Annotated in this window: 51 protein-coding genes (2 of these 51 running past the window's edge); 25 read left to right on the plus strand and 26 right to left on the minus strand. The window is 56.2% G+C overall.

Annotated features, from left to right (window positions below):
- The 3 genes in view from ACJJU9_RS16985 to ACJJU9_RS16995 are tightly spaced (at most 26 nt apart) and all read left to right on the plus strand, a layout consistent with a single transcriptional unit that may run on beyond the window.
- Window positions 1-351, plus strand: the end of a protein-coding gene (locus ACJJU9_RS16985; RefSeq protein WP_048387343.1) for a LysR family transcriptional regulator. Its footprint begins 615 nt before the window's first position; the window shows 351 of its 966 coding nt (coding positions 616-966); its start codon lies beyond the left edge, outside the window; its stop codon occupies window positions 349-351.
- A 26-nt stretch (window positions 352-377) separates the two neighbouring features.
- A complete protein-coding gene (locus ACJJU9_RS16990) occupies window positions 378-776 on the plus strand; it encodes a MerR family DNA-binding transcriptional regulator (protein ID WP_048373101.1) in 399 nt (132 codons plus the stop codon).
- A gap of 26 nt (window positions 777-802) precedes the next feature.
- The gene (locus ACJJU9_RS16995; RefSeq protein ID WP_407729057.1) at window positions 803-1699 is read left to right on the plus strand and encodes a hydroxymethylglutaryl-CoA lyase; all 897 of its coding nucleotides are present in this window, start codon (window positions 803-805) and stop codon (window positions 1697-1699) included.
- 923 nt (window positions 1700-2622) lie between these two features.
- Here the strand turns inward: ACJJU9_RS16995 and ACJJU9_RS17000 are convergent.
- Window positions 2623-4305: an AMP-binding protein gene (locus tag ACJJU9_RS17000; protein ID WP_407729058.1), complete on the minus strand. Its 1683-nt coding sequence runs from the start codon at window positions 4303-4305 to the stop codon at window positions 2623-2625.
- Window positions 4306-4511: 206 nt separating this feature from the next.
- Between ACJJU9_RS17000 and ACJJU9_RS17005 the strand changes: the two genes are divergently transcribed.
- Genes ACJJU9_RS17005 through ACJJU9_RS17020 form a run of 4 tightly spaced genes read left to right on the plus strand, consistent with a single transcriptional unit; the run spans window position 4512 to window position 10072 of the window.
- Window positions 4512-5675: an isovaleryl-CoA dehydrogenase gene (locus ACJJU9_RS17005; RefSeq protein ID WP_048373095.1), complete on the plus strand. Its 1164-nt coding sequence runs from the start codon at window positions 4512-4514 to the stop codon at window positions 5673-5675.
- Window positions 5676-5686: 11 nt separating this feature from the next.
- On the plus strand, window positions 5687-7294 hold the full coding sequence (locus ACJJU9_RS17010) for a carboxyl transferase domain-containing protein (RefSeq protein ID WP_153374245.1): 1608 nt from the start codon (window positions 5687-5689) through the stop codon (window positions 7292-7294).
- 22 nt (window positions 7295-7316) lie between these two features.
- Window positions 7317-8135 carry a gamma-carboxygeranoyl-CoA hydratase gene (locus ACJJU9_RS17015; RefSeq protein WP_407729059.1) on the plus strand — a complete coding sequence of 273 codons (819 nt, stop codon included), beginning with the start codon at window positions 7317-7319 and terminating at the stop codon, window positions 8133-8135.
- A complete protein-coding gene (locus ACJJU9_RS17020; RefSeq protein ID WP_407729060.1) occupies window positions 8132-10072 on the plus strand; it encodes an acetyl/propionyl/methylcrotonyl-CoA carboxylase subunit alpha in 1941 nt (646 codons plus the stop codon). Before ACJJU9_RS17015 ends, ACJJU9_RS17020 begins: the two co-directional genes overlap by 4 nt.
- Before the next feature lie 57 nt (window positions 10073-10129).
- Here the strand turns inward: ACJJU9_RS17020 and ACJJU9_RS17025 are convergent, their stop codons facing one another.
- Window positions 10130-10786, minus strand: a complete 657-nt coding sequence (locus ACJJU9_RS17025; protein WP_407729061.1) for a LexA family protein — start codon at window positions 10784-10786, stop codon at window positions 10130-10132.
- 130 nt (window positions 10787-10916) lie between these two features.
- Between ACJJU9_RS17025 and ACJJU9_RS17030 the strand changes: the two genes are divergently transcribed.
- From ACJJU9_RS17030 to ACJJU9_RS17040, 3 genes are all read left to right on the plus strand, one after another.
- The gene (locus ACJJU9_RS17030; RefSeq protein WP_048373084.1) at window positions 10917-11264 is read left to right on the plus strand and encodes a DUF6124 family protein; all 348 of its coding nucleotides are present in this window, start codon (window positions 10917-10919) and stop codon (window positions 11262-11264) included.
- A 565-nt stretch (window positions 11265-11829) separates the two neighbouring features.
- Complete coding sequence (locus ACJJU9_RS17035; protein WP_273220397.1) at window positions 11830-12981, plus strand: M14-type cytosolic carboxypeptidase; 1152 nt, start codon at window positions 11830-11832, stop codon at window positions 12979-12981.
- A gap of 42 nt (window positions 12982-13023) precedes the next feature.
- Window positions 13024-14334, plus strand: a complete 1311-nt coding sequence (locus ACJJU9_RS17040; protein ID WP_407729062.1) for a protein kinase — start codon at window positions 13024-13026, stop codon at window positions 14332-14334.
- A gap of 85 nt (window positions 14335-14419) precedes the next feature.
- Here ACJJU9_RS17040 and ACJJU9_RS17045 read toward each other — a convergent pair whose 3' ends face one another.
- Together ACJJU9_RS17045 and ACJJU9_RS17050 are read right to left on the minus strand one after the other, a co-directional pair.
- Window positions 14420-15124, minus strand: coding sequence for a YebC/PmpR family DNA-binding transcriptional regulator (locus ACJJU9_RS17045; protein WP_048387324.1), 705 nt, complete (start codon window positions 15122-15124; stop codon window positions 14420-14422).
- A 96-nt stretch (window positions 15125-15220) separates the two neighbouring features.
- Complete coding sequence (locus tag ACJJU9_RS17050; protein ID WP_407729063.1) at window positions 15221-16078, minus strand: LysR substrate-binding domain-containing protein; 858 nt, start codon at window positions 16076-16078, stop codon at window positions 15221-15223.
- A gap of 115 nt (window positions 16079-16193) precedes the next feature.
- Between ACJJU9_RS17050 and ACJJU9_RS17055 the strand changes: the two genes are divergently transcribed.
- Both ACJJU9_RS17055 and phnX read left to right on the plus strand, forming a co-directional pair.
- Entirely contained in the window at window positions 16194-17303 is a 1110-nt protein-coding gene (locus ACJJU9_RS17055) for a 2-aminoethylphosphonate--pyruvate transaminase (protein ID WP_407729064.1), read from the plus strand.
- 69 nt (window positions 17304-17372) lie between these two features.
- The gene (phnX, locus tag ACJJU9_RS17060) at window positions 17373-18200 is read left to right on the plus strand and encodes a phosphonoacetaldehyde hydrolase (protein ID WP_407729065.1); all 828 of its coding nucleotides are present in this window, start codon (window positions 17373-17375) and stop codon (window positions 18198-18200) included.
- A gap of 62 nt (window positions 18201-18262) precedes the next feature.
- Here the strand turns inward: phnX and ACJJU9_RS17065 are convergent, their stop codons facing one another.
- The gene (locus tag ACJJU9_RS17065) at window positions 18263-18823 is read right to left on the minus strand and encodes an NADPH-dependent FMN reductase (protein WP_048387314.1); all 561 of its coding nucleotides are present in this window, start codon (window positions 18821-18823) and stop codon (window positions 18263-18265) included.
- A 196-nt stretch (window positions 18824-19019) separates the two neighbouring features.
- Here ACJJU9_RS17065 and ACJJU9_RS17070 point away from each other — a divergent pair, with 196 nt between their 5' ends.
- Both ACJJU9_RS17070 and ACJJU9_RS17075 read left to right on the plus strand, forming a co-directional pair.
- Window positions 19020-19262 (plus strand): hypothetical protein, encoded by a 243-nt coding sequence (locus tag ACJJU9_RS17070; protein ID WP_048387313.1) that lies wholly within the window; start codon window positions 19020-19022, stop codon window positions 19260-19262.
- Between the two features lie 95 nt (window positions 19263-19357).
- Window positions 19358-20269 carry a LysR family transcriptional regulator gene (locus ACJJU9_RS17075; protein WP_407729066.1) on the plus strand — a complete coding sequence of 304 codons (912 nt, stop codon included), beginning with the start codon at window positions 19358-19360 and terminating at the stop codon, window positions 20267-20269.
- Between the two features lie 48 nt (window positions 20270-20317).
- Here the strand turns inward: ACJJU9_RS17075 and ACJJU9_RS17080 are convergent, their stop codons facing one another.
- The 4 genes from ACJJU9_RS17080 to ACJJU9_RS17095 form a co-directional block, all read right to left on the minus strand.
- The gene (locus ACJJU9_RS17080) at window positions 20318-20890 is read right to left on the minus strand and encodes a GNAT family N-acetyltransferase (protein WP_048373064.1); all 573 of its coding nucleotides are present in this window, start codon (window positions 20888-20890) and stop codon (window positions 20318-20320) included.
- An 80-nt stretch (window positions 20891-20970) separates the two neighbouring features.
- Entirely contained in the window at window positions 20971-21747 is a 777-nt protein-coding gene (gene dnaQ, locus ACJJU9_RS17085) for a DNA polymerase III subunit epsilon (protein ID WP_407729067.1), read from the minus strand.
- A gap of 522 nt (window positions 21748-22269) precedes the next feature.
- Window positions 22270-23052 carry an SDR family NAD(P)-dependent oxidoreductase gene (locus ACJJU9_RS17090; RefSeq protein ID WP_407729068.1) on the minus strand — a complete coding sequence of 261 codons (783 nt, stop codon included), beginning with the start codon at window positions 23050-23052 and terminating at the stop codon, window positions 22270-22272.
- A 116-nt stretch (window positions 23053-23168) separates the two neighbouring features.
- Complete coding sequence (locus ACJJU9_RS17095) at window positions 23169-24092, minus strand: LysR family transcriptional regulator (protein WP_407729069.1); 924 nt, start codon at window positions 24090-24092, stop codon at window positions 23169-23171.
- A gap of 148 nt (window positions 24093-24240) precedes the next feature.
- On the opposite strand from ACJJU9_RS17095, the gene ACJJU9_RS17100 reads away from it, so the two are divergent.
- Window positions 24241-25146 (plus strand): NAD-dependent epimerase/dehydratase family protein, encoded by a 906-nt coding sequence (locus tag ACJJU9_RS17100; protein ID WP_407729070.1) that lies wholly within the window; start codon window positions 24241-24243, stop codon window positions 25144-25146.
- A gap of 216 nt (window positions 25147-25362) precedes the next feature.
- On the opposite strand, the gene ACJJU9_RS17105 is transcribed toward ACJJU9_RS17100, so the two are convergent.
- The 8 genes from ACJJU9_RS17105 to ACJJU9_RS17140 form a co-directional block, all read right to left on the minus strand.
- Complete coding sequence (locus ACJJU9_RS17105; protein WP_407729071.1) at window positions 25363-26343, minus strand: transketolase family protein; 981 nt, start codon at window positions 26341-26343, stop codon at window positions 25363-25365.
- Between the two features lie 3 nt (window positions 26344-26346).
- Window positions 26347-27231, minus strand: coding sequence for a transketolase (locus ACJJU9_RS17110; RefSeq protein ID WP_407729072.1), 885 nt, complete (start codon window positions 27229-27231; stop codon window positions 26347-26349).
- Between the two features lie 79 nt (window positions 27232-27310).
- Window positions 27311-28414 (minus strand): LLM class flavin-dependent oxidoreductase, encoded by a 1104-nt coding sequence (locus ACJJU9_RS17115; protein ID WP_407729073.1) that lies wholly within the window; start codon window positions 28412-28414, stop codon window positions 27311-27313.
- A gap of 202 nt (window positions 28415-28616) precedes the next feature.
- Window positions 28617-29414 (minus strand): SDR family NAD(P)-dependent oxidoreductase, encoded by a 798-nt coding sequence (locus ACJJU9_RS17120; protein ID WP_407729074.1) that lies wholly within the window; start codon window positions 29412-29414, stop codon window positions 28617-28619.
- Between the two features lie 29 nt (window positions 29415-29443).
- On the minus strand, window positions 29444-30943 hold the full coding sequence (locus ACJJU9_RS17125) for a sugar ABC transporter ATP-binding protein (RefSeq protein ID WP_407729075.1): 1500 nt from the start codon (window positions 30941-30943) through the stop codon (window positions 29444-29446).
- A gap of 23 nt (window positions 30944-30966) precedes the next feature.
- The gene (locus ACJJU9_RS17130) at window positions 30967-31917 is read right to left on the minus strand and encodes a sugar ABC transporter substrate-binding protein (RefSeq protein ID WP_407729076.1); all 951 of its coding nucleotides are present in this window, start codon (window positions 31915-31917) and stop codon (window positions 30967-30969) included.
- Between the two features lie 58 nt (window positions 31918-31975).
- Window positions 31976-32962 (minus strand): ABC transporter permease, encoded by a 987-nt coding sequence (locus ACJJU9_RS17135; protein ID WP_407729077.1) that lies wholly within the window; start codon window positions 32960-32962, stop codon window positions 31976-31978.
- Between the two features lie 59 nt (window positions 32963-33021).
- Window positions 33022-33537, minus strand: coding sequence for a flavin reductase family protein (locus tag ACJJU9_RS17140; protein ID WP_407729078.1), 516 nt, complete (start codon window positions 33535-33537; stop codon window positions 33022-33024).
- A 288-nt stretch (window positions 33538-33825) separates the two neighbouring features.
- Between ACJJU9_RS17140 and ACJJU9_RS17145 the strand changes: the two genes are divergently transcribed.
- Window positions 33826-34758: a LysR family transcriptional regulator gene (locus ACJJU9_RS17145; protein WP_407729079.1), complete on the plus strand. Its 933-nt coding sequence runs from the start codon at window positions 33826-33828 to the stop codon at window positions 34756-34758.
- 241 nt (window positions 34759-34999) lie between these two features.
- Here the strand turns inward: ACJJU9_RS17145 and rnhA are convergent, their stop codons facing one another.
- Both rnhA and ACJJU9_RS17155 read right to left on the minus strand, forming a co-directional pair.
- Window positions 35000-35452, minus strand: coding sequence for a ribonuclease HI (rnhA, locus tag ACJJU9_RS17150; protein ID WP_123750086.1), 453 nt, complete (start codon window positions 35450-35452; stop codon window positions 35000-35002).
- Between the two features lie 91 nt (window positions 35453-35543).
- Window positions 35544-36302: a class I SAM-dependent methyltransferase gene (locus tag ACJJU9_RS17155; protein ID WP_048373059.1), complete on the minus strand. Its 759-nt coding sequence runs from the start codon at window positions 36300-36302 to the stop codon at window positions 35544-35546.
- 123 nt (window positions 36303-36425) lie between these two features.
- Here ACJJU9_RS17155 and gloB point away from each other — a divergent pair, with 123 nt between their 5' ends.
- The 8 genes from gloB (at window position 36426) to fabI (ending at window position 47048) form a co-directional block, all read left to right on the plus strand.
- Window positions 36426-37205 (plus strand): hydroxyacylglutathione hydrolase, encoded by a 780-nt coding sequence (gloB, locus tag ACJJU9_RS17160; protein WP_407729080.1) that lies wholly within the window; start codon window positions 36426-36428, stop codon window positions 37203-37205.
- A gap of 98 nt (window positions 37206-37303) precedes the next feature.
- Window positions 37304-38704, plus strand: coding sequence for a LysM peptidoglycan-binding domain-containing protein (locus ACJJU9_RS17165; protein ID WP_273220381.1), 1401 nt, complete (start codon window positions 37304-37306; stop codon window positions 38702-38704).
- A 155-nt stretch (window positions 38705-38859) separates the two neighbouring features.
- Window positions 38860-40689 carry an extracellular solute-binding protein gene (locus tag ACJJU9_RS17170; protein WP_407729081.1) on the plus strand — a complete coding sequence of 610 codons (1830 nt, stop codon included), beginning with the start codon at window positions 38860-38862 and terminating at the stop codon, window positions 40687-40689.
- Entirely contained in the window at window positions 40686-42527 is a 1842-nt protein-coding gene (locus ACJJU9_RS17175; protein WP_407729082.1) for an extracellular solute-binding protein, read from the plus strand. Before ACJJU9_RS17170 ends, ACJJU9_RS17175 begins: the two co-directional genes overlap by 4 nt.
- On the plus strand, window positions 42528-43601 hold the full coding sequence (locus ACJJU9_RS17180; RefSeq protein ID WP_153333573.1) for a microcin C ABC transporter permease YejB: 1074 nt from the start codon (window positions 42528-42530) through the stop codon (window positions 43599-43601). It abuts the gene before it with no gap.
- 1 nt (window position 43602) lies between these two features.
- Window positions 43603-44622: an ABC transporter permease gene (locus tag ACJJU9_RS17185; protein WP_048373045.1), complete on the plus strand. Its 1020-nt coding sequence runs from the start codon at window positions 43603-43605 to the stop codon at window positions 44620-44622.
- A gap of 1 nt (window position 44623) precedes the next feature.
- Window positions 44624-46234, plus strand: a complete 1611-nt coding sequence (locus ACJJU9_RS17190; protein WP_407729083.1) for an ABC transporter ATP-binding protein — start codon at window positions 44624-44626, stop codon at window positions 46232-46234.
- Between the two features lie 19 nt (window positions 46235-46253).
- Window positions 46254-47048, plus strand: coding sequence for an enoyl-ACP reductase FabI (gene fabI / locus ACJJU9_RS17195; RefSeq protein ID WP_153333571.1), 795 nt, complete (start codon window positions 46254-46256; stop codon window positions 47046-47048).
- A gap of 115 nt (window positions 47049-47163) precedes the next feature.
- Here fabI and ACJJU9_RS17200 read toward each other — a convergent pair whose 3' ends face one another.
- Complete coding sequence (locus ACJJU9_RS17200) at window positions 47164-48063, minus strand: LysR substrate-binding domain-containing protein (RefSeq protein ID WP_407731006.1); 900 nt, start codon at window positions 48061-48063, stop codon at window positions 47164-47166.
- 183 nt (window positions 48064-48246) lie between these two features.
- On the opposite strand from ACJJU9_RS17200, the gene ACJJU9_RS17205 reads away from it, so the two are divergent.
- Window positions 48247-49257, plus strand: coding sequence for a zinc-dependent alcohol dehydrogenase family protein (locus tag ACJJU9_RS17205; RefSeq protein WP_407729084.1), 1011 nt, complete (start codon window positions 48247-48249; stop codon window positions 49255-49257).
- A 110-nt stretch (window positions 49258-49367) separates the two neighbouring features.
- Here ACJJU9_RS17205 and ACJJU9_RS17210 read toward each other — a convergent pair whose 3' ends face one another.
- The 6 genes from ACJJU9_RS17210 to tig form a co-directional block, all read right to left on the minus strand.
- Complete coding sequence (locus ACJJU9_RS17210) at window positions 49368-51239, minus strand: SurA N-terminal domain-containing protein (RefSeq protein WP_407729085.1); 1872 nt, start codon at window positions 51237-51239, stop codon at window positions 49368-49370.
- A gap of 229 nt (window positions 51240-51468) precedes the next feature.
- Complete coding sequence (locus ACJJU9_RS17215; RefSeq protein ID WP_003183171.1) at window positions 51469-51741, minus strand: HU family DNA-binding protein; 273 nt, start codon at window positions 51739-51741, stop codon at window positions 51469-51471.
- Between the two features lie 146 nt (window positions 51742-51887).
- Window positions 51888-54284, minus strand: coding sequence for an endopeptidase La (lon, locus tag ACJJU9_RS17220; protein WP_048373033.1), 2397 nt, complete (start codon window positions 54282-54284; stop codon window positions 51888-51890).
- Between the two features lie 163 nt (window positions 54285-54447).
- Window positions 54448-55731, minus strand: coding sequence for an ATP-dependent Clp protease ATP-binding subunit ClpX (gene clpX / locus ACJJU9_RS17225; RefSeq protein ID WP_048373032.1), 1284 nt, complete (start codon window positions 55729-55731; stop codon window positions 54448-54450).
- A 106-nt stretch (window positions 55732-55837) separates the two neighbouring features.
- Window positions 55838-56479, minus strand: a complete 642-nt coding sequence (gene clpP / locus ACJJU9_RS17230; RefSeq protein WP_048373031.1) for an ATP-dependent Clp endopeptidase proteolytic subunit ClpP — start codon at window positions 56477-56479, stop codon at window positions 55838-55840.
- Between the two features lie 91 nt (window positions 56480-56570).
- On the minus strand, window positions 56571-57671 hold the 3' portion of the coding sequence (gene tig, locus ACJJU9_RS17235) for a trigger factor (RefSeq protein ID WP_048373030.1). 210 nt of this gene lie beyond the right edge of the window; only the last 1101 of its 1311 coding nucleotides appear in the window; its start codon lies off the right edge, out of view; its stop codon occupies window positions 56571-56573.

Consider the following 57671-nt stretch of genomic DNA (forward strand, 5'->3'; position numbering starts at 1 on the left):
GGCCTCGGCCAGGTGGATCTGGCACTGGGAAAAATCGGCCTGCAACGCAAAATCACCCTGCGCTCCCAGCATTACCTGATGGCCTCCAATGTTTTGCAGCAAACCGACATGGTCATGACCGTGCCCGAGCGTTTTGCCCGTCGGCACGGCCTGCATTTTGTGCCGCTGCCCATCAGCGAATTGCCGAGCGTGGAAACACATTTGTACTGGCACGAAAGCACCGAGCAAGACCCCGCCAACCGCTGGATGCGTGAGCAATTGATCGAGGTGTGCCAGCAGCAATTGGCACTGGAAAAGAAAGCCGAGGCGCAGCGCTTGCTTGACGTAAACGTCAACCAACCTTTAGCTTAACGGCATGATCCTTCCAGAGCCCGCCCATGAGCAGCCAGACGTACAGTATTTCCGACCTTGCCCGCGAACTTGATATCACCACCCGCGCCATTCGTTTTTACGAAGAACAAGGCATGCTCGCCCCCGAACGTCGCGGCCAGGAGCGGATCTATTCGGCGCGGGACAAAGTCAGCCTCAAGCTGATTTTGCGCGGCAAGCGCATCGGTTTTTCGCTGGCCGAATGTCGCGAGCTGATTGAGCTTTACGACCCTACCAGCGGCAACCAGAAACAGTTGAACAGCATGCTGGCCAAAATAGCCGAGCGCCGCGAACAGCTGGAGCAACAGTTGCTGGATATACAGCAGATGCAACTTGAATTGGATACGGCCGAAGAACGCTGTATCCAGGCGCTTGAACACACGATAAAAAGTCAGACGGCCTCCTAAAACATAACAACCCTGGTGATCCCCCCATGACATTTCCCACCCATGTGCGCCTGATTGAAGTCGGCCCGCGCGACGGTTTGCAAAATGAAGCCCAGCCCATCAGCGTGGCCGACAAGGTGCAGTTGGTGAACGCCCTGACCGACGCCGGGCTGGGCTATATCGAAGTCGGCAGTTTTGTGTCGCCTAAATGGGTGCCGCAAATGGCCGGTTCCGCCGAGGTCTTCGCGCAGATCCAGCACAAGCCGGGTGTGGTTTATGGGGCGTTGACGCCGAATATGCGCGGCTTCGAAGACGCCGTCGCCGCCGGGGTTAAAGAAGTGGCCGTGTTCGCCGCCGCTTCCGAAGCGTTTTCGCAGCGCAACATCAACTGCTCGATCAGTGAAAGCCTGGAACGCTTTGCGCCCATCATGGAATCCGCCAGGCAACACGGCATCAGCGTGCGCGGCTATGTGTCCTGTGTGCTGGGCTGCCCGTACGAAGGCCAGGTGTCGGCGCAACAAGTTGCCGACGTAGCCAAAGAGCTGTACGCCATGGGCTGTTACGAAGTGTCGCTGGGCGACACCATCGGCACCGGCACGCCCTCGGCAACCCGTGCCATGTTCGAAGCCGTCGGGGCTTATGTCCCCCGCGACAAACTCGCCGGGCATTTCCATGACACCTATGGCCAAGCCATGGTCAACATCTACGCCAGCTTGCTCGAAGGGATCAATGTGTTCGACAGCTCGGTGGCAGGCCTGGGAGGCTGCCCGTACGCCAAGGGCGCCAGCGGTAACGTGGCCACCGAAGACGTGCTGTACATGCTCAATGGCATGGGGATCGAAACCGGGATCGACATGGACAAGCTGTTACTGGCAGGCCAGTACATCTGCAACGTGCTGGGGCGTGTTACCGGGTCACGGGTCGCCAAGGCGCGTCAGTGCTGAAAAGTGTGGCTTAGTGTTACCGCCCCCTCACACAAACGAGTAACACGGAAACAAACCGGCCCTGATCCAGGCCGGTTTTTTATTGCCTGAAAAGCCAAACCATTGATTTATAAGGATTTTTAAAAGTTGGCACGGCTCCTGCTATCTCTATGGCATAACAAGAATAAAAACCGCAGCAACATAATAAGAACAATACGAAACGACTCTGACATAACAAAAACAACACGGCAGAGACGCAGCTAACAGATTTTTTTGGAGAAGGTTTACTTTTCCGGGGAGCCAAGAGCCACCTCGCAACCGGGCAGAGAACAATAAAACTACCTTCAGGTAGCACCCGTTCAGGTTGGATCACCGGTTTGATAGCCAGTGATAAAAGTGGATCAGCGCTCAAAAAAATACGTTTGCTCTTGATCCCGGATGGGGATCGCAAAAAAACGCAGCAAAGGGTGAGTTCCAAAAACAACAATAGACCACCCTTCAATAATAAAAAGAGCACGCAACGACACGTTAAAGGGGAGCCTCGGCTCCCCTTTGTGCTTTCCGGGGTTTGGGGCTGTAGGAGTTGCCGCCCCGTCTACGCCGCCGCGCTGTCGCGCAGCAATCAGGACAGCGAGTATCTTCAGTATCCCCCAATCGGTTCCCTCTCCTTCGGGAGAGGGCTAGGGTGAGGGGGGCTCTTAGATAAAGATCAAAAGATCGCGAGCAAGCTCGCTCCTACAGGGCCTTTAGAATCAATCACTTATTTTTTGTTAGATAAGAGTTGCCGCCCCGTCTACGACGCCGCGCTGTCGCGCAGCAAACAGGACAGCGAGTATCTTCAGCATCCCCCAATCGGTTCCCTCTCCTTCGGGAGAGGGCTAGGGTGAGGGGGGCTCTTAGATAAAGATCAAAAGATCGCGAGACAAGCTCGCTCCTACAGCGGCCTAGACCTTTCTGATCTCCAGAATGCTGATTTCGCGCATTTTGAATTTTTGGACCTTGCCGGTCACGGTCATCGGGAAGACGTCGACAAACTTGAAGTGTCGTGGCGTCTTGAAGTGGGCGATGCGCGACTTGCACCACGTTTGCAACTCAAGCTCGTTAGCACTGTGGCCAGGGTGAAATTTGATCCAGGCGACAATCTCTTCGCCGTATTTTTCATCCGGGATCCCGATAACCTGCACGTCCGCCACCGCAGGGTGGGTGAAAAAGAACTCTTCCAGCTCACGCGGGTAAATGTTCTCGCCGCCCCGAATGATCATGTCCTTGTTACGCCCGACAATGCGCACATAGCCCTGCTCATTCATCTCTGCCAGGTCACCGGTGTGCATCCAGCCTTCGCTGTCCAAGGCTTCGCGGGTCGCTTGGGGGTTGTTCCAGTAACCCAGCATCACGCTGTAACCACGGGTGCATAGTTCACCCACCTCACCGCGAGCGACGATATTGCCTTGCGCGTCGATCAGCTTGTTCTCCAGGTGCGGCTGGGTACGCCCTACGGTGGTCACGCGTAATTCCAGATCATCATCCGGCCCGGTCTGCATGGACACCGGGCTGGTTTCAGTCATGCCATAAGCAATTTGTACCTCGCCCATGTGCATTTCGCTGATCACGCGGCGCATCACTTCTATCGGGCAGGTGGCGCCGGCCATGATCCCGGTACGCAGGCTCGACACGTCAAAGCCGGCGCGCTCGGGGTGATCGAGCAAGGCAATAAACATGGTGGGCACCCCGTATAGCGCTGTAGCCCGCTCTTCGGCGATGGCTTGCAGGGTCAGCGTGGGGTCAAAGGCGTCGCCCGGGTAAATCATGGTGGTGCCGTGGGTTACGCACCCCAGGTTGCCCATCACCATGCCAAAGCAGTGATACAGCGGCACCGGTATCACCAGCCGGTCAACGGCCGTCAGCCCCAGGCTTTCGCCGACCATGTAAGCGTTATTGAGAATATTGCGGTGGCTGAGCGTCGCACCTTTGGGGAAGCCCGTGGTGCCAGAGGTGTACTGAATGTTCACCGGCTGGTCGGGCTGAAGGCTGGCCTGTCGTGCGTAGAGTTGCTGCACTGCAACGCCGCTGCCCAATGTGGCCAGTTGCGGCCAGGGCAAGAACCCTGCGGGCGGTTGTACATCGAGGCTGATCACCCCGCGCAAGTCTTCAAAACGCTCGCTGTTGAGTTGCCCGGCCGCCTGCCCTTGCAGCTCAGGCAGCAACTCCTGGAGCATCGCGTGGTAGTTCGAGGTCTTGAACGTGCTCGCACTCACCAGCCACTGGCACTTTGATTGTTTGAGCACGTATTCAAGCTCAGACAAACGATAGGCCGGGTTGATGTTGACCAGAATCACGCCAATTTTTGCGCTGGCAAACTGGCAGATAAACCACTCGGCACAGTTAGGCGCCCACACGCCCAACCGGTCGCCCGCCTGCATGCCCAACGCCAGAAAGGCCCTGGCGTGAAGGTCAACGGCCTGAGCCAACTGCGCCCAGTTGTAACGCTGCTGCTGATGGCGCACCACCAACGCTTCACCGTCGGGGTAGCGGGCAGCGGTTTGATCGAACGCTTGACCGATGGTCATCGCCAGCAACGGCTTGTCCAGCGCGCCCTGGCTGTAACTGGGGACAGATTGCGGCTTCATGACAACTCCTCTTGTGATTGTTTTGGGAGCATGGGGAAGACGCGCACTCACGCATTCCCTCTGTGCAGAATAGCAATTACTCTGAACCAAGTTGACGTTAACGTAAAGGTCATTGACAGCATTCATTGCCAAGTTTACGTTAACGTAAAGCTTACCCATGGCGATGCTGTTAACGCCGTTTATAAGAACAATGACCAAGGTGCCCCATGAGCTACCCGACTTTGAACTTCGCCCTGGGCGAAACCATCGACATGCTGCGCGATCAGGTACAAGCCTTTGTGGCTGACGAACTCAGCCCCCGCGCGGCGCAAATCGACAAAGACAACCTGTTCCCCGCTGACATGTGGCGCAAGTTCGGTGACATGGGCCTGCTGGGCATCACCGTGCCGGAAGAATACGGCGGAACTGGCCTGAGCTACCTGGCCCACGTGGTCGCCATGGAAGAAATCAGCCGCGGCTCGGCGTCTGTGGCCCTTTCGTACGGGGCGCACTCCAACCTGTGCGTCAACCAGATCAACCGCAACGGCAGCCACGCGCAAAAACTCAAATACCTGCCCAAGTTGATCAGCGGCGAACACATTGGCGCTCTGGCCATGAGCGAGCCAAATGCCGGCTCTGACGTGGTGTCGATGAAACTGCGTGCCGACAAGCGCGGTGATCATTTCGTGCTTAACGGCAGCAAAACCTGGATCACCAACGGCCCGGACGCCAACACGTATGTGATCTACGCCAAAACCGACCTGGAAAAAGGCCCACACGGCATCAGCGCTTTTATTGTTGAGCGTGACTGGAAAGGCTTCAGCCGCAGCACCCATTTCGACAAGCTCGGCATGCGCGGTTCGAACACCTGCGAACTGTTTTTCGACGACGTTGAAGTGCCCGAAGAAAACCTCCTGGGCACCCTCAACGCTGGCGTCAAAGTGTTGATGAGTGGCCTCGATTACGAGCGTGTCGTGCTTTCAGGCGGCCCGACCGGGATCATGCAGGCGTGCATGGACTTGGTGGTGCCGTACATCCACGACCGCAAACAGTTTGGCCAGAGCATCGGCGAATTCCAGCTGATCCAGGGCAAGGTGGCCGACATGTACACCCAGCTCAATGCCAGCCGCGCTTATCTGTACGCGGTGGCGGCTGCCTGCGAACGCGGCGAAACCACGCGCAAGGACGCCGCCGGGGTGATCTTGTACAGCGCCGAGCGCGCCACGCAAATGGCCCTCGACGCGATCCAGATTCTGGGCGGTAACGGCTACATCAATGAATTCCCTGCCGGGCGCCTGCTGCGTGACGCCAAGCTCTATGAGATCGGCGCGGGCACCAGTGAAATCCGCCGTATGTTGATTGGTCGCGAACTGTTTAACGAAACCCGCTGAGGAGCGCACGTATGTCCATCTTGCATACGACCATCAACCCGCGCTCTGCAGAGTTCGCGACCAACCGCGAGGCCATGCTCAAACAGGTCGACGCTCTGCACGCGTTGCTTGAGCAGGTGCAGCAAGGCGGCGGCGCCAAGGCACAAGAGCGCCACACCTCACGTGGCAAGTTGCTGCCCCGCGAGCGGATTGACCGGTTGCTGGACACGGGCTCGGCCTTTCTGGAACTCAGTCAGTTGGCTGCCTATGGCGTGTACGGCGAAGACGTTCCGGCAGCAGGAATCATCGCCGGCATTGGTAGGGTCGAAGGGGTTGAATGCATGATTGTGGCGAACGATGCCACGGTCAAAGGCGGTTCTTACTACCCGCTGACGGTAAAGAAGCACCTGCGCGCGCAGACGATTGCCGAACAAAACCGCTTGCCGTGCATTTATCTGGTGGACTCGGGCGGCGCCAACCTGCCGCGTCAGGATGAAGTGTTCCCGGATCGCGAGCACTTTGGCCGGATCTTCTTTAATCAGGCCAACATGAGCGCTGCCGGCATTCCGCAAATCGCCGTGGTGATGGGCTCGTGCACCGCAGGCGGCGCCTATGTGCCGGCCATGGCTGACGAAGCGATTATGGTGCGCCAGCAAGCGACGATTTTCCTGGCCGGGCCACCCCTGGTAAAAGCGGCCACCGGCGAAGTGGTCAGCGCTGAAGATCTGGGTGGTGCCGACGTGCACTGCAAGGTGTCCGGCGTTGCCGACCATTACGCTGACAGTGACGAGCATGCCCTGGCGCTGGCCCGCCGCAGTGTGGCCAACCTCAACTGGCGCAAGCTGGGCCAGTTGAACTACCGCAGCCCTTTGGCGCCGCTGTATCCCAAGGACGAGCTGTACGGCATCGTCCCGGCCGATGCCAAACAGCCTTTTGATGTGCGCGAAGTCATTGCGCGGCTGGTGGACGGCTCGGTATTCGATGAGTTCAAAGCGCTGTTCGGCACCACGCTGGTCTGTGGTTTTGCCCATTTGCACGGCTACCCGGTAGCGATCCTGGCCAATAACGGCATCTTGTTTGCCGAAGCGGCACAAAAAGGCGCGCACTTTATTGAGTTGGCCTGCCAGCGCGGCATCCCATTGGTGTTTTTGCAAAACATCACCGGCTTTATGGTCGGGCAAAAATACGAAGCGGGTGGTATCGCCAAGCACGGCGCCAAACTGGTAACGGCGGTGGCTTGTGCCAAAGTCCCCAAGTTCACCGTGATCATCGGCGGCAGCTTTGGCGCCGGTAACTACGGCATGTGCGGGCGCGCTTACGACCCACGTTTTTTGTGGATGTGGCCAAACGCACGCATCGGCGTGATGGGCGCCGAGCAAGCCGCCGGGGTGCTGGTGCAGGTCAAGCGCGAGCAGGCCGAACGCAACGGGGTGGTGTTCAGCCGCGAAGAAGAAGCTGAGATCAAGCAGCCGATCCTCGATCAATACGAGCATCAGGGCCACCCCTACTACTCCAGTGCCCGGTTGTGGGATGACGGCGTGATTGACCCGGCGCAAACCCGCGAGGTGTTGGCGCTGGGCTTGTCGGCAGCGTTGAACGCGCCCATCGAAGCCACGCGTTTCGGCGTGTTCCGCATGTAATGCGATGAAAGGACTGACGCACATGAACGACTTCAACACCCTTGAACTGCACACCGACCCTCGGGGTTTCGCCACCCTGTGGTTGAGTCGCGAGCAGAAGAACAACGCCTTTAACGCCGAAATGATCCAGGAGCTGATCGTCGCGCTTGATAAGGTTCAGAGCGATGGGACGCTGCGCTTTCTGTTGCTGCGCGGACGCGGCAAGCATTTCAGCGCCGGGGCCGATCTGGCCTGGATGCAACAATCGGCCGAACTCGACTACAACACCAATCTGGATGATGCGCGGCACCTGGCCGAGTTGATGTACAACCTGGCCAAACTGAAAATCCCGACCTTGGCAGTGGTGCAAGGCGCCGCGTATGGCGGTGCCTTGGGTTTGATCAGCGCCTGCGACATGGCGATTGGTGCCGAGGATGCGCAGTTTTGTTTGTCTGAAGTGCGCATCGGCCTGGCCCCGGCCGTTATCAGCCCGTTTGTCGTGCAAGCGATTGGCGAACGCGCCGCCCGCCGTTTTGCCCTGACCGCCGAGCGCTTCAGTGGGCTGCGCGCCCGTGAACTGGGGCTGCTTGCAGAATGCTACCCGCTGGCCGAGCTGGAGCAGCAGATCGACCATTGGGTCGACAACCTGTTACTCAACAGCCCGCAGGCCATGCGCGCCTGCAAGGACTTGCTGCGCGAAGTCAGCCACGGCGCGCCGACGCCTGCCATTCGCCGCTACTGCGAAAACGCAATTGCCCGGATCCGGGTCAGCCCCGAAGGCCAGGAAGGCTTGCGGGCCTTTCTGCAAAAACGCACGCCCCGCTGGCAAACAGACACATCGACCCAGGAGCCGCGTTCATGAGCGCCCCTCTGATTACTTCGTTACTGGTCGCCAACCGCGGCGAGATCGCCTGCCGGGTCATGCGCACCGCCAAGGCGCTGGGTCTCACCACAGTAGCTGTGCACAGCAGCGCTGACCGCGATGCGCGGCATTGTCGCGAAGCTGATATCTGCGTTGATCTGGGTGGCAGCAAGGCCGCCGACAGCTACCTGAAAATCGACAAGATCATTGCCGCCGCCCAGGCCAGCGGCGCGCAAGCGATACATCCGGGGTATGGCTTCTTGTCCGAGAACGCAGGCTTTGCCCGTGCGATTGAAGCCGCCGGGCTGATTTTTCTCGGGCCGCCCGCCTCGGCCATTGATGCCATGGGCAGCAAGTCCGCCGCCAAAGCCTTGATGGAAACAGCCGGTGTGCCGTTGGTGCCGGGCTATCACGGCGAAGCGCAAGACCTGGAAACCTTCCGCGTTGCCGCCGAGCGTATCGGCTACCCGGTGCTGCTAAAAGCCACGGCGGGTGGCGGTGGCAAGGGCATGAAAGTGGTCGAGGACGTCAGCCAACTGGCCGACGCCCTGGCTTCTGCTCAGCGTGAAGCACTGTCTTCGTTCGGCGATGCGCGGATGCTGGTCGAAAAATATGTACTCAAACCCCGGCATGTCGAGATCCAGGTGTTTGCCGACCAGCACGGCAACTGTCTGTACCTCAACGAACGCGACTGCTCGATTCAGCGTCGCCACCAGAAAGTCGTTGAAGAAGCCCCCGCCCCCGGCCTCAGTGCAGAGCAACGCCGCGCCATGGGTGAGTCGGCGGTACGTGCCGCGCAGGCCATCGGCTACGTCGGTGCAGGTACCGTGGAGTTCTTGCTCGATGCCCGTGGCGAATTCTTCTTTATGGAGATGAACACCCGCCTGCAAGTCGAACACCCGGTGACTGAGGCCATCACCGGCCTGGACCTGGTGGACTGGCAAATCCGCGTGGCACGCGGCGAAGCCTTACCGATCACCCAGGCGCAAGTGCCGTTACGCGGGCACGCGATTGAAGTGCGTTTGTATGCCGAAGACCCGAGCAATGACTTCCTCCCGCAAACCGGTCGCCTCCAGGTGTACCGCGAGTCAGCAGCCGGGGCGGGACGCCGGGTAGACAGCGGTGTCAGCGAAGGCGATGAAGTGTCACCGTTTTATGACCCGATGCTCGGCAAGCTGATTGCCTGGGGCGAAGACCGTGAACAAGCCCGCTTGCGCTTGCTGGCGATGCTCGATGAGTTCGCCATTGGTGGCTTGAAAACCAACCTGAGCTTCCTGCGCCGCATCATCGGCCATCCCGCCTTTGCCACAGCCGAACTGGACACCGGGTTTATCCCGCGGTATCAGGCGCAACTGCTGCCGCCTGCCCAACCGTTGCCAGGCGCCTTTTGGCAGGCCGCCGCTCAAGCCTTCCAGCAAAGCCTGGCCCCTGAGCCGCGCGACGATGACCCGACGTCACCCTGGGCCTTGCACACGGGCTTTCGCAGCGGCCTGCCGGCTAAAACCCTGCTGGTCTTGAGCGCCGGTGATGAACGCCACGTGGTCAGCCTCGGTGAACCCAAGGCCACCTTGCACAACGAACAGTTGGTGATCGAACACGACGGGATACGCCGTCAACACCTGGCCATTCGTCACGCCGACACGCTGTACATACGCTGGCAAGGCGAAGTCCACAGCGTCAGCCTCTACGACCCTATTGCAGCCGTCAGTGCCAGCCACGGCCAGCAAGGGGGCCTGACAGCGCCCATGAATGGCAGCGTGGTACGCGTGCTGGTAGAAATAGGCCAGACGGTCGAGGCCGGCGCGCAACTCGTAGTGCTAGAAGCAATGAAGATGGAGCACAGCCTGCGAGCCCCCCAGGCGGGCGTCATCAAGGCGTTGTTCTGCGAGGAAGGGGAAATGGTCAGCGAGGGTACCGCACTGATCGAAATGGAATAAAAAAAGCGGATACCGGCAACGGTATCCGCTTTTTTCCGGGCCTGTGCCGGGTGTTAGTCAAAATTTGGTGCTGGCCTGCACCACCACCCCGATAATCGAGCAACGCTCATCAAACAACACTTTCGGGTAAGTCGGGTTCAGCGGCTTGAGATAAAGCTGGCCGCTTTCTTCGCTGAGCTGCCTGAACGTCGCCTCGGTAGAGTCAGGCGTACGGGCAATCACCATTTTGCCGGGTTCTGCCTCGATATCCGGATCCACCAGAATCATCATGCCTTGCGGAACACTGACGCCCATTGGGGCTGTCATCGCATCCCCCATCACTTGCAACCAGAATGCCGCCCCTTTGGCGTAATGGTCGCTGACCTCAAAACGGATGCCCGGCTGATAACCCGGCAGCACTTTCTCGTTAATCTGGCCTGCCGTCGCCCAGTCACTGACGGGATAACGGAATGCAGACGTTATGTCGTAGGTGGGTTCGTCAACGCTCGGGTCATTCGCTGCCTCATTGCGTCCACGAATCACCAACGCGACTTCCAGGTGCTCCAGCCCCAAGGCGTGCAGCACTTTGTTCATAGTGAGCAGGTCGGGCTGACGGCGTTTATTGAGCCAATGCCCAACGCCCCCTTGGGAAGCGCCAACGCGTTCGGCGAGTTTCTCTTGCGTGAGTTTTTGCTCGCGCAATTTGGTTCTGACTAAAGCGATCCATTTATCCATTGGCCGAACAATACGGATTGAATTCCGAGCAACAATACACATTCCGTATTATTTAAACCAATGCTCAAAATACTTATTGTACTAATCTGACTCCGGCTGATCCGATTAATCTCAGAAACGCAGGTAAATCATGACTTCCATAACAAAAATCACGCCGGAAACTGAGCTCGATATTGAGCTTGAAGCGCTAAAAGACGACGCCGCCACCCAGCGCGCACTCGACTATTATTTGAAACCAGCTGTTTCTCAGCCGCCTCAAGAGAAGAAAGTGTTCGTTGTGAGTGATGACGTGAGCCAGGAAGAAGCCATGGTCACTGCCTGCGAATACTTGCGATGCGGGGTGAGCATGGTGCATAGCGCAGCAGACACCCATCAGGGTGCGCATCGCGATCAGTTTCTGGCACTGGCATTTTTTATCGAGTCAGCCAAACAGCTCCTGGACAAGGCCCTGGATGTGCAAAAACTGACCAATCGGTAGCTAAAACAGCCAAAAAGATGCTCAGTCGCTCGATTGGAAAACCAGCGAGCCAGAGCCTTTGTAGGAGAAAGGGAAAATAAATGTCGAAAAAGTGAGGAAAATCGTTTGACTTGCAAATGATAATGATTACTATTGCAAGCAACTGGTCGCGAGATCAGTTGATAATTCAAATGACCTTAGGTCGGTCTTCGAATTATCTCCTCATCAGGCTAATCACGGTTATTTGACCCGGCTTATGGCCGGGTCTTTTTTTTGCGGCCAGTTATCTGGCTCAGCGTGCTTCAGGCTAATGAAGTCTTGTGTGCGGCCGGTTTTTTTCGGTGGCCGCTACGATGCCGGCGATGATAGCAAAAGAATATTGACCAGCGGAAGCTTATTACCCAATACCTTAGCCGTAATAGCGATTTTGAACTTGAGAATCACTCTCAAAAACGCTATTCTCGCGCGGCGTCAAGGACGACGCCCCCCCGTTGTCCTCTCCTCCCCTTTCCAAAATTGCGTATTGGCCCATTGCGGTTGCAAGGTAAAGTAGCGACCACAATTATCTGATTCCAGGATTTGGACGATGACCGTGGCGCCCTCTGCACTTCATATCACCAGTGACTTTGACAGTGGCAACATCCAGGTGCTGGATGCCAGCAATCCGCTGCATGTACGACTGGCGATAAAACCCGACACCCGGAGCGCACATTTCCAGTGGTTTCATTTCAAGGTCGATGGCCTGCAAATGGGCCAGACCCATCGTTTTGAATTAAGCAACGCCAGCCAGTCTTCCTACAACAAAGCCTGGGATGGCTATCAAGCGGTGGCGTCCTACGACCACGAGAACTGGTTTCGCGTCCCGACTGAGTTCGACGGCACTGCGCTGACCTTCAGCCTGAAAGCAGAGCAACCACAGGTCTGGTTTGCTTACTTCGAACCCTACAGCCGTGCACGCCACGACGAGTTGATCAAAAACGCGTTGCAGTGGTCCGGCTGTGAGGTACTGGCCGTCGGCAAAAGCGTCGAAGGACGCGATATACCGCTATTGCGCAAAGGCACCGGCGGCTGCCACAAGCGCAAGATCTGGATCATCGCCCAGCAACACCCAGGCGAGCACATGGCCGAATGGTTTATGCAGGGCATTCTTGAACGGCTTGAACAGGGCAGCGACCCACAGCTACGAAAGTTGCTGGACTTCGCCGATCTGTACCTGATCCCGAACATGAACCCGGACGGCGCGTTTCACGGGCACTTGCGCACCAATGCCAATGGTCAGGATTTAAACCGCGCCTGGCAACATACCGAGCGCGATGTCAGCCCTGAAGTGTTCTTCGCCCTGGAGCAGATGAAGCTCCACGGAGTCGACCTGTTTCTGGACATTCACGGCGACGAAGAAATCCCCTACGTGTTCACCGCAGGGTGTGAAGGCAACCCAAGCTATACCAAACGCCAGGCCACCCTAGAAGAGCGTTTTCGCAGCCACCTGAGCAAGCTGACTCCCGACTTCCAGACCGAACATGGCTACACCCGCGACGAGCCCGGCCAAGCCAATATGACCCTGGCCTGCAACAGCGTGGGTGACCGCTTTGGCTGCTTGTCGCTGACCCTTGAGATGCCCTTCAAGGACCACAACAATGCACCGGACCCGATCACCGGCTGGTCTGGCAAGCGCTCCATGCAATTGGGCAAGAGTGTGCTAAGCACCTTGTCAGACATGGTTCGCGAGTTGCGTTGAGCGACTTTTTCTTTTACGTGCACGAGTACACACCGCCTGCTTATGGATACCCTCGCTAAACTGCGCGCCGGCCAATTGGTCGGCCTTAAACGTCTGGATCTGTCGTGCGGGCTGACTGAATTCCCACCCGAAATTTTCCAGCTGGCTGACACCCTGGAGATCCTCAATCTGAGTGGCAACGCTCTCAGCCGCTTACCCGAGGACCTGCACCGCCTGAGCCATCTGCGCATTCTGTTTTGCTCGGACAACCAGTTCACCGAACTGCCCGCCTGCCTGGGGCAATGCGCGAAACTGAGCATGATCGGCTTCAAGGCTAATCAGATCGAGCACGTCCCTGGCGCAGCATTGCCGCCGTTATTGCGTTGGCTGATCCTCACGGATAACCGCATCCAGCAGTTGCCCGACGAACTGGGCCAGCGGCCCTTGCTGCAAAAGCTGATGTTGGCCGGCAACTGCCTGCAAACGTTACCGGCCAGCCTGGCCCGGTGCGAGCGTCTGGAACTGATCCGTCTGGCAGCCAACCAGTTCACCGAACTGCCTGAGACCGTGCTGGCCTTGCCGGGCTTGAGCTGGCTGGCCTACGCCGGGAATCCGTTGCGTGAAGACGCCAGCGCCCTGCGAGAAGCCGATAACACCCCCGACATCGAGTGGTCGCATCTTGAGCTGGGGCAAAAACTGGGCGAAGGCGCGTCGGGGATCGTTCACCAGGCGCAATGGAACGCTCCTGGCCAACCGGCACACGCGGTTGCGGTCAAGCTGTACAAAGGCAGCATGACCAGCGATGGTTCGCCGCTCAATGAAATGAATGCCTGCATTGCCGCCGGCCAGCATCCCAACCTGATCAAGGTTCTGGGCCGCGTGACGGGGCACCCCGAGCAAACCGCTGGCCTGATCATGGAGCTGATCGACCCGTCGTTCATGAACCTGGCCGCCCTGCCCAGCTTCGACACCTGCAGTCGCGACGTCTATGCCCCAGCCACCCGCTTCACCTACGACAGCGCCTTGCGTATTGCCCGCGGTATCGCCTCGGCAGCAGATCACTTGCATGCGCAAGGCATCTGCCATGGCGATTTATACGCGCACAATATTCTGTACAGCCACGAAGGTGACTGCCTGCTTGGCGACTTTGGCGCGGCGTGCTTTCACGCCCTCGACAACAGCCCGCAGAGCCGTGCCCTGCAACGCATTGAAGTCCGTGCATTCGGGATTTTGCTGGGGGAATTGCTGGAGCGGATCGACTCAGACATGAGCGATCAACAACACGCGAAGTGGAAGGATTTGCAGCAGCGGTGCACTCAACCTGACGTATTGGCCCGTCCGGATTTCGCTGCGATCAGCCAGGCATTGGCCTGAAGGCCACACCACCCTCCTGTAGGAGCGAGCTTGCCTCGCGATCTTTTGATGATTTAAAAGATCGCGAGCCGAGCGCAACCGGGCTTTATGCCAAGGCTACGAACAGGTCCTGCACGTCGTCTTGTTCTTCAAGCTTGGCCAGAAACTCCTGGACTTCAGCCATTTGCTCCTCAGTCAGGCTGGTCACCGGGTTCTTCGCCTGGTAACCCAACTTGGCCGACAACACCGTAAAACCCTGCTCAGGCAGCGCCTTCTGCACCGCATCCAGGTCAGTGGTTTCAGTGATGAACAAGGTGGTGCCTTCTTCTTCGCCTTCTTCGAAATCCTGGGCGTCAGCTTCGATAGCCGCCATCTCAGGATCAGCATCCGCCGCGTCCGGCTTGGCTTCGATCAGGCCCACATGGTTAAAGTCCCATGCCACCGAACCCGAAGCGCCCAACTGGCCCTTACGGAATGCCACACGAATTTCAGCAACGGTACGGTTAACGTTGTCAGTCAGGCACTCAACAATCAACGGCACTTGATGCGGGGCGAAACCTTCGTAGGTCACGCGCGAGTATTGCACCGCTTCAGTACCGATACCGGCACCTTTGTTGATTGCACGCTTGATGGTGTCGGCAGGCATCGAGGCTTTTTTGGCCTGCTCATAGACCAGGCGCAAATGCGAATTCATGTCCGGGTCAGCACCGTTGCGGGCTGCTACTGTCAGCTCCTTGGCCAACTTGCCGAAAATCTTGCCGCGGCTGTTGGCGGCCTCCGCTTTGTGTTTAACCTTCCACTGTGCGCCCATTACTCATCTCTCAATCGGGTGTGTCGCGGCGGTTTGGCCGTCGAATGGATGCAAGTTTATACGGCTGAAAGTCGTCAATCGACCAAAAAATCCAATTTAGGCTGCAAGCTCCATAAACGCTTTGATCAGCCGCAGCTCTGCGCGGCGCTCCATGCAGCCGAGCATATGGCGGTTTACCAGACCTGCACCGTTGATCGGAACAGCCCCTACCCGCGGGTCGTGGCTGACTTCTGCCGACGACACAATGCCTATCCCCAATTGCGCCGCCACCGCCTCGGTCACGGCTTCACGACTGTCCAGCTCCAGCAACACCCGCGGATTGACGCCCGCACCGTCGCAGGCCTGATCAAAGGTGCGCCGGGTAATCGAACTCGGCTCTCGCAACACCATGATTACCTGATCCAGTTGCGCAATATCCACACCCTGCGCCAGCCCCAGCCACGGGTGACTGGCCGGCACCAAGGCGCAAATCCGCGATTCTTGCAGGGCCCGCAAAGTCAGCCCTTTGCGCGGTTCGACCTCGGTGAGCACTGCCACATCAACGTGCTCGGACAACAGCGCGTTCAAGGTTTCCTGGGCATTGCCCAGGCGCAAGTTGACGGTAATCCCCGGATACCGCGCACGCAGGCTCGCCAGCATCGGCATCACCATGTGCGGACCGTCGGCGGCCACCTCCAGTCGCCCGGTCAGAAGCTGGCGATTAGCCTCCAGCAACACCTGCGCCTCATCCACCAAGCCGAACATGGCACGGGTGATGGCCGCCAGCCGGGTGCCCTCCTCCGTTAGCTCCACTCGCCGTGCCGTGCGTCGCAGCAAGGTGATTTGGTAGTGCTCCTCCAGCGCCTTGATATGCCCGGTCACCGCTGGCTGGCTGATAAACAGGCGCGCAGCAGCCCTTGTAAAGCTGCCTTCACGGGCCACTGCATCAAACGCACGAAGCTGGAATAAATTCATAGGTATAAGTTTGGCTGATAGCTGAGATAACAACAAACAATTTGATTGATAGAAACGCAAACTGCAACGTATGCCCTGTAATCAATTGCCATCCCAAGTGTGTGAGGAAACCAGAATGACCCCTGCTGCGCCGATCCTGCTGACCCCAGGCCCATTGACGACCTCGCTGCGCACACGTCAGGCCATGCTGGTCGACTGGGGTTCATGGGATGACCGCTTCAACCAGTTGACGGCCAGCGTGTGCGAACAATTGCTGGCGATCATCAACGGCAGCGAGACCCACCACTGCGTACCGTTGCAGGGCAGCGGCACGTTCGCGGTCGAAGCGGCGATGGGTACCCTGGTACCCCGCGACGGCCATGTCCTGGTACTGATCAATGGCGCATACGGCAAGCGTTTGGCAAAAATCTGCGAAGTCATCGGCCGCCGCTTCAGCACCTTTGAAACCGCCGAAGACCAACCGACCACCGCCGCCGATGTTGAGCGCCTGCTCAAGGCCGATCCGAGTATCAGCCACGTCGCCTTGATTCACTGTGAAACCAGCACCGGGATCCTCAACCCGCTGTCAGACATAGCGGCGGTCATCGCCCGCCACGGCAAACGTCTGATCATCGACGCCATGAGTTCTTTCGGGGCACTGCCCATCGACGCACAGACGATCGCCTTCGATGCGCTGATCGCAGCCTCCGGCAAGTGCCTGGAAGGCGTACCGGGCATGGGCTTTGTCTTCGCCCGCAAAGAAGCATTGGCCAAGGCCGCCGGCAACGCCCATTCGCTGGCAATGGATCTGCAAGACCAGCACGCCTACATGGCCAAGACCGGGCAATGGCGCTTCACCCCGCCCACCCACGTCGTTGCCGCGTTACACGAAGCCTTGTTGCAATACAACGAAGAAGGCGGCTTGCCAGCACGGCACAAACGCTACGCCAACAACTGCCAGACGCTGCTCGACGGCATGGCCCGGCTTGGGTTGCGCAGCTTTCTGCCCGCAGCGATTCAGGCGCCGATCATCGTGACGTTTCATGCCCCCAAAGACCCGCGCTATGACTTCAAAACATTCTACGAACGGGTCAAGGCCAAGGGTTTCATCCTGTATCCCGGCAAATTGACCCAAGTCGAAACGTTCCGCGTCGGCTGTATCGGGCACGTCAGTTCCAACGACATGCACGCAGCGGTCACTGCCATCGCCCAGGCGCTGGGCGAAATGGAAGTGCTGGACATTTAAGACGGCTCCGACCTCACACCACCCCATTTAATTCGTGCAGCCGAGGCTGCTCAAACAGGATTTACAGACATGAACTACACCAACCCAAGCAAACTTCAGGCAGCGATTCTCGACTGGGCCGGCACCGTGGTCGACTTTGGCTCCTTCGCCCCGACTCAGATTTTTGTCGAAGCCTTTGCCGAGTTCGACGTGCAGGTGTCGATCGAGGAAGCACGCGGCCCGATGGGCATGGGCAAGTGGGACCACATTCGCACCCTGTGCGATCATCCACAGATCAGTGAGCGCTACAAAAAGGTTTTTGGCCGCACACCGAGCGATGACGATGTCACGGCTATTTACCAACGCTTTATGCCGCTGCAAATCGAAAAAATCGCCGAGCACTCGGCGCTGATCCCCGGCGCACTGGAAGCCATCGCCCAGTTGCGTGGGCAAGGGATCAAAATCGGTTCATGTTCAGGTTATCCGGCGCAAGTGATGGCCAAGGTCGTTGAACTGGCGGCCACCCGCGGTTACACCGCCGATCACGTCGTGGCCACTGACCAAGTGCCTAACGGCCGCCCGTGGCCTGCCCAGGCCTTGGCCAACGTGATCGCGCTGGGTATCGATGATGTGGGCGCTTGCGTAAAAGTCGACGACACCGTGCCGGGGATTCTTGAAGGCCGCCGTGCGGGCATGTGGACGGTGGCGCTGGTGTGTTCCGGCAACGCGCTGGGCCTGACGTACGAGCAATACCGTGCACTGGACCCAACCACCCTGGCCTCGGAACGCACACGTATTCACAGCCTGTTTGAAGGGTCGCGTCCGCATTACTTGATCGACACCCTCAGCGATTTGCCCGAGGTGATTGCCGATATCAACAAACGCCTGGCGAACGGCGAAATGCCGCAAAGCAGTTGAGTGATGGCCGACAGACGACTGCGCCCGGTGCAGTCGTCTGCCATACAGGCCTTGATCCGCGATCAGGCTTTTTTCAATTGCTCAACCCACTGGCTGTAGGCATCGATAAAGGCTTGCAGGAATGGTCGGGTTTTTTCTGACAGCTTGCCTGATTCATCAAAGACGCTACCGGCCCCGCCCAGGTAGGCTTCTGGCTGTTGCAAGCAAGGAACATTCAGAAATACCAGCGATTGACGCAAGTGATGGTTGGCGCCAAAACCACCGATGGCACCCGGCGACACGCTGATGATTGCGCCAGGCTTTGCACCCCAGACACTTTGACCGTAAGGGCGGGAACCCACGTCAAGGGCGTTTTTCAGAGCGGCCGGAACCGAGCGATTGTATTCCGGGGTGACAAACAGCACAGCATCGGCGGCGCGTACTTGATCACGGAAAGCGCTGTAGGCCGCAGGTGGCGTGGCGGTATCAATGTCCTCGTTGTACAGCGCCAGATCCCCGATCTCGATAATGTTCAGCTTCAAATTGGCCGGCGCCAGCTCTGCCAGTGCATGAGCCACTTTTCGATTGAGCGAATCCTTCCTCAAACTACCGACTAGCACTGCTACGTTGTAGACCTTGCTCATAGAAAACTCCGAGTCTGTGGCTGTAGGAAGATTAGTTATAGATGATCGGGCGGCTTTCTTGCAGTTCGATTTACCTTATCGGCGGGCAAGCCTGTAAAGTAGCCGGACTATTTTTTCCAAATCGTTAAACTTCCCCTACTGATCAACGGTCTACAGAGCCGCAAATTGGGTGTTTATCTCCAGAGGTTCTCTACAAATGGCTGCAGTTTTAGTTGGGCAATTTCATGCAAGAGACGCGGAAGGCCGTGTCTATTCGGTGCATGAGTTTGAAACAGTGGTAGAGGGTCACCCTGTGGTCACCTACAAGCTGGCTATTGGAGATCGCGTTACCAAAATCAGTGACAACGAGTTCGAACTGATCCAGTCGAAAGTGCTGTTAACGCGTGATTCGCAAACCGCCGTGGCGACAAAGCCTGAAGCCGTTGTAACGCCTGAGTAACCCTCAGCCACCGGGATAACGCTGAAGTCACAGGATGAGACTGGGGTCAGGCCAGGCTAACGCGCCACCTGACCCGCTGAATACGGACTTCACGCATGCGTTTACGCCACATCGAAGTGATCCAGGCGATCTTGCAGACCGGCAACCTCGACCATGCGGCCGAATGGTTGCAACTGCCTGTATCCACGCTGAGCGCGACACTGCATGAAGCCGAGCAACAGCTCGGCTTCATGCTGTTTGCCAGCGTACGCGGACGCCTGCAAGCCACTCGCGAAACCCTCCTGCTGCAACCGCTGGTCAATCAGTTGTACCTGGATGCAGACCCGCTTCGCCGACTTGGCGACGCCTTGCGCCAGCACCAGGACCCGACCTTGCGCGTGGCCTGTAGCGAGACCTTGGCGCAGCCCTTGCTACCGCACAGCATTGCGACGTTGAGACGACGCTTCCCCGATACGCCCACGACCCTGAGCAGCCAGTGCTTTTCTGAAATAGTACGCCGTGTGCTAATGGATGAGTGCGATGTCGGCCTGGCTCTGCAACCGGCCGAGCAGCCGGGCGTTGATAGCCAGAAGTTGGCCCAGGGAAAAGTACAATTGCTCGCGCCTCACGGCTGGCTTGGCCCGAAGCAAAAGTACATCGCCCTGCACGATCTGGCTGGCCAAGCCATGATTGGCCTGCGTCAGCACGACCCGCTGAGCCGAATGCTCGACAGCAAGCTGCACACACTTCGGCCAGCGCCGGTGGTGCACATTGACGTACACAGTTATCAGATGATGCGCAGCATGGTTGAAGCAGGGGAAGGCCTGGCGCTGGTGGATCCGTTTACCGCCATTGGCGCCAAAAACAGCGGGCTGGACGTATGCCCGTTATCACCCGCAGTTCCCGTGGCACTGTATGCCCTCACGCGCAAAGACTCAGAGCCCGGCGCAGCGCTTAAAGCGCTGCTTGAGATTGTGCGTGAACGGGCCGAGATCTTGCTGGCAGACCAGGGCGCCGTCACCCTTTAACACGACCTTTGGTTTCTTACCTGTAAAGATGGCAGCCTGCGGTAGCGGCTACACCTGGCTTTCAAACAGCAGATACCAAAAAATCGCCACTTCGCAGGTTTGCGGATCGATGCCGCGATAGCGCAAGTAATCGATACCGCCCACCTGATACCCGCAACGCTCATACAAGCGGCAGGCACCGATATTGTTGTTTTGGGTTTCGAGCATGATGCCCTGCAGTTTTTTCTTGTGGCTCCAGAACTTGACCACATCGAGCAATGACTTGGCCACGCCATGACGGCGCGCGCAAGCGGCAACGGCCAGTTCATCGACATGGGCAAAGCCATTCCAGTTTGTACTGACGACCACATGCCCCACCGGCTGATCATCCAGATAAGCCATGAAAATCGCACTGTCCGGCGCCCCAATGAAACTGGCAAATTCATCCGGGTCTATGCCGTAACACTTGCGATAGGGCGTGATCATGTCCAGAGGCCAGTGCTCGACCTTTTTATGACGGTCAGCACGGGCATACGCGTTTACTTCAAAACTAAAATCATTGCCCCATACATAAGGCGCAAACCCTTCATCCGCCAATCGAACCGAAACCACGGGGTCATTGGGGTTTAAAACCAGGTGCATGAAAAATCCCTCTTTCTTGCGGTGAAATACCCCTGCAACTCGCCATCGCAATCCGCGACGGCGTGACAACCATGATAGATCTAGTGCCGGGTTTGAGCTTCGATGAGTTGTGCCCACAGCGACGGACCACCCGCCGACTTGGCAATCGCCTCAAGGCGCGCCGCATGTTCGGCCAAGTCACTTTCACTTGCACGAATAATCCGACCTGATTGACGGCTCGCTGACAAACGGCGAATTTCCGTGGCCTGGCTGCCAGAACTCTCACCCGACTCATGGCCATCAGACGCATTACCCGCCAGCGACAGGCTGGTTTGCCCACCGGTCATGGCCAGGTAAACATCCGCCAGAATCTCGGAGTCGAGCAAGGCGCCGTGCAACTCACGGCCCGAGTTGTCTACACCATAGCGTTTGCACAAAGCATCCAGGCTATTGCGCTGCCCAGGGTGACGGCCACGCGCCATCATCAGGGTATCGAGAATGGTGCAGTGTTGGGTAATGTCAGCGCGATCGGTCTGCCCGATCAAGGCAAACTCGTTATTCAGAAAGCCGACGTCAAACGCGGCGTTATGAATGATCAGTTGAGCACCCGAGATGAAGTCGAAAAACTCGTCGGCGACTTCGCCAAAACGCGGTTTGCCGACCAGAAACTCATTGGTAATACCGTGGACGCCGATGGCACCCTCGTCACTTTCACGGTCAGGTTGCAGGTACACGTGAAAATGACGGCCGGTCAGGCGACGGCCTATTAATTCCACGCAACCAATCTCGATCACCCGGTGGCCATCGGTGACTGGCATACCGGTAGTTTCAGTATCGAGTACTACTGACCTGTCAGCAGCGTTTTTGTAAACCGTCATCGCGTACCCGCCTATAAATACGGCCGGGATCTTAGCACATCGCTCGAAATCAATCCCAATGGCCAATGATCAGGTGTAAACAGTCATGTACCTTCCACTCAAGAAAGGTTCTCTTATTGCTCTGCATTGCCACGAACATCTTGAACTGCTTGATATTCCCAAAATTGAAAAGCTCACGTGCAAGTTGCTCATACTCCGTCATGTCTTTGGCGTTCAACATCAACAGAAAATCAAAGTACCCCGGTTACGTAATAAGCCGGTTGTACTTGCGGGCAATTAACAAAGCGCTTTTTTATGTCATCCAGCAAGTCAAGTCTCTCATTCTCGAGTTTGACCTCAGCAATAACGGTGATGGGCCGCCCGACAGCGGTAGGGTCCACAATAATGACGTTAGGTTTGATTACGCCAGCCGCTTCGAACGCTGCGATTTTTCTATCGATGCCTTGTCTGCACGATAGCCAGAAAAAGGACAGCACTGATAAGTGCTGTCCTTTGGCAGAGATGAGGACGGGCTAGCCCGCTTCAAAGTATCGACCTTATAGTCCCGCCTTCAATGCGCATGGCCATACCATTGAGCGCCGGCGAGGCCGCCAGGTGCAGTACGCTGCAAGCTACTTCTTCGGGCTCGATCATGCGTCTAATCAGTGATGTGGGTTCGGTTTCGTCAAAGTAATCGTGTACCACCTGTTGCGCCGTAATGCCCTTCTCTTCTGCGATTTGCCGATGGTAGCGCTTCACCGCCTCGGTGTAAGTCGGCCCAGGCAATATTGAGTTGACGCGCACTGCAGTGCCTTTGGTCAACTCCGCCAGCGCCCTGGATATACCCAGCAGACAGGTTTTCATCGCCCCGTAGTGAACCATCCAAGGCTGAGGCTTTACGGCAGATTCACTGCTGATAAAGACGATCGAACCCTCTCCTCGATCGAGCATGGCCTTCATGACAAGGCGAGTCATGCGCACACCGCTCATGACATTCACATTGAAGTAATGAAACCACTGGGCATCGTCCGTTTCGAAAAAATCCCTGACCTCGAATATCCCGACGTTATTGATCAAGAAATCGATCGGCCCAAACTCCAGGGCCATGTTGACCAGTTGCTCCGCGGCCCCGTCCTGCGTCAAATCGGCAACCAGGCCCTTGCTGGAGTCACCGAGCTCTTCAATCGCTGCATTCACTTCATCTGCCAATAACCCGCTGATAACAACCTTTGCACCTTCGAGGATGAAGCGTTGGGCAATGGCCTTGCCAATGCCTGTCGCACCGCCAGTGATCAGTGCGGTTTTACCGGTCAGTTGATAATCCATGAAAGCTGCCTTTTTTTGTAATGTACAAAATCTTGCCCCAGGCTCGGGCTGAAGTCTTTCAAGTGTTGCGGAAAACCGCTTTAAAAAAACGTTGAAAATAGCCGCTTGACCGGCCTTCAGGACGGTGCAAGGTGCGGACCAATTCTCTCCAACAGAAAATCAATAAAAACCCTCACCCGATGGGGCAGTTGCTGCCCCGGACCGATGAAAACTGCATGAATTGCCTCGGTTTCGCCACTGTTGTATTGCTCCAGCAGCGGTATCAAACGTCCCGACTCGATATCGGGATTGATATGGAAGCTCGCGAGTCGAGCAATACCCAACCCAGCCAGCGCGGACTGACGCATGCTCTCGCCATCACTGAATAACGCATTACCTTTGGGCTCTAATTCAATACGCTGGCCTTCGGCATCGCGATACACCCAGACCTGCGAATGACGATGAAAACCAAAGCTCAGCCGATTATGTTGCTGCAAGTCATTCAGGGTTTTCGGCTGACCGTATCGTTTGATGTATGCCGGTGACGCCACCGTGATCATTCGGCTTTCACCCAATCGGCGCTGAATCAGGCTCGACTCTTTCAACGGTCCGGTACGTATCGCTACATCCGCGCGTCGCTCCAATAGATCCACAACGGTATCGGTCAGCTCCACGTTCAGGGTGATATCCGGGTAAGCCGCCAGAAAATCAGGCAATTGCGGCAACAAGCAATGCAGTCCAAAAGGGAGGTTGGCATTGACCTGAATCACCCCGCTGGGTTTGGCTACATTGGCAATATCACGCTCGGCCGAGTCAATCAGTTCAAGAATCCGCAGGCACTCATTATTGAATCGTTCGCCTTCAGCCGTAAGCTCAAGGCGTCGGGTTGAACGATGAAGCAAACGCGCACCCAGGCGCATTTCCAGACGGGCGATCAACTTGCTCACCGCAGACGGGGACATGTCCAGACGCCGGGCAGCCTCGGAGAAGGTCCCTGCATTAACAACCCGAGTGAACACTTCCATTTCGCCAGAGCGGTTGATGTCTTTGAGATTTAGCATGAACTGTATTCACAGATACTTGTAGTTCGAGCAGTCTAGCTCATAAACGGACCCCATCGTATCGTGAAGAGATTCCTTAACCAGGAAAGACCGCGCCTTTGTTTCAAGTAAGGCCCGGGCAAACTCAAGACGCGAAGGAGACAGAACATTGAAAATTTTCGTTACCGGTGTGACCGGTTACATCGGCGGCTCGATAGCAAAATACTTGGTAGATGCGGGTCATGAAGTCAGTGGCCTGATACGTAACCCGCAACAGCGCAGTGCGTTGCTTGAACTGGGTATCACCCCTGTGCTTGGCACCCTGGATGACGCGTTCATTCTCAGCGAACAGGCACGTGCTGCTGACGCCGTCGTGAATGCGGCCAACTCGGATCATCTGGCCTCGGTTCAAACTTTTATCACCGCTCTGAGCGGCAGCGGCAAAGTGCTGCTGCACACCTCAGGCTCAAGTGTCGTTGGCGACGATGCTCGCGGTGCATATGAACGGGCTGAGATCTTTACCGACGAGACGCCATTCACCCCAATGGACATCCGAAAGGATCGGGTGCATATCAACCAGCTCGTTCGGTGCGCAGGTGTTGAACAAGGCATTCGCAGCATCGTGTTTTGCCCGACCATGATCTACGGTGAGTCACTGGGTTTACCTGCAAAAAGCGATCAACTGCCCAAGCTATTTGCGCAATCACGCAAGTATGGCGCTGGGGCCTACATGGGTGCCGGGGTGCATCGCTGGTCCAACGTGCACATCGAAGACTTGGCCGAGCTCTACCGCCTTGCCATCGAAAAGGCTCCATCTGCCTCAGTGTTTTTCGCTGAGAACGGCGAGGCCTCATTCCTCGAAATCGCTACGTCCATCAGCAAGTCCCTTGGCTATGGCGGTGAGATTAAAAGCTGGCCGGCTGATGAGGCAATCGCTGAGCTTGGGGATTGGGCACGCTTTGCCATCGGTTCCAACAGCCGCGTGCGGGCAGTCAATGCGCGCACACTGCTTGGCTGGAAGCCAAAACGCGAATCGATTGTTCAGTGGATCGAAAACAGCGGAGTGCAATGGTAGTAACCGTTGCCTGTCGAGGTTTTGAAAGCTCACTTCGGTGAGCTTTTTTATGCGCGGGTGAATGCCCTGCCCTGGTAAATCACACGCATAAAAAAACGTGCAGCCAAGATGTTCGTCAATGAAAATCCGCGCTGCACGTCAGGCCCATTAAGCCTAAAGGGGACACTGTTGTGGCGTTACTGTTGGCCAGTCAAACGCCTGGCCTGAAATCCAGGCCTAAGCCAATACCTCCAGCGCCACACTTTCGATACCCGCCGCATCCAGCCTGTAATGCCGATAGAGGTGAGTCGGCGGCGCGATGAGGCTGTACTCGTCATAGATCCCATGCCGGCGAACTTTCACCCCGATTCCCTCCTCCGCAATCACTTCACACACCGCGCCGCCAAGGCCGCCAATGATGTTGTGTTCTTCAACGGTGAGGATCGCCTGGCTGTGGCGCGCAGCGGTGAGTACTGCCTCACGGTCCAACGGCTTGATGGTGGTCATATCGATCACGCCTACCGAACGCCCCGCAGCATTCAAGGCCCGTGCTGCTTCAAGGGCGGGGTGAACCGTGGAACCGGTCGCGATGATGGTCAGTTCATCGCCAGTCAGGTGCACGGTTGCCTTGCCAAAGACAAAGTCAGGAACGGTTTCATATACCACCGGATCACGCCCACGCTGAATGCGGAAGTAGATCGGCTGAGGGTAGTTGGCCGAAGCGAGTATCGCGGCCTTGAGTTGATTGCCATCGGCTGGCGCAACCACGGTGATGTCGGCAATCGAGCGCATGATCGCCAGATCTTCGGTAGCGTGGTGCGAGGTGCCGTAGAAGCCCAGGGAAATCCCCGCATGGTGACCGATCAACCGCACTGGCAGGGCTGAATACGCAACGTCCATCCGGATCTGCTCACAGCACAGCAACGGCAGGAAGGATGCAAACGTTGCTACGAAAGGCTTCATGCCTACTGCCGCCATCCCGGCCGCGGCAGAAACCATGTTCTGTTCGGAAATTCCGAATTGCACGAATTTCTCTGGGTAAAGTTCGGCGAATTTCGACAGGCCGTTGGAATACTGAAGGTCAGCGGTACCTGCAACAATCGGCTCGCCCCTTTCGGCCAGTTCGATCAATGCGTCCGACAAGGCATTCAAGCTCGGTGTCTGACTATTCAGTTCCCGGTACTGCCAGGAGTTGTTCGACAGAGGTGCGGTATTCATGAGTTAGATCACCTTGCTTTTGATTTCGTCGATAGCACGTTGCGCATCTTCGGGGTCGAGATAACCCAAGTGCCATCCCGGCTCGGTTTCCATATAGGAAACCCCTTTGCCCTTGACGGTATTGGCGATGACGCACACTGGCTGCGTGCGCGTCGTGTCGGCTTTGAGACGGCGCAACAGACTTGTGACAGCCGCAAGGTCATGACCATCAACTACGTGGGTCTCCCAACCGAAGGCAATCCACTTGTCCGCCAACGGTTCGATACCAATGACATCATCGACATTACCGTCGAGCTGATAACCATTGCGGTCGATGATCGCAACCAGGTTCGCCGTCTTATGGTGGGCCGCCGACAATGCCGCCTCCCAGACTTGCCCTTCCTGCATTTCCCCATCACCCAGCATGACGTAAGTGGTAAACGTCTTGCCCAACATCCGCCCGGCGAGGGCCATGCCCAAGCCGCCAGACAAAGCATGACCAATGGAGCCTGAGGAGAAATCCACACCGGGTACTTTGCGCATATCCGGGTGGTCGCCCAGGGGGTTCCCCAGACGCGTGTAGTTATCGAGAATTTCTTTGGCGAAGAAGCCCCACTCAACCAATACAGGAAACAACCCGACAGCCGCATGCCCCTTGCCCATCATGAAACGGTCACGGTCAGGCCATTTTGGCTCGGCAAATCGCAAGTCCATCACGTCGTAATACAACGCAGCGAACAACTCAGCGGCGGAAAACACTGAAGTGTAGTGGCCGACCTTGGCGATCTCGATCAGCCGGATAGTTTCTAACCGAATGAACTGGGCTTTTTCCCGCAGGCGAGCCAACTCCATCTCGGTCAGCTCAAACGTGTGAGCCGCGTTGTCGCGCGAATCTGTTAAATCAGTCATAAGTCGTGTCCAGGCGCATTACCAGAGTTCCGACCGCATCTACGATGCGGCCGCACATAAGCCCCGCGCAATCGGGCAATTACTGCGCTTTCAAACGTGGTGTCATGTGGTCGTCGAGGCGCGGCATGACCTGCTGCGCAGTCAGTTGCATCGAACGGCGCCACAGCGCTTCGTCGTCCCACTCGTGGAACGTGGTCATCAGCGTGCCGAACGGCCCGGTCTGTTCACTGAACGCAACCAATTGCTCGGTGACGGAGTTCACGTCGCCGTAAATCACCATTTCCTTGATGCAATGGTCGACCGTCACTTCCTCGTCGGTCATGTCGGGGCGAGTCTTGAAGATCTTGGTGTAATGGTTGGTGGCCAGGTTATCGATCATGTAATCGAAGTAGCGTCGCAACGTGCAGCTTTCTTGCGCCAGGTAATCCTCGGCCTGGGCCTGGGAGTCGGCAACGAACACCGAGCGGGCTACACGCCAATTGTTGGCATCGGCCTTGATCCCGGCACTTTGTGCGCCCTGGCAGTAAGCCTGCCAATGTGAGGCTACCGTTGCCGTCGGATTAAAGTTGGCAGACATCAGGTCCCAGTCCTTGGCGCCGGCAAGTTTTGCGGTGCCGGAAAACGGACTCATAGCCGTCGTTGCCACCCGAGGAAACGGCTTTTGGAAAGGCGTCGGCATGTAGCCTATTTCCAGTTCATGGTGCACCGCCTCCTTGAGGCTGACCTGATAGTGCTCTGAGGCAAAATCGTAGGGCGCGCTCGAGTTCCAGATCGCCCGGATCATCTCGTAGCACTCGACCATCATCTGCCCGCGGTCCTTACCGTTACTGGCGTACACCTCAAAGTCGGAGGCCAGCCCACCCGGGCCGATGCCCATGATGAAACGCCCCTTGGACATATGGTCAAACATCGCAGCATCGGCGGCGATTCGCGCAGGGAAATGGTGCGGCAGATTCAGCACGCCAGTGCACAGTTTCATGCGTTGCGTCAGCGGAATCAGAGTGGACATAAATTGCAGCGCATTGGTAATCGGCTCGGTGCGCTGTGAGGTGTGTTCACCGACCCAAAGCTCATCAAAACCAACACTGTCGGCATGGACAGCGCAGGCGATGTCCTGATCGTACATCTCGTGATAGTCCCAGCCCTTATGGTGAAGTGGCTGCATGAACATGGCGAGTTTCATGTCGTTCTCCTGCTAGTTACATTGACCGGCGCGTAACAGAACTTTTTCGCTGCACGCCGTTTTCATGACGAGCGCTCGTTTCGCAGGCGTGCCAGTGCCAGCGCTGCAAGTCGCAACGTTCAAGGAATGGGTTAAATATCCGGGGCAAGTCTCGCGTTAGATCAACGGCCTGCAACTTGCCCGCACATGGTTGTCTTGTGTTTCAACTTCCGTGCAACAACCAGCCACCGTCCACCAGCAGATCGGTGCCAGTCACATAGGACGACAGCGGTGAAACCAGGTACAGCACCGCATCAGCGATCTCCCAGGGTTCGGCCGCACGGCCCAGGGCGATGTTGTCCAGTACGTTGTTTTGCCGATGCTGCTCTAGCAGTTCCGGATCCAGATTACCGGGCGTCGCAGTCAAGCCCGGCGAGACCGAATTGACCCGGATGTTGAAGGCACTCAGGTCCTTTGCCATGCTTCGGGTCATGGCCAGAACCGCACCCTTTGACGTGTCATAGGTGCAGTGGTTGGTCATGGGCCGATGGCCGCAAATGGACGACAGATTGACGATAGCCCCACCACTTTTTTGCTTGCGCATTTGCCGCTGTGCCGCCTGTGCGCCTAAAAAAACCGCACGCGTGTTGATTGCGTTAAGGTCGTCCCAGAAAGCTGCATCGATGTCATCAATCGCTTTGAGCGGGTAAATGCCAGCGTTATTGATCCAGATATCCAGGCCACCGAAACGCTGTACAGCTGTGTCCGCCAGCCGCTGGATGTCTTGCGGACGCCGCACATCGGTGACCTCAAATGCCACGGTATGACCCGCCGCCATCAATTGCTCGCTATGCTCTGGCGCCAGGCTGCCGATCAGAACATTGGCCCCTGCTTCGGCCAGGCGCCGGCTGATGGCAAAACCGATGCCGCTGCTGCCACCCGTGACGACCGCGGTTTTGCCGGACAGATCCAACAGTTCGGCAAAAGGTCGATACGGTAGCGACCGGTATGGATTGGACATGTTTGGTTCTCCTCGATTGGTACCCGACATCAAGCGGTCGCCAGGGTCATGATGCTGTCAGGAGCAATCTGCGGCCGATGCAGGATGCCTTGTGAACAACCGCGCGCCATCACCATTACTCGATGGGAAAGGCCGATGACTTCCTCCAGGTCGGAGCTCACGACAATCACCGACACTCCGGTTTTGGCCAGATTGATGATCAGTTCGTAAATCGCCGCACGGGCGCCCATATCAATGCCTCGGGTCGGCTCATCGAGGATGATGACTTTCGGGTTACGCGCGATCCATTTGGCGATCACCACTTTCTGTTGGTTGCCGCCGGACAGCTTGTCCAGCATCTGCCCGGCCGCCCCCTTGATCCCCAGCGTTGTAATGCGCTCACGGGCGAATGCGGCTACCCGGTGGGTCGCCATGACACCGCAAGAACTGAGGCTATCCAAGTTGCAATAGGCCAGGTTCTCGGCAATCGTCTGGCTCAGTACCACGCCTTCGGTTTTGCGGTCCTCCGGAACCAGCACGACACCGGCACGGATCGCCGCTTGCACGTTATTGGCCGGCAATAACCGATCCCCCAACTTCACCCTGCCCTGGCTCACCGCACTCAATCCCGCGATCGCCTGAACCAACTCAGTTCGACCAGCGCCGACGATGCCGGCAATGCCGAAAATCTCCCCGGCCTTGACTGAAAATGACACATCGTGAAAACGCCCGGCCTTGTCCGACAGTTGCTCAACGCTCAGTACCAGCTCATCACCCGGGTCTGGCAATTCCGGAAACAGACGGTCGATCGGGCGCCCCACCATCTGTGATACCAGGACACCGACTTCTGCCGCTCCGCTGTCGTGACGTGCAATCAAGTGCCCATCACGCAAGACCACCACTTTGTCGGCGATCCGGGCAATTTCGTCCATACGATGACTGATGTAGATGAACGAGACGCCCTCCCTCTTCAGTTCCTTGATCTGTTTAAACAGCAGGTTGGTTTCGTCTTTGCCCAGCGCAGCGGTCGGCTCGTCGAGAATCAACAGACGAGAATTGAGCGTCAGCGCCCGGGCGATTTCCACCAGTTGCTGGGCCGCAATTTTCAGTTGCCGTACCGGGGTGTCCGGTGAAATATCCAGCCCCAGGCGACGCAGTTGCTTCTCTGTTTCACGGTACATCGTCTTACGGTCGATGATGCCGTTACGCGTCGGTAGATGACCGAGGAAAACATTCTCCGCCACACTCAAGTCAGGCAGCAGGTGAACTTCCTGATGGATCATGTTGATCCCCAGCGACATAGCGTCCCCCGGCCCCGTTGGCGCATAGGGTTCACCGGCCAGGAACATCGTGCCCTTGGAGGGGGTCAGCGCGCCGGCGACGATCGAAGAAAAGGTCGATTTGCCCGCGCCGTTTTCCCCCAGCAGCGCCACCACTTCCCCATAACCGATATCGAGGCTGATATCTTCCAGCACCCTGATCGAGTTGAATGACTTACCGATGTTCCTCGCACGGAACAACGGCTCCCGGACGGTATTGATCGCTCTCATGATTTACCCTCCCTTCATCGATCTCAAGGATGCTGTTCAAGGAAGGCTGCTGCGTTTTCCCGGGTGGTCACAAAGGCCGGCAACAACTGAGTCTTGGTCACCTGTTTGCCTTGCTGTAGGTCGACTGCAGTGCGCAATGCAGTACGCCCCATTTCCACGGCTTGCTGCGTGATGGTCATGTCCATTTTTCCATCGCGAATGGCTTCCAGGGCAGACGGCAAGCCGTCATAACCGAACACCCACACCTTGTGATCAATGTTGGCCACCTTGACGGCCTGAGCCGCGCCGAGCGCCGGGGCATCAGAACGTCCGATGAACACGTTGATATTCGGGTTTTTTTGCAACATGTCCTGGGCAACCTTGAAACCGTTGTCCTGCAGCCAGTCAGTGGGCTTGCGGTCGACAATTTTCATCTGCGCAGCCTCGGACAACACAGCATCCAGACCTTTGGCCCGGATCACTTCAGTAGAATCGCCCAGGGTGCCTTGGAGCAGGCCGATTTCAGCCTTACCTCCCGTCAACTTGATCATTTGCCGCGCCAGTTCGCTCGCTGCGGCCAAGTTATCGGTAGAGATGTAGGCATCACATTCGACGTTTTTCGGAAAGTTATCGATGCAGATCACCGGCACCCCCTGCTGGCGCGCAAGGCGTACAGGCACGGCTGAAGCAGCGCTACCGGTGGCGGTATAAAGCAGCACATCGATTCCCTTGCTCAGCATGTCCTGAATCTGGCTGACCTGGCGTGCGGGATCAGCTTGCGCATCGGCCACCAGCACATTTTTGATGTTGAGGCTCTTGGCCTGCTCCATCACACCGTCGCGGACCATTAGGTAGAACACCCATTGCAAGCTCGGGATCGACATCCCCACGGTAATTTCTTCAGTGGGCTTGCTTTGTGCGTAAGCACCGGCCGACATCAAGCCGCCCAGCAATGGCAACCACAGAAAACGAAGCGAAAAAGAAGACAGGTTCATGTTTTTTACCTTTTTTATTGTGCGTGGAACGATGCCGGTTTTGGTCGATGACCCGAGATCAATCAGCCTTGCGTTTGAGCAAGTCGAGCATTACAGCGAAAGCGATCACCGCGCCGATAACCACTTGCTGGACGAAGGGTGAAATGCCGGCCAGATTCAGGCCGTTGCGCAAAACACCGATAATCAACACGCCGATGATCGTGCCGACCACACTCCCTGCACCGCCCTTGAGGCTGCCACCGCCGATCACTACGGCAGCGATCACATCCAGCTCGTAGCCGACACCGGCACCTGCACCGGCGGTGTCGAGGCGCGAAGTCATAATGATGCCGCCCAAGGCTGCGCAAATACCGGAGATGATGTACACCGCGCTGGTGTAACCCTTGACCCGGATTCCGGCGAGCTTGGCCACTTTGCTGCTGCCGCCAATGGCATACAGACTGCGGCCCGCTACGGTGAACTTAAGAACGAACCAGAACACCAGCGCGAGTACCACGAAACAACTGACGGTCAGCGACAACACACCGCCGTAGCGAATAACCGAGAGGTTGCTGAACCACTCCGCAAACCCGCTGACTTGCGCACCGTCCGTAACCATATAAGCCAGGCCACGGGCAATGGACATCATCGCCAGCGTCGCAATAAATGAAGGAAGCCCAGCCCGAACCACCAGCAAGGCCGTGGTCGAACCACAGGCTGCACCTACCGCGATTGCCCCGAGCATGGCCGCCCACATCGGCAGGCCAAGAACCTGTCCGAGCCAGCTCATGACCATGATCGCAACCGCCAGCACTGCACCCACGGACAAGTCGATACCACCGATGAGAATCACCAGCGTCATGCCTAGCGCCATGATGCCCAGCACCGTCACTTGGTCCAGCACATTGAGCAAGTTGCTCAGGGTCAGAAAACTATCGGTAAAAAAAGTTAATACGGCACATAACAATAAAAGCCCGACCATCGGACCCATCACAGCACTTTCCAGACCGACCCACTTTGGAATCGACCCAGGCAGTTTTGTTTTAGACAACAACTGATTATTCATACCCACATCCACTTCTTATGTAATTGTTATAAGATCGAGCAGTACGCGGCAACTTCAGATTAATGCCCCAACTCCCGATAGCGTCCACCCATGTATAGAAGTGGCTCATCCAGTGCTTGAGTAATGACATGAATGACGTTGCCAATAATCACCGTGTGCGTACCGTGTTCAATTTCTTGCACGACTTCACAAAAGATCGACGCTTGGGCGTCGGCCAAATAACGAATACCGTGAACTCCTGTGCGCCAGTCACCCTCGACAAAACGTCGTTCGCGCAGATCCGGCTGGCTGAATATTTTGCAAATCGGCTCGTGATGACTTTGCAGCATGTTTACGCAGAACAGTCCGGAATGCTTGATGATCGGTGATGCACTAGCGCTGCGATTGACACAGATCAGAGCCGACGCGGGGTCCATCGATACAGAAGAAAATGCGGTAGCGGCCAGACCGTGGGGCTGACCAGCGTCGTCTAGTGTGGTGATCAGGGTTATAGAAGAGGCAAAGCGACCCATTGCCGATTTGAACTGAGCGACCAGGTCTACTGAAGGAGCGGCCTCTTGATATTGAACACACATAGCATTAACCCTCTTATTGTTGTGACTCACAGGCACTGGAATGCATTATTAACAATCAACCGAAGTTTTCTATTCGATTTTAGAAAATTGAGCCTTCACTAAAACCGAAAGATGAACTGAACAACAAACATATTTGAATTTGCTTCACAGCTGCCCTCGCCCCCCTATTCCAAAGCGTTTGCATACCTATAGGGCTTGCTTGTCGCCTGGTTGATTAGTTGGTGTTTACTGAATAATTGGCTAATACTTTGCTAACAATAAAAGTGATTACCACGAGGTGAGATTCCCATGGTCGACCGATTGCAGGACATGCGGCTGTTTCGCCTTATCGTTCAGACAGGTTCACTTTCAACGGCAGGGCGGCAAATGGGCCTTTCGCCAGCGGCCATGAGTGGCCGACTCAAGGCGATGGAGGAGTTCTATGGCGTGCGTTTGCTCAAGCGCAACACCCGAAGCTTGAGCCCTACTGCCGAAGGACAGTTGTTGTTTGAAAACGCCCAGAAAATTCTCGAAGAGGTCGACACCCTCGACAGCATCATCAAAAACGGCCACGGCGATATGCTGGGCACTATTGGCCTGACATGCCCTACTGATCTGGGTCGCCAGTGGATCAGCCAATTGGTCGATAGCTTCATCAGTGAAAATCCGCATATCCGTATTCGCCTGTTTCTCACCGACCGCGTACTGGACTTTGTCGACTCGGGCTCAGACATCGCCATCAGGTTTGGCGACCTTCCGGACAGCACACTTATCGCTCGCTCCCTTGGCGAGGACCGACACATTGTTTGCTGTTCAGCGCAGTACCTTGAGCAACATGGCGCACCGCTCAGCCCAGAAGATCTGCAGCATCACAACTGCCTGGTACACCTGAGTGCCGATTTCACACTGGATCGATGGAAGTTCATGAACAAAGGCGTGCCAACGACCATTCAAGTCAAGGGCAACCGACTGGCCAATGATGGGTTCACCTTGCGTCAATGGGGCGTTCAAGGTTTGGGAATCATCTGGAAGTCGGTCTGGGAGGTGGCGGACGACATACAGGCCAAACGGTTGATTCCATTGCTTGAAGACTATCAATGTCCAGGCACCGGGTTTCATCTACTGACCGAAGGGGGGAAAAAGCTGCCATTACGCGTCAAAATCTTCGTCGACTTTGCCGTGCAATACTTCAAAAAGCTCAATACGCCATCGCGATGCATTCTGCCCCCACCTCAAGCCTGAGCGAAGACACAGCCGACACCACTGGTATGCCCCCTACAAAAGACAGCACACCCTCAGTTCCCACACACCCAGGAAGGCTGCATTGGGCAGGCCTGTTGAGGACACGTGCAGCGTAAGGAGCTCGCGTGTCTGATCGTTGTGCCGTGAGCCTTCACTGGCCACTCATAAGTAATCGCCCGGCAGCCAGCCGCCGAAGGCTGTGGGGCCTGCCCAGCCATGCTCTTAAATATGAGCAATACAACTACGCATGTTTGTTGCCCCTCATTTCCTCGACCCCGCGATTGGCCAACTGGTCAGCACGCTCATTGCCATGATGTCCAATGTGCCCGCGCACCCATTGCCACTTCACGGTGTGGCGATTGACTTGTTCGTCCAGCTGCTTCCACAGGTCGGCATTTTTCACCGGCTCTTTGGCAGCGGTTTTCCACCCGCGCTTCTTCCAGTTGACCATCCACTCGGTGATGCCTTTCATCACGTACTGTGAGTCGGTGACCAGCAAGACTTCGCAGGGGCGCTTGAGCTCTTCAAGCCCACGAATGGCCGCCATTAACTCCATGCGATTGTTGGTGGTGTCGGGCTCGCCGCCCCAGAGTTCTTTTTCAACGCCTTGATAGACCAGCAAAGCCCCCCAGCCACCCGGGCCAGGGTTACCCTTGCAGGCACCATCGGTGAACATTTCTACGCAATCGCTCATTGCCAACTATCCAGAAAGAACTGCCTCGGCCTGCCTATCAAGTCGTGATGGCAGCACCTGGGGCCGGGTGAACCCGACCCGGCATTTTAAATTAGGGTTCAATATCAGGTCGATTGACCTTGGCCATCTGCAGAGGGATCAGTTTGCCTTTTGGCTCTCGACGCAGTGGCTGGACGGGCCGCAAACCCACCACCATTTTGCGGGCGACCAATACATAGAAGCCACCACCGGCCAATTGCCAGCTACCGGCCTTGCGCTCCCAACCAGACAAACGACCTTGCCACGCCTTGGAAGCAAGCGGCGGACGATAGCATCCGAAGCGGCGTTTCTCCAGCGCAAAGCCCAGCAGATTCAGCCAGTCGGCAACCCGCGACGGGGAAATGCACCGTGCCTTGCGCAGGGCATCCTTGGCAAAAACATGCCGCAGCCCCCAACTGCTCCAGGGGTTGATCCCCACAATCAACAAATGCCCGCCGGGGCGGACACTGCTGGCGGCTTCACGCAGCAGACCGTGAGGTGACAGACAAAAATCCAGACCGTGCTGCAACACCACCACATCGGCCGCGTGCTCGCATAAAGGCCAGGATTGCTCTTCACAAATGATTTCGACACCTGGCAAAGGCGCGCCCAGCCGCACATTGCGCTGCACTTGCGGGGCCTTGGGCGGCGTGTCGGCACCCGGACCGTAATGCACCAGGTAGCCACCGAAATAGCGTCCGAGTTCGTCCTCAAGCACACGCTGCTCATCTTCCAGCAGCAACTGGCCAAGGGGACCAGACAGCCATTCGCGGGCCGAACTGATCAGTGCCAGCCACTCAGGGTCCGCCTGAGCCAATGGTTTATCGGTCATTGTTCCTCCACCTCGCCATCCACCGGTTACGCCTCTTCGTTCGGCTGGCGCTGCAACGCGGCTCGCATTGCAACACCAACAGCCCCTAAGATGCGCCATTGTCTCGCACTTGGGAATTGCACCATGTTACAGATCGACGCCCTGCCCGCCTTCAGCGACAACTACATATGGTTGTTACAGGATACGACCCAAAAACGCTGCGCCGTGGTCGATCCGGGTGACGCCGCCCCGGTTCTGAACTGGCTCAAGCACCATCCCGAGTGGGTACTCAGCGATATTCTGGTCACCCACCATCACCATGACCATGTGGGTGGCGTTGAGCAATTACACACCACCACAGGCGCTAAAGTCTGGGGGCCGGCGCTGGAAAACATTCCCGCGCGACAAGTGCCACTTAACGATAACGATGTGATCAACGTACTGGGAATTGAATTCAAAGTATTTCTGGTACCTGGGCATACCTTGGGTCATATCGCTTATTACCACGCTGATGTTTCAAAGCCACTATTGTTCAGCGGCGATACGCTGTTCGCGGCTGGTTGCGGCCGGTTATTTGAAGGCACTCCTGAACAAATGCATCACTCTTTAAGTCGGCTGGCAGCCTTGGCAGGGCACACTGAGGTGTATTGCACTCACGAATACACACAAAGCAACTTGCGCTTTGCCCAAGCGGTAGAGCCGAATAACCCGGATATTGCCGACCGAGTTGCACAAGTTGCGGCCTGGCGTGATGCAGGCAAAATCAGTTTGCCATCAAGTATTGCGCTTGAATTGCGCACTAATCCGTTTCTGCGGGTTAACGAAATATCTGTTAAAGAAAAAGCTGACGAATGGAACAAGCGTGACAATGACTCGCCCAGCGCGGTCTTTGCCAGCTTGCGTAGCTGGAAAGACAAGTTTTAATCAGCGTCGCGGTTGCCATTTAAATTCTGAATGGTTGACCGCGCCCCACCTGCTTTCTAGAATCGCCCGACATTTTTGCCCGAAACTATCTTTAACCAATGTCGTCATTTAAATCTAACTCCATCAGTTCAGACGCATTGACGCGCTTGGCTAAAGCGATCGCGGTGGTTGTGTCCGCCACTTTGGCGGGATGCCAAAGCTTCGATCATTCGACCCAAACGGTCGATCGGCCCACTCTCAAACTGACCAAACGCATTCCTCAAGAGCCGCTCTGGCTCAAGGAAAAGCCGGGGCCTGTTGCCCCCAAAGACGTCTGGGAACGCATGCGCCAGGGCTTCCAGCTACAAGAAGGCCTGGGCGTCAACCCGCGTATCGAACAACAGCGTTTGTGGTTTGCCAGCAACCCGTCTTTTCTTGAAGGCGCCGGCGAACGCGGCAGCTTGTACATTCATTACATCGTCGAGCGCCTTGAAGAACGCAACATGCCACTCGAACTGGCTTTATTGCCTGTAATCGAAAGCTCTTACAACCCGATGGCGTACTCCCACGCCAATGCGGTGGGGCTTTGGCAGTTCATCCCGTCGACGGGCCGTTATTTCAATCTGCGCCAAACCCGCGCCTACGATGGCCGACGCGACATTACCGCCTCGACCCTCGCGGCCATGAACTACCTGACGCGCCTGCATGACATGTTCAACGGTGACTGGCTGCTGGCACTGGCCGCTTATAACGCAGGTGAAGGCACGGTCAGCCGGGCGATTGAACGCAACGAAAAACTCGGCTTGCCGACCGACTACTGGAACCTGCCTTTGCCGCAGGAAACCAAAGACTATGTGCCCAAGCTACTGGCCCTGTCGCAGGTGGTGCTGACCCCTGAAGCCTATGGCATTAATCTCAACCCGATTGCCAACGAACCGTACTTCGAGATGGTCGAGATCAAGCAGTCCATGGACCTGTCCCGCGTGGCAGCCCTGGCCGAGATCGACGAAGACGAAATGTTTCAGTTGAACCCCGCCTACAAGCAGCGCGCCACCACTGATGGCCCGCAACACTTGCTGGTGCCAACGTCCAAAGCCCAGTTGTTGACCGCCAGCCTGTCAAATCTCAAGCCTGAAGAGCTGGTGAGCCTGCGCCCCAAAAAGGCCGTTTTCGACACAGTCGCCAGCAACCCGCCGGCCCGGCCAACCCGCCAATACCGGGTTAAACGCGGCGACAACCTGACACTGATCGCCAAAGCCAACAAAGTTAATGTCAAAGATCTGCAGCGCTGGAACAAACTTAGCGGGCATAACCTGAAGGCTGGCCAAACGCTGGTCATGCAGGACACCCGCAGGCCTGCTGCTAAAAAAGCCACAACTTACACGGTTAAAAAAGGCGACTCTTTATACATTGTTGCCAAGCGTTTCAATGTTGAAATGCAGCACCTTAAGCGCTGGAATCCAAATTCAGCCAAGGCCCTCAAGCCCGGTCAAGTCCTTACGGTCTACAAGCCGCACTGATTCGGTTCGCACGTTCATGCGGGCAAGCATACTCCTACTAAATTGCAGGAAGTTGCTTGCCCGCAGTGCTTTCCGGCGTGGCCTTTTTCCTACAGATACAAGCTGTTACTGTACGGAAACCTTCAGCCCAATGCCCGGATCGAATACCTGACTTAATGCGTCCCCTTCTGTTAGTTCTTATCAATCTGGCCTTGAGCTTTCCGGCGAGTGCGACCCTGAGTGAAAGCCACGGTTATGCACAGTTCGGTACTCTCAAATACCCGGCAACGTTTACTCATTACGATTGGGTAAATCCCGACGCGCCTAAAGGCGGGACGTTGCGGGTCATGGCATTTGGCACGTTTGACACGCTTAACCCTTATTCCTTCAAGGGCACCAGCCCGGTTTCGACTGCAAACTTCTTGCAATACGGGGTCAACGAACTCAACGAGACATTAATGGTCGGTACTGGCCAATATGCCCCGTCCGGTGACGAACCTACGTCCAGTTATGGCTTGATTGCACAATCAGTCGAATACAACGAAGACCGCAGTTGGGTGGTGTTTAACCTGCGACCCGAAGCACGTTTTCATGATGGCAAACCCATCACCGCCTACGACGTAGCGTTTTCTTACAACTTGCTGCTAAAAGAAGGCCATCCTCAATACCGGACCAACCTTCAAGAAGTTCAGCGCGTCGATATTTTGGGCCCCAAGCGCATCCGTTTTGTTTTTAAACGTGCGGGCAACCCGTTATTGATTCTGCGGCTGGGTGAATTGCCGGTTCTGCCACAGCATTACTGGGCGAAACGCGACTTTAAAGCGACAACGTTCGAGCCACCGCTGGGCAGCGGGCCTTATCGCATCACCAAGGTGACCCCAGGCCGGCAGTTAGTGTTTGAACATGTCAAAAACTGGTGGGGCGCCAACCTGCCGGTCAATCGCGGCAAATACAATTTCGACCGGGTCGAAGTGGAGTTTTACCGTGACAGCAACGTTGCCTTCGAAGCGTTCAAGGCGGGCGAATTCGACATTTATATCGAACACCAGGCCAAGAACTGGGCCAATGCCTACCGGTTTCCGGCAGTACGCCGTGGCGATGTGATCAAGGCTGAAATCACCCATCAGATCCCGACCCAGACACAAGGCCTGTTTATGAACAGCCGCCGCAGTACCTTCGCGCAAGCTAAAGTTCGCGAAGCACTGGGGCAAATGTTCGACTTCGAATGGACCAACCGCGCCTTATTCAATAGCTCATATCAACGGGCCGAAAGCTACTACCCCAACAGTGAGTTCTCGGCCAGCGGCATCCCACAGGGCCATGAATGGCTGATGCTCTCCCCTTGGCGCAGCCAGCTGCTACCCGAGCTGTTCAGCCAGGCCTTCAGCCTGCCGAAAACTGATGGCCGCGGCATCCCCCGCGAGACCATGCGCCATGCTCTGGATTTGTTGGCCCAAGGTGGCTGGAAATTGTCCGGGCAACGCTTGCTCAATAGCGAAGGCAAACCGCTGACGTTCGAGATATTGCTGGTCAATCCGAACCTCGAACGCATTTTGCAACCTTATGTCGAGAACCTCGCCAGCATCGGTATCGAAGCGCGGCTGCGCACTGTCGACCGCGCGCAATACAAACAGCGGCTGGACCAATTCGATTTCGACATGATCCTGATGACCCTCGATCAGACCTTGAGCCCAGGGCTTGAACAGTGGCAGTACTTTCACTCCAGCCAGGCCAACGTCAAGGGCAGCAAGAACTATGCAGGGGTTGCCAGCCCGGTCGTCGATCAATTGCTGGAAAAACTCCTGGCCGCACAGAACCGCGAAGAACAACTGGCTGCTGGCCGGGCGCTGGATCGCGTTTTACTCTGGCAGCACTACATGATTCCCAACTGGTATCTGAACTATCACCGCCTGGCGTACCGCAACCGGTTCGCCTTTGTGACGACGCCGCCTTACACGCTGGGCCTTAGCGCATGGTGGCTCAAGCCTACGGAGAAAACCCGATGATGCCTTTGCGTACCTGGCTAAAACCGCTGGCCGGCCTGTTGCTGGCCAGTGCGACCTGTGCGGCATTGGCCGCTCCACAACATGCATTGACGCTTTACGATGAGCCGCCGAAATACCCGGCTAACTTCAAACATGTCGATTACGTGAACCCGGATGCTCCCAAGGGCGGCACCTTTCGCAAATCAACCACCGGCAGCTTTGACAGCCTCAACCCGTTTATCAACAAGGGCGTACCGGCCGAAGGGATTGAAATGACCTTCGACACCCTGACCCGCCAGACGCTGGACGAACCGTTTACCTCCTACGGTTTAATCGCGCAAAAGATGGAAAAGGCGCCGGATAACAGCTGGGTACGGTTTTACCTGCGCCCAGAAGCCAAGTTCAACGATGGTCACCCGATCCGCGCCGAAGACGTGGTGTTTACCTTCGACACACTGATGAAAAACGGCTCGCCGCTGTACAAGGGCTATTACAGCGATGTCGACCAGGCCATTGCCGAAAACCCGTTGCAGGTGAAGTTCACCTTCAAGCACAACAAAAACCGCGAACTGCCGTTGATTTTGGGACAACTGCCCGTCCTGCCCAAGCATTGGTGGGAAACCCGAGACTTCGGTAAAGGCAACCTTGAAATCCCTGTCGGCAGCGGCCCCTACACCATTACCGATATCAAACCCGGGCGTTCCATCCGCTACGAGCGCAACAAGGATTACTGGGGTAAAGACCTGCCAATCAACAAGGGCCTGTACAACTTCGATGCGATTACCGTGGACTACTTCCGCGACAACAGCGTGGCATTCGAAGCCCTCAAGGCCGGGCAGTTTGATTACTGGTTCGAGATCAGCGCCAAGAACTGGGCGAGTGCCTACAACGCGCCAGCCTTCACCCAGGGCCGCTTGAAAAAAGAAGAGATTCGCAACCATAACCCGACCGGCATGCAGGGGTTTATCTTCAACCTGCGCAAACCTATGTTTCAGGATGTACGGGTACGCGAGGCCCTGAGCCTGCTGTTTGACTTCGAATGGGCCAACAAGCAATTGTTCAGCGGCGCCTATTCACGTACCGGCAGTTATTTTGAGAACTCGGAAATGGCCGCCAAGGAGCTTCCGAGCGCAGAAGAGCTGGCTATTTTAGAACCCTTGCGCGGCCAGATACCGGACAAGGTCTTCACCGAGGTCTTCAAACCCAACGTCACCGACGCCAGCGGCATGATTCGCGACCAACAGCGCCGCGCCTATCAACTGCTGCAAGACGCTGGCTGGCGTATCGTCGATGACAAGATGGTCGACGCCCAAGGCAAGCCGGTAAAAATTGAGTTCTTGTTGGCGCAATCGGAGTTCGAGCGCATTCTGCTGCCTTACAAGCGCAACCTGAGTGATCTGGGTATCGACCTGCAAATTCGTCGGGTCGACACCTCGCAATACCTCAATCGCTTGCGTTCACGGGACTTCGACATGATTGTCGGCAGCTTCCCGCAGTCCAACTCGCCGGGCAGTGAGCAGCGTGAATACTGGGAATCGTCGAGCTACGACAAACCCGGTAGCCGTAATTTTATTGGCCTTAAAGACCCGGCCATCGATCAACTGACCGAAGACCTGATCCATGCCGATTCCCGGCAAAGCCTGATCAACCACGCCCGGGCGCTGGACCGCGTGTTGCAATGGGGCTACTACGTCATCCCCAACTGGCACATCAAAACCTGGCGCGTCGCGTACTCGCACAACATTGGCCACCCGGCGGTGACCCCGCTGTATGACATCGGCACCGAGACGTGGTGGGCAAAACCTGATGCAGCACCCGTAACCCCGACCAAACCCACAAGCGAAAGCCTGGAGCCGTAAATGCTGGCGTATATATTCAGGCGACTGCTGCTAATTATTCCGACGCTGTTCGGCATTCTGCTGATTAACTTCGTCATTATTCAGGCCGCCCCCGGCGGCCCGGTTGACCAGATGATCGCCAAGCTTGAAGGCTTCGACGGAGCAACCAGCCGTATCGCCGGAGGCGGCTCGGAAGTCTCGGTGGCTGGCTCCAGCTACCGGGGCGCGCAAGGCCTGGACCCGGCGCTGATTGAAGAAATCGAGAAGATGTACGGTTTCGACAAGTCAGCGCCTGAACGCCTGTGGATCATGATCAAGAACTACGCCCAACTGGATTTCGGTGAGAGTTTTTTCCGGGACGCCAAGGTCATCGACCTGATCAAAGAAAAAATGCCGGTGTCCATTTCGCTGGGGTTGTGGAGCACGCTGATCATGTACCTGGTCTCGATCCCGCTGGGCATCGCCAAGGCCACGCGCCATGGCAGCCACTTTGACGTCTGGACCAGCTCGGCAATCATTGTCGGTTACGCGATTCCGGCCTTTTTGTTTGCCATTCTGCTGATCGTGGTGTTCGCCGGGGGCAGTTATCTGGACTGGTTCCCGTTGCGTGGGCTGACCTCCAACAACTTCGACGAGCTCAGTTTGGGCGGCAAGATCCTCGACTATTTCTGGCACTTGGCGCTGCCCATCACCGCGCTGGTCATCGGTAACTTTGCCACCATGACCTTGCTGACCAAAAACAGCTTTCTGGATGAGATCAACAAACAATACGTGGTCACGGCCAAGGCCAAGGGCTTGACCAATCACCGCGTGCTCTACGGGCACGTGTTTCGCAACGCCATGCTACTGGTGATTGCCGGCTTCCCGTCGGCCTTCATCGGCATCTTCTTTACCGGTTCATTGCTGGTTGAAGTGATCTTCTCGCTGGACGGCCTCGGACTGATGAGCTTTGAAGCTGCGATCAATCGTGATTACCCGGTGGTGTTTGGCACCCTGTTTATCTTCACGCTGGTCGGGCTGGTGGTGAAACTGATCGGCGACCTCTCATACACCCTGGTTGATCCGCGCATCGACTTTGAAAGCCGGGAGCATTGAGATGAAACTGTCCCCTCTCAATCGACGACGTTTCGAACGTTTCAAAGCCAACAAGCGTGGCTGGTGGTCTTTGTGGCTGTTTATCGTGCTGTTTGGGCTGAGCCTGGGCGCTGAACTGATCGCCAATGACAAACCACTGGTGGTCCACTACGACGGCGAATGGTATTTCCCTGCGCTCAAGCGCTACCCGGAAACCGACTTCGGCGGTGAATTCCCGCTCGAGGCCAACTACAAAAGCCCGTATATCCGCGAACTGTTGGCCAAGAAAGACGCCCTGGTGGTGTGGCCACCGATCCCCTACAGCTATCAGAGCATTAACTACGACCTGAAAGTGCCAGCCCCCGCTCCGCCGTCTCTGGAAAACTGGCTGGGCACCGACGACCAGGGGCGCGATGTACTGGCACGAGTGATTTATGGCTTCAGGATTTCAGTGCTGTTCGCCCTGACGTTGACCATTTTGAGCTCGATCATCGGCGTTATCGCAGGTGCGCTTCAGGGGTTTTATGGCGGCTGGGTCGATCTGGCAGGCCAGCGCTTCCTGGAGATCTGGTCCGGGCTGCCGGTGCTGTACCTGCTGATAATTCTGGCGAGTTTTGTGCAGCCCAACTTCTGGTGGCTGCTGGGGATCATGCTGCTGTTCTCATGGATGAGCCTGGTGGATGTGGTGCGCGCCGAATTTTTGCGCGGGCGAAACCTGGAATATGTACGCGCCGCTCGCGCACTCGGCATGCAAGACATGGCCATCATGTACCGGCACATCCTGCCCAACGCCATGGTTTCGACCATGACCTTTATGCCGTTTATTTTGACCGGCGCCATTGGCACGCTCACCGCGCTGGACTTCCTGGGCTTTGGCCTGCCGCCGGGCGCGCCGTCGCTGGGCGAACTGGTCGCGCAGGGCAAATCCAACCTGCAAGCGCCGTGGCTGGGCATCAGCGCCTTTGCGGTGCTGGCCATCATGCTGAGCCTGCTGGTATTTATCGGCGAGTCCGCTCGCGATGCCTTCGATCCGAGGAAATAAGATGACGCAGGACATTCTGATCGAAGTGCGTGATCTCGCCGTTGAGTTTGTCACCGGCGAGCAATCACACCGTGTTGTGCAAGGCATCAATTTCGATATCAAACGCGGCGAAACCCTGGCACTGGTTGGCGAAAGCGGCTCAGGCAAATCGGTGACCGCACACTCCATTCTGCGGCTACTGCCCTACCCCATGGCGCGCCATCCACACGGCAGCATTGAGTATGCCGGGCAAGACCTGCTGCACCTGGATGAGAAAAAGCTGCGGCATATTCGCGGCAACCGCATTGCCATGATTTTTCAGGAGCCCATGACCTCGCTGAACCCGCTGCACAACATTGAAAAACAAATCAATGAAGTGCTGGGCATTCACAAAGGCCTGACCGGCAAAGAGGCCACCCTGCGCACGCTGGAGCTGCTTGAGCTGGTGGGCATCCCTGAGCCGCACAAACGCCTCAAAGCGCTGCCACACGAGCTATCAGGTGGCCAGCGCCAGCGTGTCATGATCGCCATGGCCCTGGCCAATGAACCCGAGCTGTTAATTGCCGACGAACCCACCACCGCACTGGACGTCACCGTTCAGCTGAAAATCCTGGAATTGCTCAAGGAATTACAGGCGCGTCTGGGCATGTCGCTGTTACTGATCAGTCACGATTTGAACCTGGTTCGACGAATTGCGCACAGAGTATGTGTCATGCAGCGCGGTTGCATCGTCGAACAAGCATCGTGTGAGCAATTGTTTCGTTCACCACAGCATCCGTACACCCGGGAACTGCTCAGCGCAGAGCCCAGCGGAGGCCCGGCTGACACGCTTGCCGGGGCGCCGTTGCTGGAAGTCGAGGACCTCAAAGTGTGGTTCCCGATCAAAAAAGGCTTGTTACGCAAGACCGTGGATTACGTCAAAGCGGTCGACGGGATTAACTTCAGCCTGCCTCAGGGGCAGACCCTGGGGATTGTGGGAGAAAGCGGATCAGGAAAATCGACGCTGGGCCTGGCGATTTTGCGCCTGATTGGCAGCGAAGGATTGATCCGTTTTGAAGGCAAACGGTTAGACTGCATGTCACGCCAGGAAGTAAGACCCCTGCGCAGACAAATGCAGGTGGTATTTCAGGACCCGTTCGGCAGTCTCAGCCCACGCATGAGCGTGAGCGAGATCGTCGGGGAAGGTTTGCGCATTCACCGTATGGGCACACCTGAAGAGCAGGAAAAGGCAATTATTGAAGCCTTGCGAGAAGTAGGTCTGGATCCGGAAACCCGGCACCGCTACCCTCACGAGTTTTCTGGCGGGCAACGGCAACGAATCGCCATTGCCCGGGCACTGGTATTAAAACCGGCGTTGATTCTGCTGGACGAGCCAACCTCAGCGTTGGACCGTACAGTACAACGCCAGGTAGTCGAGTTGTTACGCTCGCTGCAAACCAAGTACAACCTGACATATTTGTTTATCAGCCATGACCTGGCGGTAGTCAAAGCGCTGAGCCACCAACTGATGGTGGTCAAGCATGGCCAAGTGGTCGAACAGGGTGATGCGCAAAGTATCTTTGCCTCACCGCAACATCCATATACACAACAGCTGCTGGAAGCCGCCTTTTTGGCACCAGTGGCTGTCGATTAACCTGATAGAGGAACAACACATGGGTTTTCTCGCCGGTAAGCGCGTCCTGATCGTCGGTGTCGCCAGCAAATTGTCCATCGCTTCTGGCATTGCTGCCGCCATGCACCGTGAAGGCGCTGAACTTGCCTTCACTTATCAGAACGAAAAGCTTAAAGGCCGCGTTGAAGAGTTCGCCGCAGGCTGGGGCTCTGGCCCAGAACTGTGCTTCCCTTGCGACGTTGCCAGCGATGAAGAAATCGCCAAGGTTTTCGAAGACCTGAGCAAGAAGTGGGACGGCCTGGACTGCATCGTTCACTCCGTAGGTTTCGCCCCAGGCGACCAACTGGACGGCGACTTCACCGACGCCACCACCCGTGAAGGCTTCCGCATCGCTCACGACATCAGTGCCTACAGCTTCGTGGCCCTGGCCAAAGCCGGTCGCCCACTGATGAAAGGCCGCAATGGCAGCCTGCTGACCCTGTCCTACCTGGGTGCCGAGCGCACCATGCCTAACTACAACGTGATGGGCATGGCCAAAGCCAGCCTGGAAGCCGGTGTACGTTACCTGGCAGGCAGCCTGGGCCCAGAAGGCACTCGCGTTAACTGCGTGTCGGCCGGTCCGATCCGTACCCTGGCCGCTTCGGGCATCAAAAACTTCCGCAAAATGCTGGCAGCCAACGAAGCCCAAACCCCGCTGCGCCGTAACGTAACCATCGAAGAAGTCGGCAACGCCGGCGCCTTCCTGTGTTCCGACCTGGCCTCGGGCATCAGCGGCGAAATCATGTATGTAGACGGCGGCTTCAACACCACCGCTATGGGCAGCCTCGAAGAGTAATTGCTTCGGCGCAACCGCCAATAAAAACGCCCGGTGCAGAGTCTGCATCGGGCGTTTTCGTTTGGGCCTAAGGCTCGATTGTAAGCGTGTACCCAATACACCTTACGCGCACAGGTTAGTGAGCGTTGAACCAGCTGGGGTGCAGCATGGGGAAATGCGCCTTCAACCAACCCACGAATGCTTCCACCTGAGGTGCAAGATGCGTTCTGCTGGGGTATAGCACGCAAACCAGACGCGGCTCTGGACGAAACGCGCTGAGCACTTCAACCAGTTGCCCGCTTGCGAGGAATGTCGCAACAGTAATTCCAGGCGCCTGGACAATGCCGAAACCTGCAACACCGCATTGAACGTAGGCATTTGACTCATTTACGGTGATACCACCATGGGGCATATGTGGACGGTCTTGGCCGTCGACCGAGAAGTGCCACGGCAGCGGCCTGTTATTTTGACCCGACAGGAAGCTGACACAGCGGTGGGCCTCTAGATCTTGTGGGGTTTCGGGTGCTGCGCAGGCTTGGAGATAATCAGCAGACGCACAGGTCACCATAGTGGCGGTGCCAATTGCTCTGGCCACCATGCTTGAATCCGGCAGGTCGCCAATTCTCACTACACAATCGATGCCTTCTGCTACGAGATCTACCGTACGGTCGCTCACACCCAGTGCAAGCTCGATTTCGGGAAACGCTTGCGTGAATTCCTTAAGGCTTTCAATAAAGGTGTATTGGGAAAATGCACTGGGAATGTCAATTCGCAGCCGTCCCCGTAACGTCGATCCACTGCGGTCGAACATGGACGTGGTTTCTGCGATGGTCGCCAAAATCTCTTTGACACGCTCGTAAAACCGCTCGCCCTCAGCGGTCAATTTTACTTTTCGTGTAGTGCGCTGGAACAGGCGGACACCTAGCGAAGCTTCCAAATCCTGAATAGTGCGTGTGACGTGCGGGCGTCCGACCTGCATTGCCTCTGCAACTTTGGTGAAGCTCCCTAACTCCGCCAGCTTGGCGAAGACCTGCATCGACTGTAGAAGCTCCATAGTTTTCTTCTCGGGCAGCGTACTAAATGGATGATTATTGCTTATTAGGATAACAATCTTGTTGATTTCTGCACATTTATCTAGAGCCGTTGAACATCAACAATGTCCTCAGCGAAAAGGGGGAGTTTTTCCTCCTGCGAACCTCAAAACTGCTGGAGACAAAACATGAAAGCATGGCTTCTGAAAGATTTCGGCCTGGAAAATTTGGTGCAGGGCGAAACGCAAACTCCCGTGCCCAAAGCAGGTGAACTGCTGGTTAAAGTGGGGGCTGTATCACTCAATTTCCGGGACAAGGCCATCGTTGATGGGATCTATGAACCGCACATGGTGCCCAAACCGCTGATCCCCGTCAGCGATGCAGCGGGGACTGTCGTGGCAGTGGGTGACGGTGTCAGCCGCTTTGCTATCGGAGATCGGGTTAATTCACACCTCTACTCACGTTGGCTGGACGGCATGCCAGGGCCAGATGAGCCCAACTATTGCTTTGGCTCGCCATTGCCTGGTGGCCTGGCGCAATACATGATCATCCATGAAGACAGCGCGGTACGTGCCCCGGACAACATGACAGATGAAGAAGCAGCAACCCTCCCAATTGCGGCTCTGACAGCGTGGTATGCGCTCGTTGATTTTGGCCAGATTGAGCCCGGCCAAACCGTTTTGGTTCAGGGAACTGGAGGTGTATCTGTGTTTGCAGCACAAATCGCTACGGCTTTAGGGGCCAAGGTTATCGTCACCTCCAGCCGTGATGCCAATCTGGAGGCCGTCAAAAAACTGGGAGCTGTTGCTGGCGTGAACTATCGCACTACCCCTGAGTGGGCAGAGGAAGTTCTAAAACTCACTGATGGCAAGGGGGTGGATCTGCTGCTGGATGTGGCAGGCGGTGATGGAATCAATCAATCCATTGCTGCAACAAAGGTAGGCGGACGTATTGCACAGATCGGCTTTTTGACAGGCCAGACCTCCGGCCTGAACCTCATGCCTATGATTTTTCGACAAACAACGATACGCGGCATCGCCGTTGCTCCACGCTCGTCATTTGACCGAATGAACGATTTCTTGAATAAGCACAAGATTCGCCCAGTCATCGACCACGTGTATCCATTCGATCAAGCCCGCGCAGCATACGAACATTTGGCCAGAGGCCCCTTTGGCAAGGTAGTCATCAAGGTCGCGTAATCGGTAAGGTCCGCATCGCAGCCTTCGTGCCTCGTCAGCGACTACAAGCCGTGCCCATAAAAAATGGCCGCTCAGTGAGCGGCCATTTTTAGTGAAGCGATGCTGAGGGCTTAGTAGCGCTCAACCTTGGCTTCGTTTTCCAACTGCTTGCGGTAGGCAGCAAAGTCTTGCTGACCCACACGTGACGCCAGGAAGCGACGGTAAGAGGCTTTCTCTTCGTCGGTTGGCTTCGCATCATCGTTTACGCCATTGAGGCGCAATACGACAACGGTGCCATCAGCCAAGCTAACGGTGCTAAAGGTCGGCTTGTCCTTGGCTGCCGGCTTAGGCATGCGGAAGACCGCTTGCAGCACGACAGGATCAATACCGTCCTGACCACGGGTGACGGCTTCATCAACTTTCCACGACTGGCCAGCAACCGGCTGGTTCAACGCCAGCTTGCCATCGCGCAGATCTTTGATGATGCCTTCAGCCTTGGCTTTAGCAGCGCCAGCGGCCTGCTCTTTGACCAGATGCGCATGAATGCTCGAGGCAACGGCTTCCAGAGGCAGTTGCTCTGGCTTACGGTGCTCTTTAACACGCAGAACCACAACGGTCTCAGGGTCAAGCTCAAGTGCGGTGCTGTTCGCGCCTTCATCCATCACTTCGGTGCTGAATGCGGCTTGAACCACAGCGCGGTTGGCAGCGATGCCTTCGCCACCCTCACGACCAAACGGTGCCGAGGTGTGAACGGTCAGGTTCAGCTCTTGCGCCGGCTGGGCCAGATCGGATGCTTCGAAAGCCGAGTCTTCCAGTTGCTTGGTTGCATCGACGAAGCGACGCTCAACCTGCTGGGTTTTAAGATCACGGGTCAGTTTGTCTTTCAAGCTGGCAAAGCTCGGCACTTCTGGTGCCTCAACGCCCAACAGCTTGATCAAGTGGTAACCAAAGCTGGTACGCACCGGCTCCGATACCTGATCTTTTTTCAACGCATAGACAGCCGTCTCAAAGGTTGGGTCGTAGACACCCGGGCCTGCAAAGCCAAGGTCACCACCGTTGGCAGCCGAACCTGGGTCTTGGGAGAACTCTTTGGCCAGTGCTTCGAAGCTTTCGCCTTTGGCCAAGCGCTGTTGAATGTCTTCAATTTTGGCTTTGGCTTGCGCGTCGCTGACCTTGTCGTTGACTTCAATCAGGATGTGCGCAGCGCGGCGCTGTTCAGCCAGGTTGGCGATTTCTTTCTGATAAAGCGCTTGCAGCTCATCATCTTTGACTGCCACCTGGTCGAAGAAGGCGGACTTCTTCAATTCGATGTAATCAATCACCACCTGATCAGGGGTCATGAACTCTTTGGCGTGCTCGTCGTAGTAAGCCTTGACCTCGTCATCGCTGACCTTCACCGCAGCTGGATCAGCCTTGATGTTCAGGGTGGCGAAATCACGGGTTTGCTTCTCAAGACGGGCAAACGCGTTCACTTCTTCGTCGGTCACGAAACCGCTGCCTGCCAAACCGGCACGCAACTGACCAATCAGCATTTCCTGACCTAGCATTTCGCGAAATTGCAGACGGCCGTAACCCAGTTGACGAATCACCTGGTCGAAACGTTCAGGGCTGAACTGGCCATTGTCCTGGAACTCTGGTGTTTGCAGGATAACCTGGTCCAAAGCCGCTTCCGAGAAGGAGAACTTGGCCTGGTTGGCGCCTTGCAGCAACAGCTTGCGGTCGATCAACCCTTTAAGGGCTGCATCGTGCAGCATTTTTTCGTCCAGCAATGCAGGGTCAAAATCCTTGCCCAGTTGTTGCATTAACTGACGACGTTGCATGTCGACAGCCTGGCTGAGCTCAACCTGGGTGATTTCTTCACCGTTTACTTTGGCCGCATCCTTGCTGTGAGAGGTGGCTTGAAAAATCGCATCGAAACCGGTCAACGCCATCAACGCGACGATGACACCGATGATGGTCTTGGCAATCCAGCCTTGTGAATTGTCCCTGATATTTTGCAGCATGCTTCCCCCAGAAACGGTCTTGCACAATGAGCAACCGTGGAGCGTGGGTAGAGTCCGGATAGAAGAAAGGCGCATCCGAGGATGCGCCTTCTCGTAACTGGCGGAGCGGACCGGGCTCGAACCCGCGACCCTCGGCGTAACACGTCAACATAACCATCGACGGTACAACCGCTCCGCTGCCAAGCCTGGCGTGCGCCTGACCCGGTTGGGTAAAAAGTGTTACAGAAACTTAGTTAACCGCTTCTTTCAGCGCTTTACCGGCTTTGAAGCCTGGTTTTTTAGCGGCAGGAATTTCCAGCGTTTTACCAGTCTGTGGGTTACGACCTGTGCGAGCAGGGCGATCGGTCACAGAGAAAGTACCGAAACCAACCAGTACCACAGAGTCGCCGGCCTTAAGAGCGCCAGTGACGGATTCGATTACTGCGTCCAGCGCACGGCCAGCGGCAGCTTTCGGGATATCAGCAGATGCAGCGATAGCATCAATCAGTTCCGACTTGTTCACTCTAAGTCCCCTTATATCTGTCTGAGTATGTTTCTAAAGTTTTTTGGTAAAGCTAAACGTTTGCCTGAGTATTACGGACACTTATAGAGCCGCTTTATAACAAGGGCTCTATACAGCGTCAAGAAAGCCCCTCAGGCAAATTCGTATTAATGCGTGCTAATTCTTTCCTTAGAGTCAGACTCGCGCTTCTCATCCTTGGCAACAATCTCAGGAGCCACATCTGGCAAGGGCTCCGGGGCGTATTGCAGCGCAATTTGCAGGACCTCGTCAATCCATTTAACCGGTTTAATCTGAAGATCCTGCTTGATGTTGTCAGGAATTTCCTTCAGATCGCGGACATTCTCTTCAGGAATAATGACCGTTTTGATTCCACCGCGATGGGCTGCCAGGAGTTTTTCCTTAAGACCGCCGATGGCCAGTACCTGACCACGCAGAGTAATTTCACCGGTCATTGCAACATCAGCTCGCACAGGAATCAGCGTAAGTGCCGACACCAGTGCAGTGCACATTCCTACACCTGCGCTAGGACCATCTTTAGGCGTGGCGCCTTCGGGCATGTGTATGTGGATGTCACGTTTCTCGTGGAAATCCAATGGGATACCGAGGCTCTTGGCGCGACTGCGAACCACCGTCAACGCTGCGGTAATGGACTCAACCATCACATCACCCAGCGAACCGGTCTTGATCAACTGGCCTTTGCCAGGCACGACAGCCGACTCAATGGTGAGCAATTCGCCCCCCACTTGCGTCCAGGCCAGACCCGTCACTTGACCGATTTGATCTTCCTGTTCTGCCAAGCCATAGCTGAATTTTCTTACACCGAGGAAGTGCTCCAACAGCTCCGGCGTCACGGTGACGGCAAAGCGTTTTTCCAGTGCATGTTCCTTCACGGCCTTGCGGCAGATCTTCGCAATTTGACGCTCAAGGCCCCGCACACCGGCTTCACGGGTGTAATAACGGATGATGTCGCGGATGGCCGCGTTATCGAAAGCCAGCTCGCCTTTCTTCAAACCATTCGCTTCAATTTGTTTCGGAGCGAGGTATTTGACCGCGATGTTGATCTTTTCGTCTTCGGTGTAGCCCGGCAGGCGAATCACTTCCATCCGGTCCAGCAAGGCTGGCGGAATGTTCATGGAGTTCGAGGTGCACAGGAACATGACGTCGGACAGGTCGTAATCGACCTCAAGGTAATGGTCGTTGAAGTTGTGGTTTTGCTCCGGGTCCAGCACCTCAAGCAGGGCCGACGCCGGGTCGCCACGCATGTCACTGCCCATTTTGTCGATTTCATCGAGCAGGAACAGTGGGTTGCGCACCCCAACCTTGGTCATTTTTTGAATCAATCGGCCCGGCATGGAACCGATGTAAGTCCGGCGGTGACCGCGGATTTCAGCTTCATCACGCACGCCACCCAAGGCCATGCGTACAAACTTGCGGTTTGTCGCGTGGGCAATGGACTCTGCCAGCGAGGTTTTACCCACGCCAGGCGGCCCTACCAGGCACAGCACAGGACCGCGAATTTTCTTCACGCGCTTTTGCACGGCGAGGTATTCGAGGATCCGCTCTTTGACTTCTTCCAGGCCGTAGTGGTCGGCATCCAGAATGTCTTCAGCGCGCTTGAGATCCAGACGCACTTTGCTTTGAGCCTTCCAAGGCACCTGCACCAGCCAGTCGATGTAGGAGCGCACGACGGTCGCTTCTGCCGACATTGGCGACATTTGCTTGAGCTTGTTCAGCTCAGCCTGGGCCTTGGTCATCGCATCTTTGGGCAAGCCCGCTTCATCAATGCGTTTTTTCAGCTCTTCGATTTCATTGTGACCTTCGTCACCGTCACCCAGCTCTTTCTGAATGGCTTTCATTTGCTCATTCAGGTAGTACTCGCGCTGGCTGCGCTCCATCTGCTTTTTGACACGGCCACGAATGCGCTTTTCAACTTGCAGCAAGTCGATCTCGGCATCCAGCAACGCCAGCACATGCTCAACCCGGTCTTGCAGGTTGATGATTTCGAGGATTTCCTGCTTTTGCTCGATTTTGAGGGCCATGTGGGCAGACATGGTGTCTACCAGACGGCTCGGCTCATCAATGCTGTTGAGCGAAGACAGCACCTCGGCCGGGACTTTTTTACCCAGCTGTACGTACTGTTCGAATTGCGAGAGCAAGCTGCGTACGAAGACTTCGGACTCACGCTCTGCTACGGCCACTTCGTCAATCAGCGAGACTTCGGCGCTCAGGTAGCCATCTGCCTGGCCGAAGTGCTCCACAGCGCCACGCTGCTCGCCCTCAACCAGTACTTTAACGGTACCGTCCGGCAGCTTGAGCAGTTGCAGGACCGTTGCAATCGTACCTACACGATAGAGCGCGTCTTCGCCCGGATCATCGTCTGCAGGATTTTTCTGAGCCAACAGCAGAATCTGCTTGTCGCCCGTCATCGCAGCCTCAAGGGCCTCGATTGATTTCTCACGTCCCACGAACAGTGGGATAACCATGTGCGGATAAACAACGACATCGCGCAATGGCAGGAGAGGCAATTCGATGGTTGTCTTCATGATTTCGCCTCTACGGCGGCCATAAGGCCGTAATCAGGTGGAAGTAAGCTTGAAGCCAAGATGGGGGCTGTCTCGAAAAAAAACAAGCACTGAGCGACAGGAAAAACAAAGGGGCCCGAAGGCCCCTTCTTTAACACGCAATATGTCATACGCAGCAATACATTTACGCGTCAGGTGCAGCCTTGGCAGCCACTTCGTTGCTTTCGTAAATAAACAACGGTTGGGACTTACCTTCTATAACGCTTTCGTCGATCACCACTTTACTCACCTCGGACTGCGAGGGGATTTCATACATGGTATCGAGCAGTACGCTTTCGAGAATCGAACGCAGACCACGAGCACCGGTCTTGCGCTCAAGGGCGCGCTTGGCCACTGCTTTCAGTGCGTCTGCACGGAACTCAAGGTCAACGCCTTCCATCTCGAACAACTTGCCGTATTGCTTGGTCAGCGCGTTCTTGGGCTCAGTCAGAATCTGGATCAGTGCTGCTTCATCCAGTTCGTCCAGGGTAGCCAGAACAGGCAAACGGCCGACAAATTCCGGGATCAGACCGAACTTGACCAGATCATCAGGTTCGACTTCACGCAGCGATTCGCCAACTTTCTTGCCCTCTTCCTTGCTGCGAACTTCGGCACTGAAGCCAATGCCGCCGCGAGTCGAGCGCGCCTGCACAACCTTTTCAAGGCCCGAGAATGCGCCGCCGCAGATGAACAGAATGTTGCGGGTATCAACCTGCAAGAACTCTTGCTGCGGGTGCTTGCGACCACCTTGAGGCGGTACGGAAGCCACGGTGCCTTCGATCAGTTTCAGCAACGCTTGTTGCACGCCTTCGCCGGAAACATCACGGGTAATCGAAGGGTTGTCAGATTTGCGCGAAATCTTGTCGATTTCATCGATGTAGACAATACCCATTTGGGCTTTCTCTACGTCGTAATCGCATTTCTGCAGCAATTTCTGAATGATGTTTTCAACATCTTCACCCACATAACCGGCTTCGGTCAGTGTGGTGGCATCAGCGATGGTGAAAGGTACGTTCAGCAAACGAGCCAAAGTTTCGGCCAGCAGGGTTTTACCCGAGCCGGTAGGTCCGATCAGCAGGATGTTGCTCTTGCCGAGCTCGACGTCGTCGTTCTTTTTGTCACGCTGGTTCAGGCGCTTGTAGTGGTTGTAGACCGCTACAGCCAAAACCTTTTTGGCACGTTCCTGACCAATCACGTATTGATCAAGGATGCCGCTGATTTCTTTTGGCGAAGGTAATTTATGCGCGCTGCTTTCGGCTTGGGCTTCCTGCACCTCCTCACGGATGATGTCGTTGCACAAGTCGACGCATTCGTCGCAGATAAACACCGAGGGGCCGGCAATCAATTTGCGCACTTCATGCTGGCTTTTGCCACAGAAGGAGCAATAGAGCAATTTGCCGTTGTCCTCGCCGTTGCGGGTGTCAGTCATTCGATCGATCCAAATCCGATAGGCTTGCAACACAAGATGAAGGCAACTGCGGGCTTTTTCAAGCCCGCAGGTGGTCGGTTAATCCAACCACCTACATTTGGGCTGCTTAAGCGGGCATTTGACGCTTGCTGAACACAGAGTCGATCAAACCGTATTCGGCTGCACGCTCAGCGCTCATGAAGTTGTCACGCTCTGTGTCACGCTCGATGGTTTCCAGCGACTGACCGGTGTGATGGGCCAGCAACGAGTTCAAGCGATGACGGATGTTGAGGATTTCTTTGGCATGGATGTCGATATCCGACGCCTGGCCCTGGAAACCGCCCAGTGGCTGGTGAATCATCATGCGCGAGTTAGGCAGGCAGTGACGCTTGCCCGGTGCGCCACCGGCCAGCAGGAAAGCACCCATGCTGCAGGCCTGACCAATGCAGATAGTCGATACGTCTGGCTTGATGAACTGCATGGTGTCGTAGATCGACATGCCTGCAGTGACCGAGCCGCCTGGGGAGTTGATGTACAGATGGATGTCCTTGTCCGGGTTTTCGGCTTCAAGGAAAAGCAACTGCGCAGCTACCAGGTTGGCCATGTAGTCTTCGACAGGGCCTACCAGGAAGATGATCCGCTCCTTCAAGAGGCGCGAATAGATGTCGTAGGCGCGTTCGCCACGAGCAGATTGCTCAACAACCATCGGGACCAGGCCGCCTGCGGCCTGAATGTCAGAGTTCTGCTGAATATAAGAATTGCGGGACATGTCCGGCAGTCACTCCCAAAAAGTCTTGTCTGGAATACGCATAAGCCAGCTCGAGGCTGGCTTATGGTTGTGTTTTCTAACGAATCACAAATCAGTCGGCTTGTGGAGCTTCCACCGGCTTGACAGCTTCTTCGTAAGAGACCGCTTTATCGGTCACCTTAGCCTTCTGCAGAACAGTATCCACAACTTGTTCTTCCAGCACAACAGAACGAACCTCGTTCAATTGCTGATCATTTTTGTAGTACCACGCTACAACCTGCTCTGGCTCCTGGTAAGCGGAAGCCATTTCCTGAATCATGTCGCGAACGCGATCTTCGTCAGGCTTCAGATCGAACTGCTTAACCACTTCAGCAACGATCAGACCCAGTACAACGCGGCGCTTGGCTTGTTCTTCGAACAGCTCGGCAGGCAGTTGGTCAGGCTTGATGTTGCCACCGAATTGCTGAACAGCCTGCACGCGCAGACGATCAACTTCGTTGGACAGCAGTGCTTTTGGCACTTCAATCGGGTTGGCAGCCAGCAGGCCGTCCATTACCTGATTTTTAACTTTGGATTTGATCGCCTGACGCAGCTCACGCTCCATGTTCTTGCGAACTTCGGTGCGGAAACCTTCGATACCTGTTTCTTTGATACCGAATTGAGCGAAGAATTCTTCGTTCAGTTCTGGCAGCTTAGGCTCAGAAACAGTGTTCACGGTCACGGTGAACTCAGCAGTTTTGCCTGCCAGGTCCAAGTTCTGGTAGTCCTCCGGGAAAGTCAGGGTCAGAACGCGTTCTTCGCCTGCTTTAGCGCCAACCAAACCTTCTTCAAAGCCAGGGATCATACGGCCCGAGCCCAGAACCAGCTGAGTCCCCTTGGCGGAACCGCCAGCGAATACTTCGCCATCAACCTTGCCAACGAAATCGATGTTCAGTTGGTCTTCGTTCTGAGCAGCACGCTCAGTTACTTCAAAGCGGGTGTTCTGCTTGCGCAGCACGTCCAGCATTTTGTCCAGGTCAGCTTCAGCCACTTCGGCGCTCAGGCGCTCGACGGCGATGGTGTCCAGACCCGTCACTTCGAATTCAGGGAACACTTCGAATGTCGCGATGTATTCCAGATCTTTGCCTTTCTCGAAGACTTTAGGCTCAACCGACGGTGCGCCAGCCGGGTTCAGCTTCTGCTCAACCACTGCTTCGTAGAAGGAAGCCTGGAT

The sequence above is a fragment of the Pseudomonas helleri genome, assembly GCF_045830615.1.
In the GTDB taxonomy this organism is placed as follows: Bacteria; Pseudomonadota; Gammaproteobacteria; order Pseudomonadales; family Pseudomonadaceae; genus Aquipseudomonas; species Aquipseudomonas helleri.

Excerpts from the sequence above, each read along its gene's own strand:
- ACJJU9_RS17120 (WP_407729074.1), bottom strand. The coding sequence starts at position 29,414 with ATGTCCAATCCATACCGGTCGCTACCGTATCGACCTTTTGCCGAACTG.
- ACJJU9_RS17020 (WP_407729060.1), top strand. The coding sequence starts at position 8,132 with ATGAGCGCCCCTCTGATTACTTCGTTACTGGTCGCCAACCGCGGCGAG.
- ACJJU9_RS17125 (WP_407729075.1), bottom strand. The coding sequence starts at position 30,943 with ATGAGAGCGATCAATACCGTCCGGGAGCCGTTGTTCCGTGCGAGGAAC.
- ACJJU9_RS17090 (WP_407729068.1), bottom strand. The coding sequence starts at position 23,052 with ATGGATTATCAACTGACCGGTAAAACCGCACTGATCACTGGCGGTGCG.
- ACJJU9_RS17040 (WP_407729062.1), top strand. The coding sequence starts at position 13,024 with ATGGATACCCTCGCTAAACTGCGCGCCGGCCAATTGGTCGGCCTTAAA.
- ACJJU9_RS17035 (WP_273220397.1), top strand. The coding sequence starts at position 11,830 with ATGACCGTGGCGCCCTCTGCACTTCATATCACCAGTGACTTTGACAGT.
- ACJJU9_RS17210 (WP_407729085.1), bottom strand. The coding sequence starts at position 51,239 with ATGCTGCAAAATATCAGGGACAATTCACAAGGCTGGATTGCCAAGACC.
- ACJJU9_RS17015 (WP_407729059.1), top strand. The coding sequence starts at position 7,317 with ATGAACGACTTCAACACCCTTGAACTGCACACCGACCCTCGGGGTTTC.
- ACJJU9_RS17075 (WP_407729066.1), top strand. The coding sequence starts at position 19,358 with ATGCGTTTACGCCACATCGAAGTGATCCAGGCGATCTTGCAGACCGGC.
- ACJJU9_RS17065 (WP_048387314.1), bottom strand. The coding sequence starts at position 18,823 with ATGAGCAAGGTCTACAACGTAGCAGTGCTAGTCGGTAGTTTGAGGAAG.
- ACJJU9_RS17110 (WP_407729072.1), bottom strand. The coding sequence starts at position 27,231 with ATGACTGATTTAACAGATTCGCGCGACAACGCGGCTCACACGTTTGAG.
- clpP (WP_048373031.1), bottom strand. The coding sequence starts at position 56,479 with ATGTCCCGCAATTCTTATATTCAGCAGAACTCTGACATTCAGGCCGCA.
- dnaQ (WP_407729067.1), bottom strand. The coding sequence starts at position 21,747 with ATGACGGTTTACAAAAACGCTGCTGACAGGTCAGTAGTACTCGATACT.
- ACJJU9_RS17145 (WP_407729079.1), top strand. The coding sequence starts at position 33,826 with ATGGTCGACCGATTGCAGGACATGCGGCTGTTTCGCCTTATCGTTCAG.
- ACJJU9_RS17170 (WP_407729081.1), top strand. The coding sequence starts at position 38,860 with ATGCGTCCCCTTCTGTTAGTTCTTATCAATCTGGCCTTGAGCTTTCCG.
- ACJJU9_RS16995 (WP_407729057.1), top strand. The coding sequence starts at position 803 with ATGACATTTCCCACCCATGTGCGCCTGATTGAAGTCGGCCCGCGCGAC.
- ACJJU9_RS17105 (WP_407729071.1), bottom strand. The coding sequence starts at position 26,343 with ATGAATACCGCACCTCTGTCGAACAACTCCTGGCAGTACCGGGAACTG.
- ACJJU9_RS17000 (WP_407729058.1), bottom strand. The coding sequence starts at position 4,305 with ATGAAGCCGCAATCTGTCCCCAGTTACAGCCAGGGCGCGCTGGACAAG.
- rnhA (WP_123750086.1), bottom strand. The coding sequence starts at position 35,452 with ATGAGCGATTGCGTAGAAATGTTCACCGATGGTGCCTGCAAGGGTAAC.
- ACJJU9_RS17175 (WP_407729082.1), top strand. The coding sequence starts at position 40,686 with ATGATGCCTTTGCGTACCTGGCTAAAACCGCTGGCCGGCCTGTTGCTG.
- ACJJU9_RS17095 (WP_407729069.1), bottom strand. The coding sequence starts at position 24,092 with ATGCTAAATCTCAAAGACATCAACCGCTCTGGCGAAATGGAAGTGTTC.
- ACJJU9_RS17200 (WP_407731006.1), bottom strand. The coding sequence starts at position 48,063 with ATGCAGGTCTTCGCCAAGCTGGCGGAGTTAGGGAGCTTCACCAAAGTT.
- ACJJU9_RS17115 (WP_407729073.1), bottom strand. The coding sequence starts at position 28,414 with ATGAAACTCGCCATGTTCATGCAGCCACTTCACCATAAGGGCTGGGAC.
- gloB (WP_407729080.1), top strand. The coding sequence starts at position 36,426 with ATGTTACAGATCGACGCCCTGCCCGCCTTCAGCGACAACTACATATGG.
- ACJJU9_RS17025 (WP_407729061.1), bottom strand. The coding sequence starts at position 10,786 with ATGGATAAATGGATCGCTTTAGTCAGAACCAAATTGCGCGAGCAAAAA.
- ACJJU9_RS17155 (WP_048373059.1), bottom strand. The coding sequence starts at position 36,302 with ATGACCGATAAACCATTGGCTCAGGCGGACCCTGAGTGGCTGGCACTG.
- ACJJU9_RS17185 (WP_048373045.1), top strand. The coding sequence starts at position 43,603 with ATGAAACTGTCCCCTCTCAATCGACGACGTTTCGAACGTTTCAAAGCC.
- ACJJU9_RS17205 (WP_407729084.1), top strand. The coding sequence starts at position 48,247 with ATGAAAGCATGGCTTCTGAAAGATTTCGGCCTGGAAAATTTGGTGCAG.
- ACJJU9_RS17190 (WP_407729083.1), top strand. The coding sequence starts at position 44,624 with ATGACGCAGGACATTCTGATCGAAGTGCGTGATCTCGCCGTTGAGTTT.
- ACJJU9_RS17180 (WP_153333573.1), top strand. The coding sequence starts at position 42,528 with ATGCTGGCGTATATATTCAGGCGACTGCTGCTAATTATTCCGACGCTG.
- ACJJU9_RS17005 (WP_048373095.1), top strand. The coding sequence starts at position 4,512 with ATGAGCTACCCGACTTTGAACTTCGCCCTGGGCGAAACCATCGACATG.
- ACJJU9_RS17045 (WP_048387324.1), bottom strand. The coding sequence starts at position 15,124 with ATGGGCGCACAGTGGAAGGTTAAACACAAAGCGGAGGCCGCCAACAGC.
- ACJJU9_RS17030 (WP_048373084.1), top strand. The coding sequence starts at position 10,917 with ATGACTTCCATAACAAAAATCACGCCGGAAACTGAGCTCGATATTGAG.
- ACJJU9_RS17010 (WP_153374245.1), top strand. The coding sequence starts at position 5,687 with ATGTCCATCTTGCATACGACCATCAACCCGCGCTCTGCAGAGTTCGCG.
- ACJJU9_RS17135 (WP_407729077.1), bottom strand. The coding sequence starts at position 32,962 with ATGAATAATCAGTTGTTGTCTAAAACAAAACTGCCTGGGTCGATTCCA.
- phnX (WP_407729065.1), top strand. The coding sequence starts at position 17,373 with ATGAACTACACCAACCCAAGCAAACTTCAGGCAGCGATTCTCGACTGG.
- ACJJU9_RS16990 (WP_048373101.1), top strand. The coding sequence starts at position 378 with ATGAGCAGCCAGACGTACAGTATTTCCGACCTTGCCCGCGAACTTGAT.
- ACJJU9_RS17080 (WP_048373064.1), bottom strand. The coding sequence starts at position 20,890 with ATGCACCTGGTTTTAAACCCCAATGACCCCGTGGTTTCGGTTCGATTG.
- ACJJU9_RS17055 (WP_407729064.1), top strand. The coding sequence starts at position 16,194 with ATGACCCCTGCTGCGCCGATCCTGCTGACCCCAGGCCCATTGACGACC.
- ACJJU9_RS17140 (WP_407729078.1), bottom strand. The coding sequence starts at position 33,537 with ATGTGTGTTCAATATCAAGAGGCCGCTCCTTCAGTAGACCTGGTCGCT.
- ACJJU9_RS17165 (WP_273220381.1), top strand. The coding sequence starts at position 37,304 with ATGTCGTCATTTAAATCTAACTCCATCAGTTCAGACGCATTGACGCGC.
- fabI (WP_153333571.1), top strand. The coding sequence starts at position 46,254 with ATGGGTTTTCTCGCCGGTAAGCGCGTCCTGATCGTCGGTGTCGCCAGC.
- ACJJU9_RS17050 (WP_407729063.1), bottom strand. The coding sequence starts at position 16,078 with ATGAATTTATTCCAGCTTCGTGCGTTTGATGCAGTGGCCCGTGAAGGC.
- clpX (WP_048373032.1), bottom strand. The coding sequence starts at position 55,731 with ATGACTGACACCCGCAACGGCGAGGACAACGGCAAATTGCTCTATTGC.
- ACJJU9_RS17130 (WP_407729076.1), bottom strand. The coding sequence starts at position 31,917 with ATGAACCTGTCTTCTTTTTCGCTTCGTTTTCTGTGGTTGCCATTGCTG.
- ACJJU9_RS17070 (WP_048387313.1), top strand. The coding sequence starts at position 19,020 with ATGGCTGCAGTTTTAGTTGGGCAATTTCATGCAAGAGACGCGGAAGGC.
- lon (WP_048373033.1), bottom strand. The coding sequence starts at position 54,284 with ATGAAGACAACCATCGAATTGCCTCTCCTGCCATTGCGCGATGTCGTT.